Origin of the sequence: Alishewanella aestuarii B11 (assembly GCF_000280055.1) — a bacterium.
GTDB classification, from domain to species: Bacteria; Pseudomonadota; Gammaproteobacteria; order Enterobacterales; family Alteromonadaceae; genus Alishewanella; species Alishewanella aestuarii.
In genome coordinates this window covers 57672-115342 of the sequence record NZ_ALAB01000011.1, presented here as the reverse complement: position 1 = coordinate 115342, position 57671 = coordinate 57672, and the positions used below count along the sequence as shown (strand labels likewise).

General features: G+C 51.3%; 55 protein-coding genes, 5 tRNA genes and 1 pseudogene (2 of these 61 cut by a window edge). 25 read left to right on the top strand and 36 right to left on the bottom strand.

The genetic code is table 11. The features are described 5' to 3' along the window. Window positions 1-1129, top strand: the 3' portion of a protein-coding gene (locus tag AEST_RS06535; protein ID WP_039925212.1) for a sensor domain-containing diguanylate cyclase. The gene continues 437 nt to the left of window position 1, outside the view; 1129 of the gene's 1566 nt are visible here — the last part of the coding sequence; its start codon lies beyond the left edge, outside the window; it ends in the stop codon at window positions 1127-1129. Between the two features lie 48 nt (window positions 1130-1177). Here AEST_RS06535 and AEST_RS06530 read toward each other — a convergent pair whose 3' ends face one another. From AEST_RS06530 to AEST_RS06520, 3 genes are read right to left on the bottom strand one after another with little or no spacing between them, the layout of a single operon-like run. Then, the gene (locus tag AEST_RS06530; RefSeq protein ID WP_008607915.1) at window positions 1178-1927 is read right to left on the bottom strand and encodes a hypothetical protein; all 750 of its coding nucleotides are present in this window, start codon (window positions 1925-1927) and stop codon (window positions 1178-1180) included. After that, window positions 1924-2607 carry a hypothetical protein gene (locus AEST_RS06525; protein WP_039925211.1) on the bottom strand — a complete coding sequence of 228 codons (684 nt, stop codon included), beginning with the start codon at window positions 2605-2607 and terminating at the stop codon, window positions 1924-1926. The genes AEST_RS06530 and AEST_RS06525 overlap by 4 nt, the downstream gene beginning before the upstream one ends. Continuing rightward, window positions 2604-3242, bottom strand: a complete 639-nt coding sequence (locus tag AEST_RS06520; RefSeq protein WP_039925210.1) for a hypothetical protein — start codon at window positions 3240-3242, stop codon at window positions 2604-2606. The genes AEST_RS06525 and AEST_RS06520 overlap by 4 nt, the downstream gene beginning before the upstream one ends. Window positions 3243-3421: 179 nt before the next feature. Here AEST_RS06520 and AEST_RS06515 point away from each other — a divergent pair, with 179 nt between their 5' ends. Then, window positions 3422-3928, top strand: a complete 507-nt coding sequence (locus AEST_RS06515) for a DUF4124 domain-containing protein (protein WP_008607912.1) — start codon at window positions 3422-3424, stop codon at window positions 3926-3928. Window positions 3929-4517: 589 nt separating this feature from the next. On the opposite strand, the gene AEST_RS06510 is transcribed toward AEST_RS06515, so the two are convergent. The 17 genes from AEST_RS06510 to aspS all read right to left on the bottom strand — a co-directional run bounded on the left by AEST_RS06510 (window position 4518) and on the right by aspS (window position 16853). Next, window positions 4518-4607: transfer RNA gene (locus AEST_RS06510), tRNA-Ser, on the bottom strand. 104 nt (window positions 4608-4711) lie between these two features. After that, entirely contained in the window at window positions 4712-5770 is a 1059-nt protein-coding gene (nadA, locus tag AEST_RS06505; RefSeq protein WP_008607910.1) for a quinolinate synthase NadA, read from the bottom strand. A gap of 74 nt (window positions 5771-5844) precedes the next feature. Continuing rightward, window positions 5845-5920: transfer RNA gene (locus AEST_RS06500), tRNA-Lys, on the bottom strand. Window positions 5921-5940: 20 nt separating this feature from the next. Then, window positions 5941-6016, bottom strand: a tRNA-Lys gene (locus tag AEST_RS06495). Between the two features lie 18 nt (window positions 6017-6034). After that, a tRNA-Lys gene (locus AEST_RS06490) sits at window positions 6035-6110 on the bottom strand. A 27-nt stretch (window positions 6111-6137) separates the two neighbouring features. Continuing rightward, window positions 6138-6213 (bottom strand) — tRNA-Lys (locus AEST_RS06485). 189 nt (window positions 6214-6402) lie between these two features. After that, window positions 6403-7164, bottom strand: coding sequence for a tol-pal system protein YbgF (gene ybgF / locus AEST_RS06480; protein ID WP_238534569.1), 762 nt, complete (start codon window positions 7162-7164; stop codon window positions 6403-6405). A 50-nt stretch (window positions 7165-7214) separates the two neighbouring features. Continuing rightward, window positions 7215-7733, bottom strand: a complete 519-nt coding sequence (pal, locus tag AEST_RS06475) for a peptidoglycan-associated lipoprotein Pal (RefSeq protein ID WP_008607908.1) — start codon at window positions 7731-7733, stop codon at window positions 7215-7217. Window positions 7734-7770: 37 nt separating this feature from the next. Beyond that, on the bottom strand, window positions 7771-9117 hold the full coding sequence (gene tolB / locus AEST_RS06470) for a Tol-Pal system beta propeller repeat protein TolB (RefSeq protein WP_039925207.1): 1347 nt from the start codon (window positions 9115-9117) through the stop codon (window positions 7771-7773). 2 nt (window positions 9118-9119) lie between these two features. Further along, a complete protein-coding gene (tolA, locus tag AEST_RS06465) occupies window positions 9120-10085 on the bottom strand; it encodes a cell envelope integrity protein TolA (RefSeq protein ID WP_008607905.1) in 966 nt (321 codons plus the stop codon). Beyond that, window positions 10075-10500: a protein TolR gene (tolR, locus tag AEST_RS06460; protein WP_008607903.1), complete on the bottom strand. Its 426-nt coding sequence runs from the start codon at window positions 10498-10500 to the stop codon at window positions 10075-10077. Before tolR ends, tolA begins: the two co-directional genes overlap by 11 nt. Further along, entirely contained in the window at window positions 10500-11189 is a 690-nt protein-coding gene (gene tolQ, locus AEST_RS06455) for a protein TolQ (protein WP_008607902.1), read from the bottom strand. Before tolQ ends, tolR begins: the two co-directional genes overlap by 1 nt. Before the next feature lie 883 nt (window positions 11190-12072). Further along, window positions 12073-13083 (bottom strand): Holliday junction branch migration DNA helicase RuvB, encoded by a 1011-nt coding sequence (gene ruvB / locus AEST_RS06450; RefSeq protein ID WP_008607900.1) that lies wholly within the window; start codon window positions 13081-13083, stop codon window positions 12073-12075. A gap of 3 nt (window positions 13084-13086) precedes the next feature. Then, window positions 13087-13707, bottom strand: a complete 621-nt coding sequence (gene ruvA, locus AEST_RS06445) for a Holliday junction branch migration protein RuvA (RefSeq protein ID WP_008607899.1) — start codon at window positions 13705-13707, stop codon at window positions 13087-13089. A gap of 9 nt (window positions 13708-13716) precedes the next feature. Beyond that, a complete protein-coding gene (gene ruvC, locus AEST_RS06440; RefSeq protein ID WP_008607898.1) occupies window positions 13717-14241 on the bottom strand; it encodes a crossover junction endodeoxyribonuclease RuvC in 525 nt (174 codons plus the stop codon). A 2-nt stretch (window positions 14242-14243) separates the two neighbouring features. Beyond that, window positions 14244-14987 carry a YebC/PmpR family DNA-binding transcriptional regulator gene (locus AEST_RS06435; RefSeq protein ID WP_008607897.1) on the bottom strand — a complete coding sequence of 248 codons (744 nt, stop codon included), beginning with the start codon at window positions 14985-14987 and terminating at the stop codon, window positions 14244-14246. Between the two features lie 90 nt (window positions 14988-15077). Further along, window positions 15078-16853 (bottom strand): aspartate--tRNA ligase, encoded by a 1776-nt coding sequence (aspS, locus tag AEST_RS06430; protein ID WP_008607895.1) that lies wholly within the window; start codon window positions 16851-16853, stop codon window positions 15078-15080. A gap of 251 nt (window positions 16854-17104) precedes the next feature. Here aspS and cmoA point away from each other — a divergent pair, with 251 nt between their 5' ends. The 7 genes from cmoA (at window position 17105) to AEST_RS06395 (ending at window position 22703) form a co-directional block, all read left to right on the top strand. Continuing rightward, the gene (gene cmoA, locus AEST_RS06425) at window positions 17105-17833 is read left to right on the top strand and encodes a carboxy-S-adenosyl-L-methionine synthase CmoA (protein WP_008607893.1); all 729 of its coding nucleotides are present in this window, start codon (window positions 17105-17107) and stop codon (window positions 17831-17833) included. Between the two features lie 2 nt (window positions 17834-17835). Beyond that, complete coding sequence (gene cmoB / locus AEST_RS06420) at window positions 17836-18801, top strand: tRNA 5-methoxyuridine(34)/uridine 5-oxyacetic acid(34) synthase CmoB (protein WP_008607891.1); 966 nt, start codon at window positions 17836-17838, stop codon at window positions 18799-18801. Window positions 18802-18857: 56 nt separating this feature from the next. Then, window positions 18858-19745 carry a LysR family transcriptional regulator gene (locus tag AEST_RS06415; RefSeq protein WP_008607890.1) on the top strand — a complete coding sequence of 296 codons (888 nt, stop codon included), beginning with the start codon at window positions 18858-18860 and terminating at the stop codon, window positions 19743-19745. A gap of 12 nt (window positions 19746-19757) precedes the next feature. Then, complete coding sequence (locus AEST_RS06410) at window positions 19758-20165, top strand: DUF6278 family protein (protein ID WP_008607889.1); 408 nt, start codon at window positions 19758-19760, stop codon at window positions 20163-20165. A 74-nt stretch (window positions 20166-20239) separates the two neighbouring features. After that, a complete protein-coding gene (gene purM, locus AEST_RS06405) occupies window positions 20240-21283 on the top strand; it encodes a phosphoribosylformylglycinamidine cyclo-ligase (protein ID WP_008607887.1) in 1044 nt (347 codons plus the stop codon). Between the two features lie 9 nt (window positions 21284-21292). Beyond that, window positions 21293-21955, top strand: a complete 663-nt coding sequence (purN, locus tag AEST_RS06400; protein WP_008607886.1) for a phosphoribosylglycinamide formyltransferase — start codon at window positions 21293-21295, stop codon at window positions 21953-21955. Then, on the top strand, window positions 21933-22703 hold the full coding sequence (locus AEST_RS06395) for a DUF3108 domain-containing protein (protein ID WP_238534568.1): 771 nt from the start codon (window positions 21933-21935) through the stop codon (window positions 22701-22703). The genes purN and AEST_RS06395 overlap by 23 nt, the downstream gene beginning before the upstream one ends. Here AEST_RS06395 and AEST_RS06390 read toward each other — a convergent pair. Then, window positions 22671-23441 carry a class II glutamine amidotransferase gene (locus tag AEST_RS06390; RefSeq protein ID WP_008607883.1) on the bottom strand — a complete coding sequence of 257 codons (771 nt, stop codon included), beginning with the start codon at window positions 23439-23441 and terminating at the stop codon, window positions 22671-22673. The two genes, AEST_RS06395 and AEST_RS06390, sit on opposite strands and share 33 nt — an antisense overlap. A 213-nt stretch (window positions 23442-23654) precedes the next feature. Between AEST_RS06390 and fadE the strand changes: the two genes are divergently transcribed. Next, the gene (fadE, locus tag AEST_RS06385; protein ID WP_008607881.1) at window positions 23655-26141 is read left to right on the top strand and encodes an acyl-CoA dehydrogenase FadE; all 2487 of its coding nucleotides are present in this window, start codon (window positions 23655-23657) and stop codon (window positions 26139-26141) included. 114 nt (window positions 26142-26255) lie between these two features. Here fadE and ltrA read toward each other — a convergent pair whose 3' ends face one another. From ltrA to AEST_RS06370, 3 genes are all read right to left on the bottom strand, one after another. Beyond that, window positions 26256-27605, bottom strand: coding sequence for a group II intron reverse transcriptase/maturase (gene ltrA, locus AEST_RS06380; RefSeq protein ID WP_238534566.1), 1350 nt, complete (start codon window positions 27603-27605; stop codon window positions 26256-26258). A 554-nt stretch (window positions 27606-28159) separates the two neighbouring features. Continuing rightward, window positions 28160-28720 carry a hypothetical protein gene (locus AEST_RS06375; RefSeq protein WP_008607878.1) on the bottom strand — a complete coding sequence of 187 codons (561 nt, stop codon included), beginning with the start codon at window positions 28718-28720 and terminating at the stop codon, window positions 28160-28162. A 20-nt stretch (window positions 28721-28740) separates the two neighbouring features. Continuing rightward, window positions 28741-31851, bottom strand: coding sequence for an ExeM/NucH family extracellular endonuclease (locus AEST_RS06370; protein WP_008607876.1), 3111 nt, complete (start codon window positions 31849-31851; stop codon window positions 28741-28743). 242 nt (window positions 31852-32093) lie between these two features. Here AEST_RS06370 and ppnP point away from each other — a divergent pair, with 242 nt between their 5' ends. From ppnP to AEST_RS06355, 3 genes are all read left to right on the top strand, one after another. Continuing rightward, the gene (gene ppnP, locus AEST_RS06365; protein ID WP_008607874.1) at window positions 32094-32375 is read left to right on the top strand and encodes a pyrimidine/purine nucleoside phosphorylase; all 282 of its coding nucleotides are present in this window, start codon (window positions 32094-32096) and stop codon (window positions 32373-32375) included. 20 nt (window positions 32376-32395) lie between these two features. Then, window positions 32396-34201 (top strand): ABCB family ABC transporter ATP-binding protein/permease, encoded by a 1806-nt coding sequence (locus tag AEST_RS06360; RefSeq protein WP_083840396.1) that lies wholly within the window; start codon window positions 32396-32398, stop codon window positions 34199-34201. Window positions 34202-34319: 118 nt separating this feature from the next. After that, on the top strand, window positions 34320-34634 hold the full coding sequence (locus AEST_RS06355) for a TraR/DksA family transcriptional regulator (RefSeq protein ID WP_008607872.1): 315 nt from the start codon (window positions 34320-34322) through the stop codon (window positions 34632-34634). A 96-nt stretch (window positions 34635-34730) separates the two neighbouring features. On the opposite strand, the gene AEST_RS06350 is transcribed toward AEST_RS06355, so the two are convergent. Genes AEST_RS06350 through AEST_RS06340 form a run of 3 tightly spaced genes read right to left on the bottom strand, consistent with a single transcriptional unit; the run spans window position 34731 to window position 39381 of the window. Continuing rightward, complete coding sequence (locus tag AEST_RS06350; protein ID WP_008607871.1) at window positions 34731-37778, bottom strand: efflux RND transporter permease subunit; 3048 nt, start codon at window positions 37776-37778, stop codon at window positions 34731-34733. An 11-nt stretch (window positions 37779-37789) separates the two neighbouring features. Beyond that, entirely contained in the window at window positions 37790-38842 is a 1053-nt protein-coding gene (locus AEST_RS06345; RefSeq protein WP_008607870.1) for an efflux RND transporter periplasmic adaptor subunit, read from the bottom strand. Then, on the bottom strand, window positions 38839-39381 hold the full coding sequence (locus AEST_RS06340; RefSeq protein ID WP_008607869.1) for a TetR/AcrR family transcriptional regulator: 543 nt from the start codon (window positions 39379-39381) through the stop codon (window positions 38839-38841). The genes AEST_RS06345 and AEST_RS06340 overlap by 4 nt, the downstream gene beginning before the upstream one ends. Window positions 39382-39689: 308 nt before the next feature. Between AEST_RS06340 and AEST_RS06335 the strand changes: the two genes are divergently transcribed. The 6 genes from AEST_RS06335 (at window position 39690) to AEST_RS06310 (ending at window position 45303) form a co-directional block, all read left to right on the top strand. Beyond that, complete coding sequence (locus AEST_RS06335; RefSeq protein WP_008607867.1) at window positions 39690-40106, top strand: YccF domain-containing protein; 417 nt, start codon at window positions 39690-39692, stop codon at window positions 40104-40106. A 50-nt stretch (window positions 40107-40156) separates the two neighbouring features. After that, window positions 40157-40570, top strand: a complete 414-nt coding sequence (locus tag AEST_RS06330; protein ID WP_008607866.1) for a DUF3429 family protein — start codon at window positions 40157-40159, stop codon at window positions 40568-40570. Then, the gene (locus tag AEST_RS06325; RefSeq protein WP_008607864.1) at window positions 40557-40943 is read left to right on the top strand and encodes a thiol-disulfide oxidoreductase DCC family protein; all 387 of its coding nucleotides are present in this window, start codon (window positions 40557-40559) and stop codon (window positions 40941-40943) included. The genes AEST_RS06330 and AEST_RS06325 overlap by 14 nt, the downstream gene beginning before the upstream one ends. A 40-nt stretch (window positions 40944-40983) precedes the next feature. Beyond that, on the top strand, window positions 40984-41325 hold the full coding sequence (locus AEST_RS06320; RefSeq protein ID WP_008607863.1) for a hypothetical protein: 342 nt from the start codon (window positions 40984-40986) through the stop codon (window positions 41323-41325). 41 nt (window positions 41326-41366) lie between these two features. Beyond that, on the top strand, window positions 41367-44615 hold the full coding sequence (locus AEST_RS06315) for a S41 family peptidase (RefSeq protein WP_008607861.1): 3249 nt from the start codon (window positions 41367-41369) through the stop codon (window positions 44613-44615). Between the two features lie 130 nt (window positions 44616-44745). Next, complete coding sequence (locus AEST_RS06310; protein ID WP_008607860.1) at window positions 44746-45303, top strand: TetR/AcrR family transcriptional regulator; 558 nt, start codon at window positions 44746-44748, stop codon at window positions 45301-45303. On the opposite strand, the gene AEST_RS06305 is transcribed toward AEST_RS06310, so the two are convergent. The 5 genes from AEST_RS06305 to AEST_RS06285 form a co-directional block, all read right to left on the bottom strand. Next, on the bottom strand, window positions 45304-46323 hold the full coding sequence (locus AEST_RS06305; protein WP_008607857.1) for an alpha/beta hydrolase: 1020 nt from the start codon (window positions 46321-46323) through the stop codon (window positions 45304-45306). Between the two features lie 80 nt (window positions 46324-46403). After that, a complete protein-coding gene (locus tag AEST_RS06300; protein ID WP_008607856.1) occupies window positions 46404-47273 on the bottom strand; it encodes a DMT family transporter in 870 nt (289 codons plus the stop codon). A gap of 3 nt (window positions 47274-47276) precedes the next feature. Continuing rightward, window positions 47277-47576 (bottom strand): type II toxin-antitoxin system RelE/ParE family toxin, encoded by a 300-nt coding sequence (locus AEST_RS06295; RefSeq protein WP_008607855.1) that lies wholly within the window; start codon window positions 47574-47576, stop codon window positions 47277-47279. Further along, a complete protein-coding gene (locus tag AEST_RS06290) occupies window positions 47577-47846 on the bottom strand; it encodes a type II toxin-antitoxin system Phd/YefM family antitoxin (RefSeq protein WP_008607853.1) in 270 nt (89 codons plus the stop codon). It lies immediately after the preceding gene. Between the two features lie 446 nt (window positions 47847-48292). Beyond that, entirely contained in the window at window positions 48293-49018 is a 726-nt protein-coding gene (locus AEST_RS06285) for an SIMPL domain-containing protein (protein ID WP_008607850.1), read from the bottom strand. Between the two features lie 80 nt (window positions 49019-49098). On the opposite strand from AEST_RS06285, the gene AEST_RS06280 reads away from it, so the two are divergent. Continuing rightward, entirely contained in the window at window positions 49099-50976 is a 1878-nt protein-coding gene (locus AEST_RS06280; RefSeq protein WP_008607849.1) for a M1 family metallopeptidase, read from the top strand. A gap of 10 nt (window positions 50977-50986) precedes the next feature. Here AEST_RS06280 and chrA read toward each other — a convergent pair whose 3' ends face one another. The 4 genes and pseudogenes from chrA to AEST_RS06270 all read right to left on the bottom strand — a co-directional run bounded on the left by chrA (window position 50987) and on the right by AEST_RS06270 (window position 53718). After that, complete coding sequence (gene chrA / locus AEST_RS06275) at window positions 50987-52180, bottom strand: chromate efflux transporter (RefSeq protein ID WP_238534564.1); 1194 nt, start codon at window positions 52178-52180, stop codon at window positions 50987-50989. Window positions 52181-52257: 77 nt separating this feature from the next. Beyond that, window positions 52258-52401, bottom strand: a pseudogene (locus tag AEST_RS17160) (ISAs1 family transposase); the annotation flags it as partial. A gap of 221 nt (window positions 52402-52622) precedes the next feature. Further along, complete coding sequence (locus AEST_RS17155) at window positions 52623-52772, bottom strand: hypothetical protein (protein WP_008607843.1); 150 nt, start codon at window positions 52770-52772, stop codon at window positions 52623-52625. 52 nt (window positions 52773-52824) lie between these two features. Further along, window positions 52825-53718: a LysR family transcriptional regulator gene (locus AEST_RS06270; protein ID WP_008607842.1), complete on the bottom strand. Its 894-nt coding sequence runs from the start codon at window positions 53716-53718 to the stop codon at window positions 52825-52827. Window positions 53719-53877: 159 nt separating this feature from the next. Between AEST_RS06270 and AEST_RS06265 the strand changes: the two genes are divergently transcribed. The 5 genes from AEST_RS06265 to AEST_RS17570 all read left to right on the top strand — a co-directional run. Continuing rightward, on the top strand, window positions 53878-54636 hold the full coding sequence (locus tag AEST_RS06265; RefSeq protein ID WP_008607841.1) for an SDR family oxidoreductase: 759 nt from the start codon (window positions 53878-53880) through the stop codon (window positions 54634-54636). A 130-nt stretch (window positions 54637-54766) separates the two neighbouring features. Continuing rightward, entirely contained in the window at window positions 54767-55345 is a 579-nt protein-coding gene (locus AEST_RS06260; RefSeq protein WP_274517114.1) for a zinc-binding dehydrogenase, read from the top strand. 46 nt (window positions 55346-55391) lie between these two features. Continuing rightward, window positions 55392-56399: a zinc-dependent alcohol dehydrogenase family protein gene (locus AEST_RS06255; RefSeq protein WP_008607839.1), complete on the top strand. Its 1008-nt coding sequence runs from the start codon at window positions 55392-55394 to the stop codon at window positions 56397-56399. A gap of 73 nt (window positions 56400-56472) precedes the next feature. After that, the gene (locus tag AEST_RS06250) at window positions 56473-57669 is read left to right on the top strand and encodes a low temperature requirement protein A (RefSeq protein ID WP_039925199.1); all 1197 of its coding nucleotides are present in this window, start codon (window positions 56473-56475) and stop codon (window positions 57667-57669) included. Further along, window positions 57669-57671, top strand: partial view of an IS3 family transposase gene (locus tag AEST_RS17570; protein WP_169313972.1) — the 5' portion only. It continues 150 nt past the right edge of the window; the window shows 3 of its 153 coding nt (coding positions 1-3); the start codon lies at window positions 57669-57671; its stop codon lies beyond the right edge, outside the window. Before AEST_RS06250 ends, AEST_RS17570 begins: the two co-directional genes overlap by 1 nt.

The window sequence follows — 57671 nt, the reverse complement described above, 5'->3', positions numbered from 1 at the left end:
TTATGGCTTAGGCTTTACGTTGATGTTACTGTCTTTTGTAGTTGGCTGGAGAATTAAAGCGCCGGCCTTAAAGTTATATGGTTTTTATATTGCCTGTCTGACCGCTTTTTTAGTACTGCAGGAAGGCCAGCTGTTCATCTTCTTCAGTGAAGATATCGCCGAGCTGCACAAATTCGCTTATATCTTGAGTATTGGCTTCACGGTCCTGAGTGCCAGCTGGTTTTTTTCCAATTTTTTATATATCAAACAAGATTTCCCCTACTTAAATTACGCTGTTATTGGCTTTTCGTTGGTGGTGTGTGGCTGCGCAATTCTGCGGGCACTCTTTGCGGAAAGTCTGCCGCTGTTTTGGGTTGGCGCCATTATGGGCTACGGTACTTTGCTGATTGTAACGATGGTGTTTATCGTATCCTTGGTGCAAGCTTATCGGGGAACCCGTGAGGCAGGTTTAATTTGTATTGCGTTATCGATAGTGCTGTTCAGTCTGTTGTTTCGTGTGGTGTTGCTCAACTACAGCCCCTTTATACAGCGCTATGGCTTTGTGTTCGCTCTGGCAATTGAATCTATTATTCTGGCGCTGGCGTTGGCACAACGGGTTAGTCGGATTACTCAGGAAAAAGACATTGCTGAACAAGCGGCTAATCTGGATCCATTATGTGGTATTGCAAATAGAAGAGGTTTGAACTCGAAACTGGCAACGCTTGCTGCGTCTGACCCGGACGACCAGATGCTGTATGCCGCTTTTTATATAGATGCAGATGATTTCAAATCGATTAATGATAACTACGGCCATAATGTTGGTGATATGGCGCTACAACAAATTGCGGCCTGTTTGACTAAAAATATGCGACAACATGATGTCTACGGCCGACTGGGCGGTGATGAATTTATCGCAATCGCCAGTTTTAAACATATTGCCGAGGTTTACAAAAAACATACTGAGCTAAAACAGGCAATGAGCTGTGTTACCTTTAACCTTGGTAATACCGAGCGGACAGTTTCAGCCAGTGTCGGTTGTGCCATTTTCGAATCGCTGCCAGACGATCTTGATGACATTATCAGCGCCAGTGATCGCTCGATGTACGTAGAGAAAAATAATCGGAAGTTGGGGATGGTTCGGCAATCATAGGAAATGTCGTTGGGTAAAAACGGCCAAACTTAATTATGATTTTTTGTATTAAGCACGGAGCTCAAGGTGGTCGTATTGCGAGATAAATTGCAGCTCATTGTGTGCCAGCGACGGCGCAGCTTTTGCCAATAATGCGCTTGGGTTAAACCACAGGCATGTGCAATCATCGAAGGGGCGTTGGGATGGCTCACTTACCAGGCTTTGTGGATTGCCCCAATGTAAATCACACCAAAATCCATCCGTCGCACACACAATCTGGCTATCATCAGGTAGATCGAATTGAAAATATTCAGGCGCAAAAGCGCGGTGAAGCTTTAAACACCGCGTCAAGACATGGCGGTTTGATGAAGATTTGAGCTCGTCAGTAAAGGGTACAAAAACGTTCGCCGCGGTATGAACGGGCGAGAGCCAATTCAGCGCACCTTCTCGCATATAGCCCATTCTCACATCGCCAGCACAATAGCCCCATACCCTCTGCGCATCAATAAACGCTACCGTGATACTGACACATCCGCCGCTTAGCTGCTCATTGAGCTTCCCAGCGAAGCATTGCAGCGTGTTCAATAATGATACGGGCTCTGTAGCCAGTTCAGAGCGGGCTATCGCATCATCGATAGACGCTTTAAAGGTCGTTAATAATAGATCTTTTGGCAAGGGGCGTGACGTTGAGATATCAAACATCGCCAACAACAAGAGATCTTTAAAGCGAAATATTACCGTCGCATCGTCGTACAGCAGTTGAGCAGATCCTGGCAACGCAATAAAGCCTTCAGGCTGAGCGATATCTGCTACGCTCATAAACAGGCCTCAATGCGCTCAAAAATGAGTGACTCCCGCGCGCTATTGTTTCCTGTCGCGCTTTGCACGGCATACTCAAAATTAGCATCGTCAAGCAGCGCTTGAAGCTGAATTCGAATAAAGTCTCTAAGCTCCCCATCAACCGCGTTAACCTCAGCAACGATTTCTGCGCGTCCATCAAAGATATTAATCAAATCCTCAATATCGTGGCTGGATAGCGCATCACCGTTTCCGCGCCCTAAATACGCCTCAAGCTTTGTGGCCACAAAATAAACCGGCTCGACGAGCTTAATAGTGATCGCCTCAGTCAGCGTAAAATCCCGAGCAGTTGCCATCGCATCATGATACCAACGATTACTAAACCCGAGAATGTCGGCATTATCCGGCATAAAGTCCACTTTCAGTGGACCGAGCATCTTAGTACAGATAACTTCCTGCTCCATTGAATCACGAAAACCCAACTGGCCCAAACGCTCAGACAGTTGAGTCCAGTCAAAATAACTACCGACGTTCACAATTAAGTCAACATCATCGGTATACCGAACCTGCTCTTTGGTGAAATCATCAGTTAGAAATAGCCCGGTGGTACACCCGCCGATAAACACGACCTGAGGCAGCAATTCATCCAGAGCAGTGGCCACCTGGACTAGCATCTCTTTTTGGAAATTGATCTTACTCATGAGCTTACCCGCAACAGTTTACGCATCATGTCGATAGCGATCCCACGTTCCCGAGAATGGCCAATCCTAACAGCATCGGTTAGCGCTAATAATGCGTACGTTAAATCATCTGTTCGAATAGCGGCAAAGATATTTTCATGTAACGGTTGAACAGCCACACCTTTAGTCTGCCCTTTGAAATAAGGCCAGATGGGTGCGAGCTCCCCGGAAGTCATTAACTTACCTTGCAGAACCGGCGCAGCAATTGATGTCGGGATCCCACGGGTCACCTCGCCTTCTTTTGCAGGAAAAACGTATTGGATACCGTATGCGATGAATTCAAGCAGCGCGCGAGTGTTGGTTTTGGGTAAGCCGGTTTTACGATCGGCTTTTGCTAGACCTACGTCAAACATTCGTTTCAGACTTAAGCTAACTTGAGATTTGCTGATCCCCGTGTCCTGCTCTAAGGCTCTTACGGAAAACAGACTCTCAGTGAAGGCAACAGGTGGCGCATCGTTATGCAGAAGAGCATCGCCCAGCCAATCGATAGACGAATCATGCGGTACAAGCAACTCTGCATCATACCGATTAGGATTGATCCAGCGCTGTGTGAGCGACTCTATTTTGAAGAGCACGACGATATCTTGACTTTTCATATTAACCACCAACTGAAAGTCCTATGTCCTAGGACGCGGGACAACTCTCAGTTATATATCGTAAAAAGTCAAGACCTAGTTTTTAGCATTAAGTGGTCAGAAAGGCAGCAGTCTTTGAACTTTTAACTCAGTAAGGCTACTATTCTTCGGTACATAACAAACGGACTTGAGGTTGCACTATGCGCAAGCTATTAATTGCCACCACGCTGTTATTCCCCGTGTGTTCCTATGCACAGGTGTATAAGTGTGAAGTCAATGGCGTTGTAAAATACAGCCAGCAGCCCTGTGCTGATAATGCAGAGTTAACCCAATATTCAACTGAAAACTCAGTTCAATCTGATCCACCCCAGGTAAACGATAGTGTAACACAAACGGCAAGGCCGACCCAACCTGCAGCTAACCATGAAGCTGAATTGGCACGTATTAACGAGTCAATCAGGAAGCGGAACATCAATACGGAAATTACCCGGTTAACTGCTGAGCGCAATCGTAAGATGCGAGAGCGTGACCAAAAAATGGCACAACTTCGCCGAACCAAGCAATCAGCTGCAAATAATCTGGCCGGTGCCACCTGGGAAGAGTCACTGTCAAAAGAGATGTCTGCAGTAGCTATGCAATACGATACCGACATCCGTTCTCTGGATAACCGCATCGATAGATTGAGAGAGGATTTAAAACGCGATTAATCAGTTCCTGATTTGTTGCGAGAATTTCAACTGGCTATATGTTGTTCCCGAACTGTTAACATTAAGGGAGTTTTATGGCCAGCTTAAAGGGTGTTTGCGCAGAGGGTTTAGCAACTGTTTAAAAATCGATGCTTTGTTTAAACGAATAGAGCAATTTAAGTCGTTAACGGAATCAAACCCAGACCTGCTTTGCTTGATGAACTCAGCGGAGGAGCTATTGCACAGGCAGTCAGAAACTGGAGTTATTCATACGACAGCTGTGGCCTTAATAGTGAATGAAGTAGCTAAGCACCCGGACTGCCCGAATTTTCTCAAACTAACCTGCGGTTGCAAGTCGGCACTTTCTCAAACTAACCTGCGGACTTTCTCAAACTAATCGCGCGGCTACAATAAGGCCCACGCTTTTGGCGTGGGCCGAGAGAGGGATTGCCAGCGCCATCCTTGGCGCTGGCCCTCCGGGCCGCACTAAAGTGCGTCCAAATTCGCTCCCGGCGAATTTGTCGAACCGCAGGGTTCGAACCAAGTCCTCAGTCTCGTCCGCATAAATGAATAAGGCCCACGCTTTTGGCGTGGGCCTTATTCATTTATCTGGCGGAGAGAGAGGGATTCGAACCCTCGTTAGGGGTTAACCTAAACACACTTTCCAGGCGTGCGCCTTCAGCCACTCAGCCATCTCTCCGGGGCTTGCACTGCAAGCGCCGCTATACTAGGGAAAAAGCAGCGGCGGTGCAAGGGTTAAATGCGTTGGTCGCTGTTGTTGCCGCTATTTTAAGCAATCACAACTCAGGCGTTGCCCTTTACCTGTACCTTTTGCTCTTTGGCGAAATTCAACATCCGGTTAAGCGGTAACAGCGCCCGCTCGCGTAAGGCGGCGTCAACAAAGATCTCATGGCCGCTTGGGCTTAGCAGCGCATCCTCAATGGCTTTTAAGCCGTTCATCGCCATCCAGGGGCAATGGGCGCAGCTACGACAGGTTGCACCGTTACCGCCGGTTGGCGCCTCGACAAAGGTTTTTTCCGGCATTAACTGCTGCATCTTATAAAAGATACCGCGGTCAGTCGCAACGATAAAATGTTGGTTTGGTAAGGTTTGCGCCGCTTTAATCAGTTGGCTGGTGGAGCCTACGGCATCGGCCAGCTCCACTACGCTATCCGGTGACTCTGGATGCACCAATACGGCGGCTTCCGGGTGCTGCTTTTTCAGCTCACGTAGCGCATTGGCTTTAAACTCGTCGTGCACGATACAGGCGCCGTTCCACAGCAGCATATCGGCGCCGGTTTTCTTCTGCACATAGGCACCCAGATGCTTGTCCGGGCCCCACAGGATCTTTTTACCCTGACTATCCAGATAGTCGACCACGTCCAGCGCTATTGATGAGGTAACCACCCAATCAGCACGGGCTTTTACTGCCGCAGAGGTATTCGCATAAACCACCACCACTCGGTCAGGATGCTGATCACAGAATGCAGAGAACTCGGCGGCAGGACAGCCTAAGTCGAGCGAACAGGTCGCTTCCAGCGTTGGCATAATCACGGTTTTTTCCGGCGTCAGGATCTTCGCCGTTTCCCCCATAAATTTTACCCCGGCTACCAACAGGGTTTTTGCCGGATGCTGGTTGCCAAAACGGGCCATCTCCAGCGAATCTGACACACAACCACCGGTTTCCTCAGCCAGGGCCTGGATTTCCGGATCGGTGTAGTAGTGGGCGACCAGCACAGCATCTTTAGCGGCCAGCAGTGCTTTAATGCGCGCCCTGTAGGCCTGCTTTTGCTCGTCAGTTAATGGCACAGGCTTTTTCGGGAAACGGAAGTCCTGCTCAGAAAAATACAACGGCTGCTCCATTAGGCTCACTCAGTCAGCTGATAAGGGCGGGTATTATATAAGGGACGATTCAAAAAAGACAGTATCAGGCTGTTTGGTGGGTCATGATGGATTCGAACCATCGACCAACGGATTAAAAGTCCGCTGCTCTACCAGCTGAGCTAATGACCCAAACAGGATAACGCGAGAAGTGGTGGGTCATGATGGATTCGAACCATCGACCAACGGATTAAAAGTCCGCTGCTCTACCAGCTGAGCTAATGACCCAAACAGGATAATGCGAAGTGGTGGGTCATGATGGATTCGAACCATCGACCAACGGATTAAAAGTCCGCTGCTCTACCAGCTGAGCTAATGACCCACTTCGGATTTACTTGTTTGCGCGGTTTGGTGGGTCATGATGGATTCGAACCATCGACCAACGGATTAAAAGTCCGCTGCTCTACCAGCTGAGCTAATGACCCCTACCGCGGACGCATATCTTACTGATTTACGGAATTTGTGCAACCAAAAACTGTGAAAAAAAGCGCTGAGGCGGGCTGTTTGCTTAAAATGCCAGCGGCTGCGGCTGACTTTGTTGGATAAAGCAGCGCTTGGGTATGCATTGGATCGCTGGGGCTAAAATTAAAAAACCCGGCACTTGGCCGGGTCGATCATTTCAGCGCGTCTATCCGCTCTTTCGCCAGCCTGGCAGCTGTTGTACTGCCATGAGCTGACACCACCTTGCGATAATGAGTTAAGGCCGTAGCCTTATCATTCTGCCGCTCGGCGATCTGCCCCAGTTTCAACAACGCATCCGCTACTTTGTTCGAATCGGGGAAGTTTGTCACCACCCGCTCAAACGAGGTTTTGGCTTTTGCATTATCATTGTTATTAAACAATAACTGACCAAGCCAAAAGTGAGCATTCGGCGCGTAAACTGAATTGGGATAGGTACGCAAAAAATTCTCAAATTCTGGAATAGCAGCATCAAAGCGCCGATCTTTCAGCACTAAGTTGACCGCTCTCTCATAGGCGTCATTTTCCGAGGCATTGCCCGAAACCGTGACTGCCGGGCCACTCGCTGCGGCTGCCGAACTGGCAGTGCTGTTGCCAGCACTGCCCTGCACGGCACTTACCCGCCGTTCGATTTCCTGGTAAATATCACGTTGCCGCTGAACGATTTCATCCAGCTGATACGAGTGGTTTTCAGTAACACCACGCAGCTCACTGACTTCATCCAGCAAGATCTGCAGTTGTTGCTGCATTCTTACCTGCGCTTCGGCACGGGCTTCAACCACGCGCTCCAGAGCGGCCAGCCGCTGTTCAACAGAACCTGTTGCCACAGCAGTGGTGGAAGAAGCAACTCTGCCGCTTCTGCCTATCTCAGTAACCGGGGCCGGATTGGCCAGCACACCAGCACTAACTAAGGACATTGCAATAAGCAGCGGTTTCTTCACTGTCATCCTCACTCGTACCGTTTAAATTAATATACTAAAACTGCGCGACGGTTTTGTGCGTAAGCTGCTTCGTTGGTACCACGAACAGCTGGCTTCTCTTCACCGTAGCTAACAGTAGACAGTTGACCAGCGCTTACGCCCAGGTTCTGTAAGTACTGTACTACAGACAGTGCACGACGCTCGCCCAGGGCGATGTTGTACTCTGGAGTGCCACGCTCGTCAGTGTGACCTTCGATAGTTACACGTACGCTTGGGTTAGCGCGCAGGAACTCACCGTGTGCTTGTAATACTTCAGCAAACTCTGGACGGATAGTCGATTTGTCGAAGTCGAAGTAAACAGTGTTTTCACGACGCAGAGCTTCCATTTTTAAACGCATTTGCTCAGCAGCAGAAGCGTTTGGATCTACGCGCTCAACCTGTACAGTTTGAGTAGTTGCTGAAGTGTCGGCATCACCGGCACCAGTAGAAGATTTAGAGCTACAAGCTGCCAGTGCTAATACCGGAACTGCAACTAATAAACCTTTTAACACTTTGTTTAAGTTCATAATGTTGTCCTTAGATTAAATTTACCAAGTTTTTGTTTTATAAAAAAGGTGACCAGGCCGGCGATTTAACTTGTCCATCAGACGCCGGTAGTCGTGCTTTAAAACGCCCATCCATAGAAACTAGCGCCAACACCTGCGAGTTACCATGCATGGTGCTGTATATTATCATAGAACCGTTTGGTGCAACACTGGGCGACTCATCAAGATTCGTCGTGGTTAACACTTGTAAAAAACGGCTCTGCCGATCCATACGTGCTAAATGATAGCGTCCATTTGTACGATTTACCATCACTATGGATTGGCCATCAGGCGAAAAAGTCCCGGCCAGGTTCATTTCACCCTGGAAAGTTAACCGACGGGTATCACCTGTTGCTAAATTTGCGGTGTAGAGCTGCGGATTACCGCCACGCTCCGAGCTAAATACAATTTCTTTACCATCTGGTGACCAACTCGGCTCGGTATCGATAGCGCGATGGTTGGTGACCCGGGTTAATGCCTTAGTTGCGATATCCATCACATAGATTTCCGCATTACCGTCTTTAGATAACACCATTGCCATACGACGGCCATCCGGTGACCAACGCGGCGAGCTGTTAATACCCGGGAAGGCGGTTAAAATGGTGCGCCGGCCAGTGTAGATATCCTGGATATAGATCTGCGCCTGACGCTTTTCAAAAGTGACGTAAGCCAACTTGGTACCATCAGGTGACCAATCCGGTGACATTAACGGCTCTTTCGAGCGCAGTAACACCTGAGGGTTATAACCATCGTAATCGGCCACGATCAATTGATACGGAAACTCGTCGCGCGGTTTAACCAGCACATAAGCGATTTTGGTCAGGAAAGCGCCGCGTTCACCGGTCAGCTTTTCGTAAACGATATCGCTGATTCTGTGAGCGTACTGCCGGAACTGACCGCCGTTAATCACCGTTTCACGACTGTCCAGAATAAACTGACTACTGCCTACCAGTTGGCCGGCATTCAGCATCTGCGTACTCAGGCCGCTATTGCCCTTTAATACATCAATCAGTTCAAAGCTAACACTATAACGGTCGATACCAATTTCGGTGATCTCACCCATGACGATAGCTTCAACGCCCTCACGCGCCCAGGCAGAGAAGTTAATCTCGGCAGATTTGGAGGGCCGCTGTGGCATTTTGATAAAAGGAATAGGGCTAAACTTACCGCTGCGCATTAAGTCAGCCGCTACCACCTCAGCAATATTCTCACGAGGCAGGTTGGTGCCTTTAAAGGTGAAAGGCAACACCGCGATAGGCCGCGCTGAGTCCACACCGTCAGTGATAATAATTTCCAGTGAGGCTTGCGCCTGCACCCCCAGCAGTAACAAAACACTGCAAAACACGCTTCGAAGTAATCTAGTCATAATCAAAATTCAGGTGCCACCGTTAAGGTTATATCTTTTAACTGATTATACACATCCGGATCCTGAGACATCGGTAAGGTTCCGGCCCGGTTTACTGCCCGTACGGCAGCGTCGCACACTACCCTGTCGCCACTGATGACGTTGACGCTGGTTACAAAACCATTAGTCGCCAAACGGATGTTTACCCGGCACGAGCGACCACGCATGGTAGACTCATCTTTAATCAGATTGCGGGTAATCGCATCACTGATCATTGCCGTGTAACGTTGTACTTCGGTTACGGCCTGCTGTGCACGGGCACGGCGTCTGGCTTCGGCTTCAGCGGCCAGTTGCTCTTGCAGCATCCGCTCCTGCTCTGCCCGCTCACGCTGCTCTCTGGCCTGACGCTCACGTTCAGCCTGGGCTTTAGCCAGAGCTTCCTGTTCAGCTTTGCGCTTTGCTTCAGCCGCTTTAGCCGCTTCTTCGGCCTTCTTGCGCTCTTGCTCCCGCGCAGCACGCTGCTGTTCAGCTTCCCGTGCTTTTGCCGCTTCGGCTTCCTGCTGCTTCTTGGCATCCGCTGCAGCACGTCTTGACGCTGCGGCGGCTTCGTCAGCCTTACGTTTCTCTTCCGCTACCCGCTTTAAGCGAGCTTCTTCCTGTGCCCGGGCGCGCTCTGCCTGCTGGGCACGACGCTCTAAGTCACGAATGCGCTGCTCTTCTGCGCGCTTAGCATCTTCCTGTTGCTTTTGAATTTCCGCAACACGTTGTTCCAACACCTGACGGTCAATCGCCACTGCCTGCACCGGTGCCGGCGGCGGTGGTGGCGGCTCAGCACTGGCACTGCCGGCTTCGCCGGACAAAGTAATCTGGGTGGGTTTTGGCCAAAAGCTTAAACTACTAATCACCAAACCCAATACCAGCGCCACATGTAACCCAACCGACTTAGCCAGTGGGGTTTGCCACCACTTTTCACTCAGTTCAAACTTCATTGTCCGTCATCAACCCGACAGCCGGCGCACCGGCTTGCTTTAATACATTAATTAAGCGGATCACGGAATTGTAATCAACGCGGCCATCCCCTTTGACGATCACCTGAGTGCCAGGTTCAATCGTTAACCAGCTGGCGACTTCTACCTGTAATTGTGAAGACGTAAAAGGACCTTGCTGTTTGCCGTCTTTTTCAAAGTAATACAGGCCACCTTCATCGACAGTCGCAATTAACGGCGTTTTGCCATCTTGCATCTGCGCGATTGGCTCAGCCGCAGATTTTGGCAGCTCAACATTCACGCCCTGGGTAATGATCGGCATGGTCACCATAAAAATCACCAACAGCACCAGCATAACGTCGATATAGGGTACGACGTTAATCTCAGCTACCGGGCGACGCTTTTTACGGGTATACATCAGGCTGCCTCACCGCTACTGACAGCCTGACGATGCAGGATATTGGCAAACTCTTCCACGAAATTGACGTAGCTGCTTTCAATTTGTTCAACTTCGTGCGAAAACTTGTTGTAGGCGATAACCGCCGGGATAGCAGCAAATAAACCAATGGCAGTCGCAATCAAGGCTTCAGCGATACCCGGCGCGACCATCGACAAGGTGGCTTGTTGCACTGAACCCAGTGCAATAAAGGAATTCATAATACCCCATACGGTACCAAACAAACCGATGTAAGGGCTGATCGAACCAACGGTAGCCAGAAAAGGCAGGTCTTGCTCTAAGCGCTCTACTTCGCGCGACAAGCCAACGCGCATCGCGCGGTGAGTACCGTCCATGACGGCTGCTGACTGGCGGCTGCTTTTGTGCAAACGGGCAAACTCTTTAAAACCAGCTTTAAATAATGACTCCAGACCATCTGCCTGCTGCCGGGCACTGACTTCGGCGTACAGCTTTGACAGATCAACACCGGACCAGAAACGGTCTTCAAACTTTTTCGCGTCATCCAGTGCGGCTTTCAATACTTTTTTGCGTTTAAAAATCATCGCCCAGGAGGTGATCGACATACCAACCAGGATCAACATAACCGCCTGCACCACAATACTGGCTTCGAGCAATAAATGCAGAATCGAAATTTCACCTGAACCTGTCACCTGTTGGCACCTCTGTTTAAACGAATGAATTACTTGCAGCCTTTGATGCTAAGGTACTGATATGACAAGACTGAGTCAACCAAAGTTGGTTCAGTTGTCCTGTACCGGCAGCTAAGGGCTTAGCTTAATGCGTAAAACCGTCGTTGTATCATTCGCTCACCCGCAAGGGCACGCTACCCACTGGTGCGCGCTTTTCCTCATTAATCAGGGAGTTAATCAGGTTTACTTGTCCGTATGCCACCGCTATGGTGCTGGCGACAACAACTTTGAGACAAGCCTGCAACTGCATGAGCTGAAACGACGATTTTTCGCGCCTGTATGATAATTAAGCCTGCAATTTAACTCAATCGGTTGGCATCGCTTTTCACAACTATATTTTTTTAGCGCCGCCACTTGTTTTTCTGCCCGAAATCAGAATGTGTTACAGCGGTATTAAAACACGGCCTGCATTCTGGATTCAGTAGTAAAACCGACTACCGAACAAATCATTTTTACCGACTTAAAGTATCACGAAGCTTATCTTGGGCAACCAAGCTTAACGCTGGATGAACAAGCGACAAATCTACAGATTTACCCGTTAAGTTGCTGGGCATTCCCTACTGCAGCATTCGGAATATCCATTAGTTTTTTTAATGGCAAAGTGTCAGTTTTTCTCGTTTGAAGTAATTACTCCAAATCTTTAAGATACGCAGGTGTTCTGAGCTAGCGCAAAGACAACCAGAAAGTTGGTAGCGAGTTTTGGTTGTTTAGACAGTTCACTTAACAATGAGACTTTGTGAGAGAGGTTTTGTTGTTTGCTCCAAACATGTTCCCTGGATTTATTGAAGCACTCCTTCAACTTGTTGCTTGCCCGCTCATTGAGCGGGCTTTTTTTTAACTCGACTTATTTCGCCTCGGGCAAGTCAAAGCCCAGATGGCGATAAGCTCTTGGCGTGGCGATACGGCCGCGCGGTGTACGCTGAATAAAACCCTGCTGAATCAAAAACGGCTCTATCACATCTTCAATGGTTTCTTTCTCTTCGCCGATCGCTGCCGCCAGGTTATCCAGCCCCACTGGCCCGCCCATAAAGCTGTCAATAATAGCTGTTAATAGCTTACGGTCCATATAATCAAAGCCCTCGGCATCGACATCGACCATTTTTAATGCGGCTGAGGCAACCTCGATAGACACGACACCATTGGATTTTACCTGCGCATAATCGCGCACCCGGCGCAGCAGCCGGTTGGCAATACGCGGTGTGCCGCGCGAGCGGCGGGCAATTTCGGTCGCCCCTGCCACGTCCAGTTGCATATTCAGATAATGGGCTGAGCGCTGAATAATCTGACTCAGCTCCTCTACCTTATAAAATTCCAGCCGCTGCACTATGCCAAAGCGGTCGCGCAGGGGTGAGGTTAAGGCACCGGCACGAGTGGTGGCACCCACCAGCGTAAAAGGTGGCAGATCAAGTTTGATCGAGCGTGCGGCTGGCCCTTCGCCAATCATAATATCCAGCTGATAGTCTTCCATCGCCGGATACAGGATCTCTTCCACCACCGGACTTAAGCGATGGATCTCATCAATAAAGAGCACATCATTCTGCTCCAGATTGGTTAACAGCGCGGCAAGATCCCCGGCTTTTTCCAGCACCGGGCCAGAGGTGGTTTTAATATTAACGCCCATTTCGTTAGCGACAATCATCGCCAGCGTGGTTTTACCCAGACCCGGCGGGCCGAAAATCAGTAAGTGATCCAGTGGATCGCCCCGGCCTCGGGCCGCTTCGATAAAGATCGCCATTTGTTCGCGCACATGCTGCTGACCGGTATAATCTGCCAGACTTTTTGGCCGTATCGCACGGTCAATCACTTCTTCTTCTTTTAATATTCCCGGCTGCAGCAGGCGATCGGCTTCAATCATGGCTTAAATCATACTCTTTAAGGCTGCCTTGATTAGCTGCTCGCTGCTAATCCCCGGCGTCAAATACTGTTTTACCGCTTTCGCGGCCTGTGCCTGACTATACCCCAAGGCCAGCAAAGCGCCAATCGCATCCTGCTCGGCTGTGGCTGGCGGCGCGAAAATAGCTTCATCATCACTGAGCAGTAGCTTATCGGTTACCGGCGTTTGTGGTGTCACACCCCAATCCTTTAGGCGGTCGCGCATCTCAATCACCAGACGCTCCGCCGTCTTTTTACCGACCCCAGGAAGCTTAATTAAGGTGCTGATATCGTCAAACTGCACGCAACGCACAAAATGTTGCGCGGTCATGCCGGATAGAATAGTCAGCGCCAGCTTAGGGCCGACGCCATTGGCTTTAATCAACTGGCGAAATAAGCTACGCTCGGTCGGGTTACTAAAACCATAGAGTAACTGTGCATCTTCACGCACCACAAAGTGGGTATAGAGGATAGCGGTTTTGCCCACGTCCGGTAATTCATAAAAGCTGGTCAGTGGCAGCTGCACTTCATAACCCACACCACCAACATCAATAAGCAGATCCGGGGGTTGTTTTTCCAGAATAGTGCCTTGTAAACGACCAATCATCAGCTTTCCTTATTTACGTAAACGACCGCGTACCGTTTTACTGGCCTGCCCGGCCAGACTGACCAGACTCTGCTGGGTATGACCATGACACAGCGCTACTGCCAGTGCATCAGCAGCATCAGCTTGCGGGTTAGCTGGCAGCTTCAACAGATAGCGCACCATATGCTGTACCTGCGCTTTATCGGCCGCGCCAGTACCAACCACCGCCTGTTTCACCTGACGGGCAGAATACTCAAACACCGACAGCCCGGCATGGCAGGCGGCGACGATAGCCGCCCCCCGAGCCTGCCCCAGCTTTAACGCCGAGTCGGCATTACGCGCCATAAAGACCTGCTCAATCGCAAAGACGGTGGGCTGAGTTTGGGCGATAATTTCGCTTACGCCGTTAAAAATGCGGATCAACCGCTCCGACAGCTCATCGGTACCGGTACGGATACAGCCGCTGGCGACATAACTAAAGTTACCGCCAAGCTGCTTAATCACGCCATAGCCGGTCAGCCGGCTGCCGGGGTCGATACCCAGAATAATCGCCAAGCTTACTCCAGTGTCGCCATAATGTCGTCGCTAATGTCGGCATTATGGTAAACGTTTTGCACATCGTCTGAGTCTTCCAGCGCGTCGAGCATTTTAATAAACCTGGCCGCGGTCTCGGCATCCAGTTCAGCGCGGGTATCCGGTAACAGGGTGATTTCTGCTGATTCGGCAGTAAAGCCAGCTGCCGCTAACGCATCTTTGACGGCACTGAAGGCCTCCGGGCTGGTCAGCACTTCCTGGCTGCCATCATCATGGCTTTGTACATCATCGGCACCGGCATCCAACGCCAACTCCAGCAGCTGATCTTCATCAATGCCCGGCGCAAACAACAACACGCCCTTGCGTTGAAACATATAGGCGACTGAACCGCTGGTACCCAGGTTACCACCGTATTTGCTAAAGGCATGCCGCACATCAGCCACAGTGCGCTTATTATTGTCGGTCATGGTTTCAACGATAACCGCGACCCCACCCGGCCCATAGCCTTCGTAGACCAGTTCTTCGTATTGCTCACCGTCCTGCATACCGGCGCCGCGTTTAATGGCGCGCTCAATGGTATCGCGGGTCATATTTTCACTTAAGGCTTTGTCGACGGCCAAACGTAAGCGTGGGTTAGCGGCAACATCGGGGCTGATGCGGGCTGCGGTGGTCAGCTCGCGGATCATCTTGGTCCAGATTTTGTTTTTCTTCGCATCCTGGCGGGCCTTACGATGCTTCATATTGGCCCATTTACTGTGTCCAGCCATCGGTGCTCCTGTGCTTGTAAAAACTGCGGGGTAAAGACGCAGTGGGCAATGCCCACTGCACAAGCTTAGCGATTGTTTCGCTGCTTAAACTCAGGCTTTGACCGCCACCTGAATACCCAGTTCGGCTAGCTGGGCTGGATTAGCGGCACCCGGTGCGTCCGTGAGCGGACAGGCTGCAGTAGCGGTTTTCGGGAACGCCATCACATCACGGATGGAGGTCGCGCCGGTCATCAACATCACCAGGCGATCCAGGCCAAAGGCCAAACCGGCATGCGGTGGCGCGCCGTATTTTAACGCTTCGAGCAGGAAACCGAATTTCTCGGCGGCTTCTTCATCGCTAATGCCCAATAAGGTAAAGACCTTGGCCTGCACTTCAGCGGTATGGATCCGCACTGAGCCTCCACCTAATTCAGTGCCGTTTAATACCATATCATAGGCATTGGATAACAGCTCACCGAGCTTGAGCTCGTTATTCGGGGTATTCAGGAAATGCGCCGTGTCCAGTGGCGAGGTAAACGGGTGGTGCACTGCCGAGTAACTGCCATCATCGTTTTCTTCAAACATCGGGAAGTCTACCACCCATAGCGGTTTCCAACCCGGTACCGTCAGTTTTAAGTCTTCGCCGAGCTTTAAGCGCAGTGCCCCCATGGCTTCGCAGACAACCTTGTAGCTATCGGCACCAAAGAAAATTAAATCGCCATTCGCCGCGCCGGTACGGACCAGAATTTCGGTAATAATGTCGGCGCTTAAGAACTTGGCTACCGGTGACTGGATACCTTCAGCGCCTGCTGCCAGATCGTTAACTTTCAACCAGGCTAACCCCTTGGCGCCATAGATGCCAACAAAGCTGGTGTAGTTATCGATATCTTTGCGGGAGATTTCCTCGGCAGCGCCGGGGACCTTTAATGCCACAACGCGGCCTTTTGGATCATTAGCCGGGCCGGAGAAGACTTTAAATTCGACGTCTTTTAATAAGTCAGCCACATCGACAAACTGCATCGGGTTGCGTAAATCCGGCTTGTCGGAACCGTATAAGCGCATCGCTTCCCAATACGGCATCCGTGGGAAATCGCCTAAATCGACATTCAGCAGGCTCTGGAACATCTCACGTACCATCTGCTCGGTCACCGCCATCACTTCCGGCGCCGTCATAAAGGAGGTTTCGATATCGATCTGGGTAAATTCCGGCTGGCGATCGGCCCGTAAGTCTTCATCACGGAAGCATTTCACGATCTGGTAGTAGCGATCCAGACCTGACATCATCAACAGTTGCTTAAACAGCTGTGGTGATTGTGGCAACGCAAAGAACTGGCCTTTGTGCGTGCGGCTGGGTACCAGATAATCGCGCGCGCCCTCTGGCGTGGCCTTGGTCAGGATCGGCGTTTCGACATCTAAAAAGCCCTGGCTGTCCATAAAATTGCGCACAAAGCTGGTGACCTTGGCGCGGAATTTCAGCCGGTCGCTCATCAGCGGCCGGCGTAAATCCAGGTAGCGGTATTTCAGGCGCTGCTCTTCACTGTTTTCGTGGTTAAAGTCCAGCGGTAGTGGCGCGGCTTTATTCAGAATGGTCAGCTCACTGGCATAAACTTCTACCGCGCCAGTGGCCATATCCTGGTTGACCTGGGATGCCGGACGCGCCCGCACCTGGCCTTTTATCTGAATGCAGTATTCATTACGCACGGTATAGGCAACATCGAACAAATCTTTTAAATCCGGGTCACATACCACCTGCACCAGACCTTCACGGTCACGCAAGTCAATAAAAATCAGACCGCCCAGATCCCGCCGCCGGTTGACCCAACCACTTAAGGTGACGTCTTGCCCAACTTCTGTTGCCGTTAACTTACCGCAATAATGGCTACGCATTAACCTTTCCTTTCATTCAAGCTGAAGTGCCACACCTGTCATCTGGCGACAACCACGGTTTTTGTCTGCGCGGCTGTCGAAATTGATAGTGTATCTATTTAATGGGCGCTAATTATAGCGAAATGCGCTTTAATGTCACTGCCCGCTTTGGAAAAGCAGTAAAGCCCTACGGCTGTAACGATTAACTGCAGAAAAGTGCCCGCCTTTGCGTTAAAATGCCGGTCATATCGTGCCCTTATTGAGAAATTAAGATGCAAAAAGATCAGGTATATGCCGATCCGCTGGCCCATATTGCCGATTTTCGCTTTGACGCGGCCGTGGCCGAAGTATTCCCGGATATGATTCAGCGCTCGGTACCCGGCTATCAGACTATTATTCAGACCATTGGTAAGCTTACCGCCCGCTTTCAACAGCCTGACAGTCATTACTATGATCTCGGTTGCTCACTGGGTGCTGGTACGCTAGCGATGCGCCGCAATATTAGTGCCGCTAATAGCAGGATCATTGGTGTCGATAACAGTGCAGCGATGGTCGAGCGTTGTCAGCTGCACTTACAGGCATTTCGCTCTGAGGTGCCGGTGGAGATCCTGCTGGCCGATATCCGTGATGTGGCGATTGAACATGCCGCCGTTGTCGTGGTGAACTTTACGCTGCAGTTTTTAGCGCCTGAGGATCGTAGTGCGCTGATTAATAAAATTTATCAGGGCTTAAAGCCAGGTGGCCTGCTGATCCTGTCCGAGAAATTTATTAACGACGATAGCCTGACCAATGAGCTGCTGATTGACCTGCACCACGACTTTAAACGCGCCAATGGCTACAGTGAACTGGAAATCAGCCAAAAGCGTACCGCACTGGAAAATGTGATGCGTCCGGATAGCCTGCAAACCCACCGTAGCAGACTGCAGCAAGCTGGTTTTAACACGCAAACACTATGGTTTCAGTGTTTTAACTTCTGCTCAATGCTGGCAATTAAGGATTAAGCATGCTGGATTTTTCTCCCTTTTATGCCGCCCTGGCGCAAAACCAGTTAAACGCCTGGCTGGAAACCTTACCGGCCCAACTGGCCAACTGGCGCAAAGAAGCGCTACATGGTGACTTTGCCAGCTGGCAAAAGGTGTTGCAGCATTTGCCCGTAACCAGGCCCTCGGTCGTTGAGCTACAGCAGGAGGTGAAATTCGGTACAGCCGCTGATATCAGCGCCGGCGAAGCCGAACGCATTCGCTATTTATTACAACAATTAAAACCCTGGCGCAAAGGCCCCTTCTCCATTCACGGCATTGACATTGATACCGAGTGGCGCTCGGATTGGAAATGGCAGCGCGTATTGCCGCATATCAGTAATTTAACTAACCGCACCGTGCTTGATGTCGGCTGTGGCAGCGGCTATCACTTATGGCGGATGCGCGGTGCCGGCGCCCGTTTTGTGGTCGGTATCGACCCGTCGCAACTGTTTTATGCGCAGTTTCAAGCCATTAAACACTTTAATCCGGATCCGGCGGTGAATTTAATCCCGATTGGAATCGACGAGATGCCCGCCTTAAAGCAGTTCGATACGGTGTTTTCGATGGGGGTGTTATACCATCGCCGCTCACCGCTGGATTTTTTACAGCAATTAAAGCAACAACTGCGGCCGGGAGGCGAGCTGGTGTTGGAAACCTTAGTGGTCGAAGGCGACGAGCAAACAGTGTTAGTGCCGGGTGAGCGCTATGCCAAGATGCGTAATGTCTGGTTTATCCCCAGTACCGCCGCCTTATGCCACTGGTTAAACCGGCTCGGCTTTAAAGATATACGGGTGGTTGATTTGAATACCACCAGCCTGGAAGAGCAGCGCGCCACAGCCTGGATGGAAAATGAAAGTCTGATTGATTTTCTCGATCCGAATGATCATAGTAAGACCATTGAAGGTTATCCGGCACCACTACGGGCCGTGGTGCTGGCCCGGGTGTAACGGCTGCAACAACAAGCAGCAAACGTCAACACGCCCTAGCAGGAGCAAAGTATTCTATGCCATTTCGACCAAAGTCCACCCTTGAACAATGGCGTATTTTACAGGCTGTCGTAGACGCCGGCGGCTATGCTCAGGCCGCCGAGTTACTGAACAAAAGCCAATCCTCACTCAATCATGCGGTGGCCAAATTGCAATCGCAGCTTGGGGTGGAATTATTGGAAGTCATTGGCCGCAAAGCCCAGCTCACAGCAGCCGGTGAAGTGATGTTGCGCCGCTCCCGTATTCTGACCCAGCAAATTGAAGACTTAGAGTTGTTGGCCGATAACCTGGACAAGGGCTGGGAGCCGGAGATCCGCATCGCGACGGAATTGGCCTATCCGAAACAGTTTTTATATCAGGCGCTACAGGCCTTTTATCCGCTGAGTCGCGGCAGCCGGGTGCAAATTATTGATACCGTACTGACCGGCACCAGTGAAATTATTACCCAGAAAAAAGCGGACTTGGTGATTACTGGCGTGGTGCCCAAAGGCTACCTCAGTGAACCGCTGTATGTGACTCGCTTTATTCCGGTAGTGGGCTGTCAGCATCCGTTAGCGGCTATCGAAAGCCTGGATCAGAATGAACTGAGTCAGCAGCTGCAGATCGTGATCCGCGATACGGCGGTTAAACCGCAGGAGCATATGGGCTGGTTAAAGGCAGAGCAACGCTGGACAGTCGATAACTTTTACGAAGCCGTCGAAATCTTGCAGTTGGGCCTGGGCTTTTGTTGGCTACCCGACTTTGTGGTGCAATCACAGCTTGATAGCGGACAACTCTGCCGCTTACCGCTTAAACAAAGTACCGAGCGGCTGGTACCCATGAGCCTGTTGGCACCACAAGAAGAAACACTGGGGCCTGGCAGCCGGCAATTGCGCCAACTGTTACTGGCCGCACATCAAAAATAATCAGGAGACATTATGCAATCACAGGAACTGAGTACACTGATGCAGCAATCTGCAGCAGATGCCGTAGGTTATGCTGCCGAGCAGCACCAACTGACACTAGATTACAGTCTGGATAGCCTGCACCAAGTCGACCAGCTGTTATCCCGCTTGCATCAGGATCAGCAGAGCAAACCCCATTCCAGTGAGCTGCTGTTTACCCTCTGTAACATTATTGGTGCCTATATTGGTGAAGTCTTTATCCGCCACGTTGGTGGCCAATGGCAAAATAATACGGCGGATGAAAGTGCACCCTATATGGCGGTAGGTTTTGGCGACAAGGAATTTCCTTTTGCATCAGTGTGTTACCATAAAATTGTGAACCATGACAGTATCAGCTTGCAGGACTATCTGCGTCAGGCACGTGAGAATGCTACACAGTAAGGCTTTTGTCGGCGCCGTTAAAAAGGTAAAATAGCGCCCTCTTTAGCCAACCCCCAAGCCATTCGAGGAAAGCCGTGAGCGAGCAGAAAACATCTTTAAGCTATAAAGACGCCGGAGTAGACATAGACGCAGGTAATGCGCTGGTTGATCGGATCAAAGGCGCGGTTAAGCGCACCACCCGTCCGGAAGTCATTGGTGGCCTCGGTGGTTTTGGCGCGCTGTGCCAGATCCCTGCCGGTTATAAAGAACCGGTGCTGGTGTCAGGTACCGACGGTGTCGGCACTAAGTTACGCTTGGCGATGGATTTAAAACGCCATGATGGCGTAGGCATCGATCTGGTTGCGATGTGCGTGAACGATCTGGTAGTACAGGGTGCCGAACCGCTGTTTTTCCTCGATTATTACGCCACTGGTAAATTAGATGTCGATACGGCGTCGCGCGTGGTAGCCGGTATTGCGGAAGGCTGTGTCCAGTCAGGCTGTGCACTGGTTGGCGGTGAAACCGCTGAAATGCCAGGCATGTATCATGGTGATGACTATGATATCGCCGGTTTCTGCGTCGGCGTGGTCGAAAAAGCCGATATTATCGATGGCACTAAAGTCCAACCCGGCGATCAACTGATTGCCTTAGCGTCTTCTGGCCCACACTCTAATGGCTTTTCACTGATCCGCAAGGTACTGGAAGTGTCAGGTCAATCCCCTGACACGTTATTGGCAGGCAAGTCACTGGCTGATCATCTGCTGGAGCCAACCCGCATTTATGTCAAGAATCTGCTGGCACTGTTTAAAACTACACCGGTACATGCTTTGTGTCATATCACTGGCGGTGGCTTCTGGGAAAATATTCCACGGGTGTTACCAGCCGATACCAAGGCCGTGATTAATGGCAAGAGCTGGCAGTGGCCGGCGATTTTTGACTGGCTGCAACAGCAGGGCAATATCAGCCGCCATGAAATGTACCGCACCTTTAACTGTGGCGTGGGGATGATTGTGGTAGTACCAGCTGCACAACTCGATAATGCCCTGTCACAATTACAGCAAGCCGGTGAAACCGCCTGGCATCTGGGTGAAATCCAGGCTGCAGCGGCTGACGAGCAGTTGGTTATTATCAACGAGTAACGAGGCAGCATGAAATCTATCGTCGTGCTGATTTCCGGCAGTGGCAGCAATTTGCAAGCCCTGCTGGATAGCTGTGCTGCGGGCTTTATCCCCGGTAAGATTACCGGGGTGATCTCGAACAAAGCAAACGCCTTTGGTTTAAAACGGGCTGAAGCCGCCGGTATCAGTACCGCAGTGCTTAGTCACAAAGGTTTCGACAGCCGGGAAGCCTATGATCAGGCGCTGATTGCTGCGATTGAGCAATTTAAGCCTGATTTGATTGTACTGGCTGGCTTTATGCGCATCCTGACTGCAGAATTTGTGCAGCACTTTTCCCGTAAATTATTGAACATTCACCCTTCTTTGCTACCTAAGTATCAGGGATTGGCTACCCACCAGCGGGCAATTGACGCAGGTGATACCGAACATGGTTGCAGCGTACATTTTGTTACCGAGCAACTGGACGGTGGTCCGGTAATTTTACAGGCCAAGGTACCCATTTTCCCGGGGGACGATGCTTCAATCGTAGCAGAGCGGGTTCATGCGCAGGAACATCAGATCTATCCGCTGGTGGTGCGCTGGTTCTGTCAGGACCGTTTACAACAACGGGCAAATGAGGCATGGTTAGACGGTAACGTACTTCCAGCACAAGGTTATGCCCAGGATGAGGATGATGTCGAGGTTGCGCCATAGCGCTGCCGTATTAATTAGCACCTGTTTACTCAGCGCTGCAGCTCAGGCTGCAGCCCCTGTCACGGTCGAGGCGCCAGCCTTCAGCACCTTTAACGCCGAATATTTAATTTATCGTGCCGGTAAAAACCATGGTAAAGCCCGTCGCTATCTGCACGATAAAGGCCAGCATTATGAAATGGGCTACAGCAGTGATATCAGTTGGCTGGTGTTTAGTGATAAACGCAGTGAATTATCAGAGTTTAAGGTAGAACAAGGGCAGATCCGGCCTGTACATTATCTGATGAAACGCAGCGGTACCGGCAGCAACCGGCATTACGAATGGCGGCTGGACTGGCAACAGCAACAGGTGTTGACTGGCAAAAGAGCCACCTTGAAACAGATCCCATGGCAGGATAACTGGCTGGATCCGCTTAGTTACCATCAACAACTGGTAACGGATCTGAAAGCCGGTAAAACGGAGTTCAGTTATCAGGTGCTGAACCGGGATGGTAATAGCCGCACCTACCATTACCGGGTGGAACTGGAAGAGCCACTGGCCCTGCCCTATGGCAACCTGCGCGCCATCCGGATCGCCCGGGTAGAAGAAAACAGCGATAAGCAGGTGCTGGCCTGGGTAGCACCGGAGCTGGATTATATGCTGGTACGTCTATGGCGTGGTGAAGATAATGTCGAGCAATTTGACGTGCAGCTCCACAAATTAGAGTGGCTACAGCGTTTAGCGCCCGAGCGGCTCACCGAAACGGAATAACTGCGCCTCCCCCGGTTGCATCTTATGCCACTGCTCGTTGTTAGTCAGTGGCTCTGTGGCAATAATGGTGACCACATCCTTGGGTGTGGTTTCCCGGCTAAAATCAATATCCACATCAACATCAGACAAGCGCGCCACACCAAAGGGTGCGCGGCGGGTGATCCAATGCAGCTTGGTGGTGCAAAATGCCAGCACATACTCGCCATCCGTTAGCAGCATATTAAACACTCCCAGCTGTTGCAGGCGCGGTAACAGCCGGGCGATAAAGCGCATCGCCGCTTTAGGGCCAGGACTACGATTGGGATAGCGTTTCACCAGCTCACTCAGCAGATAGCAAAACGCCCGTTCACTGTCGGTAGTCCCTACCGGCTGAAAGCGCTCAACCGCTAACTGGCGGAAATCCTTTAGCTGGCCATTGTGGGCATAGGTCCAATAACGGCCCCACAGCTCGCGGGTAAAAGGGTGAGTATTTTCAAGGCCAACGCGACCGCTGTTAGCTTGCCGCACATGGGCCACCACGGCCGTACTTTTGATTGGATAGTCGGATACCAGGCGGGCGATTTCTGACTGATAGCTGGGCAAGGCATCCTTAAAGGTACACACGCCCTTACCTTCGTAGAACGCCACGCCCCAACCGTCTTTATGCGGCCCAGTGCGGCCACCACGTTCCTTTAAGCCTTTAAAGCTAAAGCAAATATCCGTTGGCACATTAGCTGACATGCCTAATAATTCACACAACTGCCCGTCTCCGCATCTGAAAACTCCGGAAAAACCCCACTGTTTAGCGGTACATTTCACATCTGCTTGCTATGCTAAAACGTAACTAACAGTGTCTGCAACTTTTGTTGACAGCTGCAACGCCAGCGCATCAACACGAATTGCTTGCAACTTGGCTTAAAGCATTCTAAGCTAAAGCTTTAGTGGTCAGACCTCTTATCACAGGAGTTTACAATGAGTGTGTTTCTGCTTTGTGTTGCCCTGCTGGTGGCGACGGGCGTTCTCGCCTATCACCGCGCCAGCCTGACATTATTTACCGCCGTACTCGGCGCTATCCTACTACTGGGTACCTTTAGTGGCGTCGCAGGCGTTTTCGCCTGGCTGGTCTTTTTAGCCATTGCCTTACCCCTGAACATTGCGTCCGTGCGTCAACAGCACCTGACCAAACCGCTGTTAAAGCTGTATCGCAAGATTATGCCGGAAATGTCCAGCACCGAAAAAGAAGCCATTGACGCCGGTACCACCTGGTGGGAAGGCGATCTGTTCCGTGGCAATCCGGATTGGCACAAGATGCACAACTACCCGCAGCCGCGTTTAAGCGCTGAAGAGCAGGCCTTTTTAGACGGCCCGGTAGAAGAAGTGCTGGCAATGTTCGACGACTGGCATGCCACCCATGAGCGGGCCGATCTGGCCCCGGAAGTGTATCAGTACCTGAAAGACAAAGGCTTCTTTGCCATGATCATCAAGAAAGAATACGGTGGTCTGGAATTTTCTGCCTTTGCCCAGTCTTGCGTGCTGCAAAAACTGACCAGTAAGAGCATGATGTTATCCAGCATCGTCGGCGTGCCAAACTCCTTAGGCCCGGGCGAACTGTTGCAGCATTATGGTACTGATGAGCAAAAAGCCTACTATTTACCGCGTCTGGCCAAGGGTATCGATGTGCCCTGCTTCGCCCTGACCAGCCCGGAAGCCGGCTCTGACGCCGGTGCCATTCCGGATTTTGGTGTGGTATGTAAAGGTCAGTGGAATGGCGAGGAAATTCTCGGCATGCGCCTGACCTGGAATAAGCGTTATATCACGCTGGCACCGATCGCCACTGTACTGGGCCTGGCTTTCAAACTGCAAGATCCGGACAAACTGCTGGGTGATAAAGAAGATCTGGGCATCACCTGTGCGCTGATCCCTGCTAATACCCCTGGTGTTAAAATTGGCCGCCGTCACTTCCCGCTAAATGTACCGTTCCAGAATGGTCCAACTCAGGGTACTGAGGTATTTGTGCCGCTGGATTATATTATCGGTGGTCCGAAAATGGCGGGCCAGGGCTGGCGGATGCTGGTGGAATGTTTATCAGTGGGCCGAGCTATTACGCTGCCATCGAACAGTACCGGTGGTATCAAGGCTGTGGCGCTGGCAACCGGTGCCTATGCCCGTATTCGTCGTCAGTTCAAATTACCTGTTGGTAAGATGGAAGGCGTAGAAGAAGTGATGGCGCGGATTGGCGGTTATGCCTACATGGCCGATGCGTCAACGGCAATGTCAGTGAGTTCGATTGACCTGGGCGAAAAGCCGTCGGTGATCTCTGCTATTACCAAATACCATATGACCGAACGTATGCGTCAGGCCATTATTGATGCGATGGACGTGCATGGTGGTAAGGGGATCTGTATGGGCCCGAACAACTACCTGGCCCGCGGTTATCAGGGTGCACCGGTAGCCATTACCGTAGAGGGTGCCAATATCCTGACCCGGAATATGATTATTTACGGTCAGGGCGCGATCCGTTGCCATCCTTTTGTACTGGCTGAACTGCAGGCAGCACAACTGACAGACGAAGGCGCAGCTGTCACGGCTTTTGACAAGGCACTGTTTGGCCATATCGGCTTTGCGATCAGTAATTTCTTCCGCACCTTCTGGTTATCGTTAACCGGCGGCGCCTTTAGTCACGCCCCTTACAACGATGATACCGCCCGCTACTACAAGCAAATGAACCGCTTTAGCGCAGCACTGGCACTGATGTCTGATGTGGCCATGGGCACCCTGGGTGGTGATTTAAAACGTCGTGAACGGATTTCAGCGCGACTGGGTGATATTCTTAGTATGCTGTATATCACGTCATCTGTGTTAAAGCGTTATCAGGATGAAGGCCGTCAGGTGCAGGATTTACCGCTGGTGCAGTGGGCCTGTGAAGATAACCTGTTCCGCGCTCAGGTCGCCTTAACCGAATTGTTCGATAACTTCCCGAACCGCGTTGTCGGCGTGGTATTAAAGCGTATCGTGTTCCCGTTTGGCCGTACCTTGCGTAAGCCGTCAGATAAACTGGATCATCAGGTATCGCGGATTATGATGACACCTTGTGAAGCCCGTAATCGTTTGGGTAAACACCTGTATCTGACGGTAGAGCCAGGTAATCAGTTAGGCCGTGTTGAGCAGGCGCTGCTGGATATTCTGGCTGCAGAGCCCCTGTTTGATAAGGTCAGCAAAGCGTCCGGTAAACGTTTACCTTTCTTCCGGCTGCATGAAGTGGCAGATGAGGGTTTACAGCTGGGCGTGATTAATCAGCAGGAAGCCGCCTTACTGCGTAAAGCAGAAGAAAGCCGCTTATTTGTGATTAACGTTGATGACTTCGAGCCGGAATATCTGGCCGCGGATAAATCATTAAAGCAGCAAGCCAATGGCGCTGAAGCCCTGAAAGCCGAAGCAAAGAACGCTGAAGCCGCGTAATCGCCATCTCAGCTGCCAAAGCTGAATCGGCATAGGGGAGATCATATTATCTGATCTACCCCTGCCACACCACCCGGCATGCGGGTCCGCACCGGGCGGTTCGAGAAGTTGAGGTCAGGAGAGTCGCACCAGTCCTTGCCTATCGAAGTAGCTTATCGTCAGTACCGTATGGAGTAACATCTGACTGTTTCGCCACCAGCTGCGGCAGTTTCCGGCAATCCGCTTCGCGACACTTTCTGAGCCGCCAAGCTTGCGTACCATTTCATACGCGCGCTTGCCATGCCGCCACTGCTTTAGCTGAATAGCTCTCAGACGATGTCTTATCCATTCATCCAGCCTTTGCCAGATGTAAGGCGTTTGGGATAACCCGAAATAACCTTTCCATCCCAGCATATAGCAACGTAACCCAGCAATCACTTCACTTAGACTGCGCCCTGTCTGGCGGCGTGTTAACTGCTTTACCCGTGTTTTGAAACGCGTCAGTGCCGCTTCAGATACCGCGCGTTTAACCTCGCCTCTTCGGGTTCGCCACAGGCTGTACCCTAAGAATTTTCGGCCAAACACACTGCCTACCGCGCTTTTGCTTTCATTCACTTGCAAACGCAGCTTCCCATAAAGCCTGCGCAGCCACGCCATCACCCGCTCTCCTGCTTTCTGACTGCGAACATATACATTGCAGTCGTCCGCATAACGGGCGAACCGATAGCCGCGTTGCGCTAAAGCTTTATCAACCTCATCCAGTAGCACATTCGCCAACAACGGCGAGAGCGGTCCACCTTGTGGTGTGCCTTCCTCGCGCGTTATCACCACGCCATTAGCCATGATACCGGCGTTCAGATAGGCTCGGATAAGATGCAGTACGCCTTTATCATCCAGCCGTTTGCTCAGTCGGTCCATCAGAATGTCATGGTTCACCCGGTCAAAGAACTTTGACAAGTCAACATCAACGACTATCTGATAACCCTCCTGCACATAGCGCTGAGCCGCTAATACCGCGCTTTGGGCCCGTCTGCCAGGTCTGAAACCATAACTGTGCTCACTGAATTGCGGGTCCAGTTTCGGTTGCAGTACCTGAAGTAACGCTTGTTGGATAAGCCGGTCCGTCACCGTTGGAACACCCAGCTCGCGCTCGGTGCCGTCGCTCTTCGGGATACCGACCCGGCGTACCGGTTGTGGACGATAACTGCCGTTTAGTAGCTGCGCTTTGATAGCCGGCCACTGCACCTTAAGGTGCTCTGCCGTCTGCGCTATCGTCAGCCCGTCTACTCCGGCGCTACCTTTGTTCGCTTTTACGCGTTGCCACGCTAAGCGCATGTTCTCTCGCGCAAACGCCTGCTCAAGCAGGCCTTGCCCTGTGTGTTTGAACTGTTGTTGCGGGAGTACCGTTTCATCACGGGTAGGCACCAACAAGGCTTCACCTTGCTGTCGCGAACCTCGCTCCAACACTTTGGACATCTGATGCATGACGTTATTCATCAACAACGCGTTTCACACTCCTTCTCGTTCGGCCCTTCGTGTTATCCACTACTACGGCCTCTGCTGACTTCTCGCTCCGTATCACTACGTCGCCCTTTCAGGCATAAGGCGAGAGCTCCCCAGGTAAGAGCGCATTCCTTCACTGCACAACCGCCGGATTTACGTCACAGAGCTTTGGCTACGAGAGCTTCGCAGAATTATGCCTGCTCGCCCTGCTCAGTCACGCCTCATATCCGATTCTTGTTCATCGGCTCGCAGTTTCGCTCCACGCTTCCTCCCCACAGTCCGTCGCCGTTCTGCAGTTGCGCTTCACTTCATTCGCTGTAGCCAGCTTATGGGAGGACTTGCACCTCCAAGAATGCGCCCATGCTGGGCGCACATAAAAAAGGCCGGTCAACAGACCGGCTTTTTTATTTACCACCCTGCCAATTAAGTTAACTGAGCTCGCGGCAGCAATTTTGTTAAATAAAAAAGGAGCCTGCTATCGCGGCCCCTTATGCTTTATATCCCGGCAGCTGATCCGCTGCCGGTAGATGTCGCTATTAGGCGCGACGACGCATTAACAGCAAACCAGACAGGATCAACAGTAAGGCCGCTGGTGCTGGCACCTGAGCCGGATTAATGGTTAGAGCTAAACCACTGCCGGTTACATCGATAAATTGATTATCAAAACTCAATACACTCAGCTGAGCAGGGGTAAGGCCTAACCACAGCTCTCCAACACTGCTGGCTAACAGGCTAAAGGTAGCAAGTACGAAGCTGTTACCTTGCTTTGATGCCAGCACGCTCTCGTCAGCCCAAATATCGGCATAATTAGACACAAAGATCACACCGGCGTCCGCATCGTGATCATCAAAAGGATAGTCCCCCAGCCCATCATCAAAACCGGTACCAAACTGCCAACCCAATAGGGTTAACAGTGTCTTCGGATACAGCATTTCTGCAGTAAAACCGCCAAGTGTTTCAGAAAAATCAGAAATTTTCAGTGTTACCGTGATGGTTTCACCCAGTTGATACACACTACGCTCGGAATGCAGCTGAACTAAAGCGGCATGACTGTAGCTACTGAAAAATAAAACTATCGTTAAGAGCATTGCTTTCATTATTTTCTTTCCTTATCAAATTATTGTGGTATGGCGCAACGAGGTAAATCACACAACAACATCATACTTCTGACGTCCAGCTGATTGACAACACCGTCACCATTAAAATCATATTCCGCGCCCAGCAAGGCTGGCTGACGCAACAATTGTTGGAACACAGTGATATCCCGACTATCAACAACACCGTTCTGGTCCAGATCACCACGCTTGACCGGCTTTTGTAAATTCAGCTCAATAATCAGCGGGTCATGATCCGAGGTACGGAACGGATCCGCATTATAGAAACTGGCTGGCTTCGGCAAGTTGCTTGCCAGATTGGCTTCGCTGTAGTTAAAGTTAACGATTTCATCGGCATTGATATGCCAGGGCGCTGCGGCGACTACTTGTGATAGCAAGCTGCTGCTGACCATAGCATGATCCAGACTACCGGCCTCACCCATAAAGGTGTAGCTATATTCAGGCTCTTCGTTTAGTACGGCAACATTCACAAAACCGGCATTCTCCAGAATGCGCATCGGATCTTCTTTAGCATAAGCATTAAAGTCGCCCATAATCACATAGTCCGGGTCGGCAATGCCGGTCGGATCCGTGGTTAACCAACGGCCCAGCGCCGCTGCTGCGCGGCTACGCCATTGATTCCAGCAGCTTTGACCATCACCGGAATCCGCATCAGCGCCAGTGGCAGAGCTGGAACAAGACTTGGCACGTAAATGCACGGCGACCGCAGTAAAGGCTGCGCCCTCTGCGGTGACAAAGCTCTGCGCCAGCGCCGGACGCTGTCTGCTGGTATCAAAATCAGCATCTGCCGACTCATCCAGCACCGCGAAAGCGCCTTGCGGTACCACGCTGCCCCGCCGGAAAATAAAGGCCGGTTTAATAGCATCAGTACCAACACTGCCGGTTGCCACATAGTCCCAGTCGGCACGCAGATCCAACTGATTCAGGCGCTCAACTAATAACTGCAGCGTGCTGTCATCAGCGTCGTTTTCAACCTCAATCAAGGCCACCATATCGGCGTCAATCGCCAGTAAGGCAGAGACAGTTTTCGCCAGTTGCCGCTCCAGTTCAGATACCGTGGTAGCACCACGACAGGCTAACGCATTAGGACCACAGCTGTTACCACTGACGTTCAAGGTAGTAAACAGGTTCTCGACGTTAAAGTTAGCAATCCGCAGATTACCGCGCTCAGTTTGCGGCGCTGCGGTACGTGGATTACTGCTGCTGTCGTAAACCGGCGTTCCGACCGGGCGTAAACGGTAGACGTTAAAGCCATAACCGAGAATACCCTGATAACCCGCTTTTAAAGTATAACCATTGCGGATAGGGTTAGTTGCCGAAACCTCAGTGATACCATCTTCGCCGACAATAAATGGCTGGCGGAAAGTACCGGTACGGCCATTCTCCAACAGCAAACGGTTACGGGCATTAGCGGCCGAAAGTTGCCGTGCTGCCTCACCCGGTAATACTAACTGAGTAGGGGTAAATAAACGGCCATTTGACAGCGTCACTTCGCCAAAACGGACTGCGTTAAAGACATCAGAAACCGTCAGATCGGTGGCGGTTGTCAGTAACATACCTTCTTTAGATTCCAACTCTATAAAATCATTAAATGGCAGTGTGATCGAGGATGCCGATACCGATGATAATTGATTAGTGCCACAGTTCGCCCACTGAGTTAACGCTGTGATCTGCGTTTCTTCAAAGTACTCGGCAACAGTGCCTTCTACCCGCAGCAGATCGCCAACTTGCACTTGCAGATCGGTACCTTCAGCATAAACAAAGACACCCTCAGAGGTTAGCGGATTGTTGTCAGTACGATAATCCGGCTCCTGCAGATAGAAACCGCGCAGACTACCTGGCGCCGTATCCATGAAAGTCGCAGTAACCACAGCCTCTACCTGAACGCGGGCGCCTTGTAACGGGCTCTGGAAGCCCTGTCCCTGCAAACGGTGAATCGCCAGCGCCGGGTTATAACAGGCAAAGTTTTGCGCCGGTAACGGATTATCGGCAGTCAGGATCAGATTTGATAAGCGCCAGGTGCTGCAATTGGCGACAGCCTCCGTCTGATAGCGATAAGCCAGATGCAACTGCCCGCTTAAATTGGCAAACTGCTCATAATCACCAAAGCGTTTTGGCACGTTATTCTGAGTAAAGTCTGCGCCACTGATCTCGGTCAGTAATAGCCAGTCCGCCGGATTAATCGCGCCCGAACCGTCATAGGATACCGAGTAATACACCTCCAACGGATTAACGCCGTTAAAACCGCGGGCAATATCGAAATTTAACCGCTCAGCACTTTGCTGATCCAGATTAAAGGCGGGAGAGACCAACCAGCTATCAGCGATATTACACTGTGGTTGACCAGACACAAAGCCGCTGATCGTCACGTTACGGAAGCCGCTATCCCAGCTCCAGCTGGTGCTCCCCTGGCGGTTAACTACTGTCCAACCTGCTTCAAAGGGGTTAGTGGCAAAATCACGGTTGTATACTGTAATGCGGTCAGCGTCGGCAATCAGGCTGCCGCTAATCAAAATATTGTCAAAGCGGTTATTGCCGGTAGCGTTAGTCGCGCCTGTCAGGGTAATTTTAAAAAACACCTCAGCCTGGTCGTTCAGCTCGCTAACGTCCGATAAATCGAACTGCCGTAGCGTCATCGCCATAGCGCCGCTGTTAGTATCAGTCGCAACAAGCTGGTAATTTTCACCATCAACTGACCAGGACAAGGCGCGACTGTTAAAGCCCGTTGCAGTAGCTTGCTGCGCCCAACTAATGTTGAGATTGGCCAAACCCGTGCTACTGACCTTTATCAGAATACTTGCACCATTATTACTCAGGTTGTTACCACCCTGGATAGATAGCGAGCCACCTGCCGCATAACCACTGAGAGAGTTGATGGTCGAGCCAGCAAAGGACTGTAAATACTGATAACTGCCATTTGCCACCAGCGATTGATCGAAGTTAAGCAGAGATAGCTGTCCCTGCCCTTCATCAGCTGACTGCGGAAATGAGGCCGGATTAAAGGCTCCGCCGCTTGGCAAAGTGTTGTTATTTTGTGCCCAATAGGCGATAGGTTGCTGCGCGAGTGCGCTCTGCATCAGTAACACACTGAGCAGGATTATTATTATTCTCATCTTTTGTCGATTCCAAAGTTAGGCGTTATGCGCTTAGTCAGTACCTACTTACGATACAGACCTGTTCCCGACGGCAAAACGGGAAACTAGACTACTGCAACTAAATGACAATTTCATTAACACTTCATCAGATAACGTAAATTCATGTTAAAACCATTTTTAGACGTCTTTACACCTAAAATACTGGCATTGGATGAATTTTTCCGCTTTACTGCTGTTTTCAACCATAACAGGACATCCAGATGTTTAAAGTAAATCAGTATTTCGACGGTCAGGTCGCGTCTATCGCCTTTCAGGGAGAACAATTACCAGCAACTGTGGGCGTAATGGCAGCGGGAAACTATGAATTTGGTACCAGCCAGCACGAGGTGATGACAGTGATCAGCGGCGAGCTGACGGTAAAATTACCCGGTAGCGACAGCTGGCAAACCTTTTCCCGCGGTCAATCTTTTCAGGTGCCGGCTAATGCAAAGTTTCAGTTGCAAGTCGCCCGCGATACCGCTTACCTTTGCACCTATCAGTAAGCAGTCTGAACGAGTGAATTATGCGGGGCATGCGCAGCGCGGCCAAACAACCTGAACCACAAAAACGTAGCTATGCCATGTCATTAGGCCAGAGTGTGCAAACCCTCTGGCCTTATTTAATGGCATTTAAAGGCCGGGTGTTGCTGGCGTTGCTTTGTCTGATTGCCACTAAAGCGGCAACCCTGCTGGTGCCCTTTGCGTTAAAAGAAATTGTCGATGCGCTGGACTCCGGCCGCCAGGCGCTGTTAGTGCTGCCACTGGCGCTGATCCTGTTGTACGGTGGTCTGCGTTTTGCCACGGTATTTTTCGGTGAGCTACGCGATGCCCTGTTCGGCCGGGTCACCGAACATGCGATGCGGCAACTGGGTTTAAAGGTATTTCAGCATTTACATCAATTGGAACTCAGCTTCCATCTGGATCGGCAAACCGGTGGCATTAGCCGCGATATCGAACGTGGTACCAATGGCCTCAGTTTTCTGATGCGCTTTTTAATGTTTAATATAGTACCGACCCTGCTGGAGATCCTGGCGGTGGCGGTCATTTTCAGCCTGTTGTTCTCTCCGCTGTATGCGTTGATTACCGTGGTCGCGGTTGCGCTCTATATCTTCTTTACCGTCTATGTCACGGAGTGGCGCAATAAGTTTATCCGCGAAGCCAATCAGGCCGATAACACCACCAATAGTCGCGCCGTCGACAGCCTGCTGAACTATGAAACGGTTAAATACTTTAATAATGAACAGCATGAAGCCCAAATTTATGACGGCTTTTTAGCCAGCTGGGAGCAGGCGCGTTTAAAGAACCGTCTTAGTTTACTGCTATTAAACTCGGGGCAGGCACTGCTTATTGCACTGGCAGTCACTGCTTTGATGTATCTGGCAGCCCGCGATGTGGTCAACGCGCAGCTGAGTCTGGGCGAGTTGGTGATGTTAAATGCCTATTTAATTCAGTTGTTTTTGCCGCTGAATTTCCTGGGGTTTGTCTATCGCGAGATCCGCAGGGCTCTGACCGATTTGGAAAATATGCTCGGACTGCTTACCCGCAAGCCAGCAATCGTCGATGCGCCAGATGCCCGGCCCTTGCAGCTGCAGGCAGCGGCAATCAGCTTTCAGCAGGTCAGTTTTCGCTATCAGGCAGAGCGGCCGATTTTACAACAACTGAGTTTTCAGGTACCAAGTGGCAGTAAGGTCGCAATCGTTGGCGCCTCTGGTGCCGGTAAAAGTACCATTGCCCGCCTGTTGTACCGTTTTTATGAGCTGGACAGCGGACAAATTCTGGTCGATGGCCAGGATATCCGGCAGCTGACTCTGGACTCACTGCGCCGGGCTATTGCGATAGTTCCGCAGGATACGGTGCTGTTTAATAGCAGCATTCGCGAAAACATTGCCTATGCCAACCCAGATGCCAGTGCCGCCGAGATCGAACGCGCCATTGACCTGGCGCACCTGCGGGACTTTATTAACAGCTTACCGCAACGCGATCAAACGCAGGTTGGTGAACGCGGTTTAAAAGTATCCGGGGGGGAGAAGCAGCGTATTGCGATTGCCCGAGCCATCCTGAAAGGCTCGCCGATCCTGATCTTTGATGAGGCCACCTCGTCACTGGACTCACAATCAGAGCAAGCGATCCTCAGTGCGATGCGCGAAGTGGCGAAACAACATACCAGTTTAGTGATTGCGCACCGCTTATCTACCGTAACCGATGCCGACCAAATTCTGGTGTTACAGCATGGTCAGTTGATTGAGCAAGGGAATCATCAACAGCTGCTGGCCGCTAACGGCAGTTACGCCAGAATGTGGCGCCAGCAGGCTGAACAGCAGTCGGAATAGTTAGCCTGACCGACAGCTCGCCGACGGCGATTGCACAATTTTTGTGCGCCAGATCAACTGTAGGCCAACTGCAGTCTGCTACAGTTAAGGCGGGTAGCACAGCAAACAGGAGCCGCAGATGCCATTTCAAGAGCTAAAACGCCGCTTACTTAGCCGTAAATTAGAACTGGAACGTCAGGTCGCTGCAATTGAACGTGATTTTGCCATGGGCCGCAGCGCTGATTTTAGTGAACAGGCGCAGGAGCGTGAAAACGAGGAAGTCCTCAATGCGCTGGAACAAAAGGATCGGTTAGAGCTGCAGCAAATTGAACGCGCCCTGGCGCGTATCGAACAGGGTACCTATGATCAGTGTGCCCGTTGTGGTGACAATATCAACGTAGAACGCCTGAATATTATCCCCTTTACTGAGCGTTGTATTAAATGCGCTAAATAGCGCTGTCTTAGCGCTACTCTAGCGTTGCAACGCGCTGTTGTCACACCGTCCACACACACCAGCCGGCCGCACTATCGCGGCCGGCTGTTTTACTGTTCAGCTCTGCTGCTGCGCTTTGACTCTGAATACCAGGGCGTACAATACCGGTACCGCAATCAGTGTCAGGACGGTCGCAAAAGCCAGGCCGGCCATTATGGTCACCGCCATACTATTAAAGAAGGCATCCCACAACAGCGGTAACATCCCCAGAATAGTCGTGAGCGCAGCCAGGATTACCGGCCGGATCCGGCTGGTACTGGCTTCGATAATGGCTTGCAGCTTGTCAGTTTTTTGCGCGCTTTGCAGATCAATTTCATCAACCAGCACAATGGCATTTTTCATCAGCATACCCGATAAACTGAGGAACCCCAGCAGCGCGGTAAAACCAAAGGGTAAGCCGGATGCCAGCAGGCCTGCCGCCACGCCGCAGATCGACATCGGCACAATCAGCCAAATCACCAGCGGTTGCTTTAGCGAGCCAAACAGCAGAATACTGATCACCAGCATCACGATAAAGCTTAGCGGTAACTGCGCCGCCAACGACTGCTGCGCCTCAGCTGAGCTTTCATACTCACCGCCCCAACTAAGCTGATAGCCGCTGGGTAGTGGCAAGGCCTCAACCTTTGCTTTAATACGCTTTAACGCCTGGTCAGCGGTATAACCCAGTGCCGGCTCCGCTTCGACGGTCAAGGTTCTTAAACGGTCACGGCGCTGAATTTTTGCCTCTTCGGTTTGCGTTTGCAGCCCATTAATCACCTGCGTGATCGGAATATAGGTATTGTCGCTGGAACTCCAGATCATCCGATCATGCAGGCGGTCGATATCAAAGCGCTCCGAGGCCGGCGGTCTGACCACGATCGGGATTTGCTTATCATGTTCACGGAAGACACCGCTGCGCACCCCGGTGCTGGCAAACTCCAGCGTTTGCGCCAAATCAGTACGGTTAATGCCCGCGACCCGTGCCCGCTCCTCGTTAAAATCCGGAACGATCACCAGCTCACGCTGCCGCCAGTTTTGCCGTAAATCGGTAATACTGGCATCCTGGCGCATCAGCTCGGTAATTTGCTGCCCCAACTGGCGCAAAATACGCTCATCCGGCCCTGATACCCTGGCCTGCAGCTTGGCACCACTGCCCGGGCCGAACATCAGTTGCTGGGTGTAGATTTCAGCCTGTGGTAAGCGCGGCGGCAGTTCAGTGCGTAGCCGCTGCATCAGCGGTGGGATCTGATCGCGGTGTGCGGTACGGATAATCAACTGACCATAGGCCGCATTCGGTTGCTCCGGTGCATAGGTCAGCATAAAGCGACTGGCGCCCGAACCAATAAAGCTACTGACCGATTCCACCTCAGGCTGCGCCATGACAAAGCGTTCAATCTCTGCCAGATCGCGTGAGGTCGCCCGGATATCCGAACCTTGCGGCAAAAAGTAATTCAGATAAAAGATGGGGGTGTTAGAGGCCGGGAAGAACACCTGCTTAACCTGACCAAAACCGATCACACTAACCAGGGTTAACAGCGCTAGACCACCCAGAGTTAGCGCCCGCTGGCGTAGTGCCAGGCGCAATAAGCCGGCATAACGCTGGTAGAACTGACCTGCATAAGGGTCCTGATTGGCACTGTCAGCGCTGACTTTAAACAGGTAATGCGCCAGTAACGGCGTGACACTGATGGCCAGCACCCAGCTGAGCAGCAGCGAAATAGCAATCACCGCGAATAACGAGAATAAGAATTCACCGGTGCTGTCCGGCGACAGGCCGATACCGGCAAAGGCCATGATACCGATCACCGTCGCTCCCAATAACGGGATCTGGGTCCGACTGGCTGCTTCGCCGGCAGCCTGGCGTGAACTCTGGCCGCGCTGCATATTAATCAGCATGGTTTCGGCGACAACAATCGCATTGTCAACCAGCATCCCCATCGCAATGATCAGGGCACCAAGCGAAATCCGCTCCATCTCGATATGGGCTAGCTTCATAAAAAATACCGTGCCCAATACCGTCAGCAACAGGGTACCGCCAACGACCAAGCCAACACGCCAACCCATGGTCAGACATAGCACCGCTATCACGATCACTACGGACAGCACCAGATTGACGATAAAGTCGTTAATGGCGTTATCGACTACCAGATGTTGCTGATAAATCGGATGTAGGGTAACCCCTAATGGGATCCGCTCTGCAAGACTGGCCAGATGCCGGTCGACCGCTTTGCCGACATCGACAATATTGGCGTCCGTCAGACCGGAAATAGCCAGCGTAAATGCCGGCTGGCCATTGAAGCGGATCAACTGTGTCGGCACCTCTACCTCGCCACGGCTTACCGTAGCGACATCAAAGATACTCAGTTGTTCAGTAGAACCAGGTTTGCCGATACGCAGATTCTCAATGGCTCTGATGGAGTCTAAGCCCGGCTTGCTGATCAGCCGTACCCTTTTATCGCCGACCTGCACCGAACCTGCGGCCGCTACGGCATTCTCGGTTTGCAAGGTATTGACCACCAGCTGCAGCGGCAAGCCGATGCCCAGTAAGCGTTCCTGCGAAATTTCAACGCTGATTTGCTCTTCCGGCTCACCGGCTGTTTGCACCTTAGCGACGCCGTTAACCGTTAACATTTCGCGGCGTAAAAAGGTGGCCAGCTCACGGATTTCGCGATCCGAAAAGCCCTCGGCGGTTACCGCATAAAAGATGCCGAACACGTCGCCAAAGTCGTCATTGACGATCGGTTTCATCACCCCAGCGGGTAAGCGCATACTGGCGTCATTGACCTTGCGTCTGAGCTCATCCCAAATTTGCGGCATCTGACTGCCATCGTATTTATCCTGAATTTGTACCCGGATCTCCGATTTACCAGGCATCGACTTGGAGGTAATACGTTTTAACTGCGATAACTGCTGAATGCCGGACTCCAGCAGCTCTGTCACTTCTTCCTCCACCTCTACCGCCGTCGCTCCGGGGTAGTAGGTCATTATCACCGCTTCTTTCAGCGTAAAGGCCGGATCTTCCAACCTGCCAATACTGACCAGCGCCCATAAACCGCCTAAAAAACACAGCATAATCAATAACCAGGTATTGATTTGCTTTTCTATTGCATAACTGGCAATCCGCATCAGACCGCTCCTTAATAGGCTACAAAGGGCTGAACTTGCTGCTCAGGTTGCAGCTGATAGATCCCGGCTGACACCACCTGCTCGCCACGGCTTAAACCACTGATTATCTCCACCTGCTGCTCACGAATACTACCCACCTGCACCGGTACCCGCTGCACGCTTTGCGTCTGGGCCTGATAGCGCCAGACATAGAATTGGTCCGGTGTGGCAGTATCCAGCGCCGATACCGGGATCAGTACCGCACTGTTCGCCGCCACTTTTTCCGTGACGACGTTGACGGTCATACCAGGTAATAAATTCACATCCGGCAAACGTGGCATGGCAAAAGACACCTGATAGGTTTGGGTCAGCGGATCAACTTCGGTTGCGTGCTCGCGGTAGGCCAGGGGATAGCGCTCAGTGGCAGACTCTGACAAGCGCACCGAAACCAGATAATCACTGGTATCCCGCACCTGGCGCATAATCTGCTCCGGCACATTGATATGTACCCGCAGCTCGGTAATATTTTGCACTCTTAATAACGGCGTGCCGGCGGCTACGGTAGCAAAGCGCTCGACAATACGCCGGGTTACCAGCGCATCGAAGGGCGCTTTCAGTTGGGTATAGTCCAGATTACGCCGGGCATTTTCCAGCGCGACCCGGGCAATCTCAAAATTGGTTTGTAACTGATCAAAAGCAGACGGTGTTAAAATCCCCTGCTCACGCAACGGCTTGCCCCGCTCTAAATCACGGCTGGCCTGCGCCAACTGCACTTCGGCTTGTTCCACTGCTAACCGGTAATCTGCTGGGTCCAGCGCGGCCAGCAATTCCCCTGCCGGAACCACCTGACCTTGCTGCACGGGTAGCTCTGTTACTCTGCCGCCAACCTGAAACGCCAGATCCACTGTACTTACCGCATCAATACGCCCGACAAAATGCCGGCTACTGGCCTGATCTTCGCCATTAACGGTATAAAGTTTCACCGTTGGCACCGCCACTGTTGCCTGCTGTGGTGCGTCCGAGCAGGCACTTAGCCCGACGACTAAACTGGCAATCCACCATGATGATTTCAGTGTCAATTTCATGCTTGCAGCTCCCGTGCCTGTTGCACTAATAATTGTTCCAAATCGATTCGCTCCTGCTCAGTGAAGGGCGAAATATGCAGTAAATCATGAAAAACCAGGGCTTCGCTGGCTAAAAACAATAACAAGGCCTGAGGTGATTGCTGATGCTCGGCCAGCACTTGCTGCAACATCACAATATTGTGTTGCTGTACCGGTTTAAGTAAGGCTGGTTGCTCAGCCGCAGCGGCCAAAATGGCCATAGCAGTATTGCCGGCAATTTGCCGGGTAAAGGAAGCTCGGGTTTGCAGCAACGCAGCCAGCGTCGATTGCTCCAGTTGCGTCTGTTGCTCGCGCCGGCAATCGGCCTCATCCAGTAAATGCTGCACCATGGCGCTGATCAGTGCCTCCTTGCTTGGAAAGTGATAGATCAAGCCCCCCTTACTGACGCCTGCCGCTTTGGCAACAGCGTCCAGAGTAACTTTGCCGGCGCCTTTATCTGCTGCAACGCTAAGCGCGGCCTGGATAATCTGGCTGACGGTGATCTGGGCCTTTTTGCTCAATATGCTACTCCTGTGTTCCGCCGGGCTGAGATTACGGCCTGGCAGGCCACCCGAAAAAACCGACTGGTTGGTACAGTAAATTATTATAGAATAACTGGCTTAAACTGCAATAAGCCGGCTGAAAAATGACTATATTTTAGTTATTCTCGCTATAGGCTTGGAAAGCAAAAAATTAAAACCAATAAAAACAATGCATTAAATATTGGCATACTATTGGCAAGTATAGCAGGGAATAAAATCACTGCTGGCAGATAGCGGCTGTCAGCGTGCGGATTTAGCGTTACACACAGAAAAAGAAGGATTGGATGATGGGCGTGCTTCGGTTAGTTTTTAATATCTTCTGGTTTATTCTAGGCGGCTTTGTGATGGGGCTGGCTTGGTGGCTGATTGGGCTGATTTGTTTTATCAGTATTATCGGTATTCCATTTGGCCGCGCCTGCTTTGTGATGGGTGAACTGGCATTCTGGCCTTTTGGTCAGGACACCATCAACCGCCGCTATCTGAATAAGGCGGACGACATCGGCACTGGTGCCCTTGGTACTATGGGGAATATTATCTGGTTTGTGCTGTTTGGTATCTGGCTGGCAATTGGCCATTTGTTCCATGCTATTGTCTGCTTTATCACAATCATTGGTATCCCCTTTGGTCTGCAGCATCTGAAACTGGCCGGCCTGGCAGTAGCACCCATTGGCAAAACGGTGATTAATAAGCAGCGTCTGGTCTGATCCCGGAACCAGGCCGGGGCGTAGAAGCAGCATCTGAGTATCACTATAGTATGTCGATGATTGCGCCTCTGGGTTATGCGGGTTTAATCCCCTTTGTCTTGTTACCATTTTGCAGCCTGCTCTGGCCTTTGCTTGCTCCGGCACAGGCCATGCTGTTGTTTCAGTTCTACAGCTGCCTGATCTTAGGTTTTATGGCTGGCGTGCTATGGCCGGTATTATACCAGGCGCCAGAGCCGTCAAGCCGGGCCCTGTGGGTAGTCAGCTTTCCGGTACTGGCAATCCTGGCGTTAGCACTGCTACCCGCATATAGCCTGCTGGCGCTCGCCCTGCTATTCGCAGCCTTAAGGTGTTATGAGGTTATCAGCGGTATTAATCAGCGCTATGCTTTGCCTTACCGTAGCCTGCGCAATCAGCTCACCTTTGTCGTAATACTGTGTCATCTGGGGTTTTATGTCGCCTACTAAGGTCAGCACCACTGTAGATAAAAACGTGGATAAAAAGCTATTTTTCGATGGCAGCTGCAAATTGTGTCGGCATGAAATGAGCTGGCTGGGTCCGAAACTCAGCGGCAAAATTGAGCTGATTGATATCAGTGCGCCTGCCTTTACCGGCTTTGCCGGGGTAACGCGCAGCGCCATGCTGGCTGAAATCCATTTGTGGGATGGCAAACGCTTTATTACTGCCCTGCCCGCTACGCTCTATTATTGGCGTTTAGCAGGTCTGCGCTTTTTACCCTGGCTTTTGAGTTTACCGCTGATTACTTCGCTGGCAAACCGGGCGTATTATTTCTGGGCAGCCCGTCGCAAAGGCTGTAGCGATGGCCAATGTGACCTTTAACCGACCAAGTCTGAACAGCTCGAGCCCTGAGAGTAAATAAATGCGTCGTCCCCGTCGTGCGCCCAGCCGGGCGCAAATTCATACCGATGCCCAGCTATTGGCGCTGCACCAGCTAATTGCCGATAAGCTATTGGCTCAGCCTGAGCTGGCAGCGCCATTACTGGAAAAACTGGAGCTGCGCTATCAGAGCGGTTTAATTAAACATTGGGGCTATATCCGCTGGTACAGTATGCTAAGCCAGCTTGACCAGCCGGAACTGTTTCGTCGCGCCCTGCTGGAAGACAGTGAGAGTATGCGCCGGCTACGCCGCAAAACGCTGCTAACCGGTATTCTGACCGAAACCGAACGGCAACAGGTGTTAAGCCAGGAATTTTCTGGCTAAGATAAGCTAATTACTACAACAACTACTCCAAGGAACTGCTTATGCACGCTCGATCCTATCTGGCGCTGTGCTGCACGCTTGCCCTGTGCGGTACAGCTATGGCCAGTGAAGGCAGCCGGCTATTACGCCAACCCGATATTTCAGCCAATCATCTGGTATTTGTTTACGGCGGCGACCTGTGGCTGGCGAACCGTGATGGCTCGTCACCAAGGCAACTGACCAATCACCCGGCGGCAGAGTTTGCGCCCAAGTTCTCACCTGACGGCAAGTGGATCGCATTTTCAGCCAGTTACGATAACAACACCGATGTCTATCTGATGCCGGTAAGCGGTGGTCCGGCACAGCGTCTAACCTGGCATCCCGGCGCCGATATCGTCAATGGCTGGAGCCCGGATGGTCGCAAGGTCTTGTTCGCCTCGAACCGCGAAGTGGCCAATAGCCGCAGCAATCAGCTGTATCAGGTCGCCGTAACCGGCGGCTATGAAGAAAAACTGATGCCGGCTGTCGCCTTCGAAGGCCAGCTGTCGGCCGATGGCAAAAAATTGGCGTACCGTCCAAACAATATGGCGTATAGCGGCAGCAGTGGCTGGCGGCTGCATCGTGGTGGCAGCACGCCACCGATCTGGATCCTCGATCTGGAACAAGCTCAGCTGGAAAAAGTCCCCCAGCCCAATGCCAATAATTTCAACCCGTTCTGGTTACAGGATGAGGTGTACTTCTTATCTGACCGCGATAACCAGGCTGTCAATTTATTCCGCTACCGTGGTCAGCAAGTGGAACAACTTACCCAATTGCGTGATTGGGATATCCGCTCAGCAGCTGGCTTTGACAACACCGTGGTCTATGAAGCCGGTGGCTATCTGTATCAGCTGGACCTGAGCAGCGGGCAAAGCCAGCAGCTGGTAGTGCAACTGAATACCCAATCAGAGCAGCGCCGGCCACAATGGAAAGATGCCAGCAAAACCCTGACCTCTGCCCGCTTATCCGCCACTGGTCAACGCGTGTTACTTAGTGCCCGCGGTGATATTTTTACTGTGCCAGCCAAAGAGGGCTCTACCCGCAATCTGACGCAAAGCTCCGATATTCGCGAATTTGATGCGCACTGGAGCCCGGATGGCACTAAGGTGGCGTATCTTTCTGATGCCGGTAATAAGCACCAACTGGTGATCGCCAGCCAGGATGGCAGTGGCCGGCCGCAACTGGTGGAGTTAGCGAATCCGGGCTATTACAATCTGCTCGCCTGGTCACCTGACGCTAACCTTTTGGTATATCAGGATAATCATCTTAATTTATATGCCTATGATGTGAAGCGTAAACGCGAGCTGAAACTGGATACCTCCTTGCGCCGCCAGGGCTTTAGCGTCAGCTTCTCGCCGGATAGCCGTTATCTGGCCTATACGGTGGTGGGGGAAAATTATTTTAGCCAAATCAAAGTGTATGACTTTACGCTGCAGCGCAGCCAGCAGCTAACGGATGGCCTAAGCCATGCTACCAGCCCGGTATTTAGCCAGGATTACCTGTACTTCGCAGCCTCGGTAAATACCGGCCCGGCTCAGGTGGGGCTGGATCTGTCGACGCGGGAGCGGCCGGTACGCTCTGCACTATATGCTGCCGTGCTCGCTGCGAATGGTAAGTCGCCGTTGTTACCGCGAAGTGATGAAGAGAGCCCGAAAGCGACGGCAACGAAAACCGAGGCCGATGATAAGGCGGCGACCGTCAAGCCGGTACAGCTGGACCTGATCGGTATTCAGGATCGGATTGTCGGCTTACCGGTTGCCGAACGCAACTACAGCCGGCTTAGCGTCGCCAGTGATGGTGCCCTGTTCTATCTGGAACTGCCACAAAGCGGTGCCAGTAATGAGCCACCGGGCAGCGACACTCGCAACAGCGCCAGCTTGTATCGCTTTGATTTTAAAGAGCGTAAACCGGCCCTGGTGCAGCAGGGGATCAGCGACTATCAGCTGAGCGGTGATGGCAAGAAGCTACTGTTGGTGAGTTTACCAAACCGCCTGCAACTGGCGGATGCAGTAGCCAAGCCTGAACCCAAGGCGCTGGATTTAAGTCAGGTGCGCAGCTTTATCGATCCGGCAGCCGAGTGGCAACAGATCTTTAATGATGCCTGGCGGATGCAGGTGGAATATTTCTACGATCCGGCACTGCATGGTATCAACTGGCAAGGGATTTACGATAAGTATCAACCAATGCTGGCCCACGTGCAGCGGCGCGAGGATCTGAACGACGTGCTGGTTGAGATGATTGCCGAGCTGCAGGTTGGCCATAACCGGATTGGCGGCGGCGATGTCTACCAGGCTGCCAGCACCGGCGTAGGCTTGCTGGGAGCCGATTTTGAAATTGATAATAATCGCTACCGCCTGAAAACCGTCTATCAGGGTGATCGCTGGAGCCCCTTCCTGCGCGCGCCGCTGGCGACGCCTGGCGCCAGTGCCAAGGCCGGCGATTACCTGCTGGCCATTAACGGTGTCGAGCTCACTGCTGCGCAAAATATCTATCAGTTGTTAGATAATACGGCTGGCAAGCAAGTTCGCCTGACGCTGGCCGACGATGTGCGCGGCCGTAACAAACGCGATATTACGGTAGAGCCAGTGACCGATGAAAGTCAGCTACGGCTCTGGCATTGGGTAGAAAACAATCGTAAACGGGTGGAAGAAAAGACCCAGGGCCAGGTTGCCTATGTTTACCTGCCAAACACGGCCGATGGCGGTTTCTACTTCTTTAACCGGATGTTCTTTGCGCAAACCGAAAAGCCGGCGCTGATTATTGATGAGCGGAAAAATGGCGGCGGTCAGGCGGCGAACTATATCACCGAAATCCTGGCCCGGCCCTTCCTGGCTGGCTGGAAAGATCGGGCCGGTGCCGGCTTTACTACGCCGGGCGCCGGAATCTATGGCCCGAAAACCATGCTAATTGACCAGGATGCCGGCTCAGGCGGCGACTTCCTGCCCTGGGCCTTTAAACGGTTGGGATTGGGCAAAACCATAGGTACCCGTACCTGGGGTGGTCTGATTGGTATTTCGGCTAATCCAGCGATGATCGATGGCGGCTTCCATGTGGTACCCTTCTTCCGCTTTTACACGCCGGATGGTGAATGGCGGGTGGAAAACGAAGGGGTGGCGCCGGATATCGAGGTAGAGCTGGATCCGATAGCCGTCAACCGTGGCATCGATGTGCAGCTGGAGCGGGCGATTGAACATACGCTGCAACAGCTAAAAGCCAACCCACCGCAGGACCACCGGCAGGCGCCAGCCATGCCAACCAAGTTGGGGTTGTAAGCATTAGTGCTGCATACAAACACAGCACGCTCTAATAAAACGCCGGCACAGATTTAACGCTGTTGCCGGCGTTTTTTCGCCCGGCACCACTATACTTAACCGAGTATTTAAGCCGGAGCCAAAGCGACCAATGGAAGCCCCCACTAAAGCACAAATTCTCGACACCGCCTTACAGCTGGCTGCGGCCAGCAGTTGGGAACAATTGCGGCTATGCGATATCGCCTCAGCTCTCAAGTGTCCGCTCAGTGCACTCTATCAACAGATCAGCACCAAAGATCAGCTGGCCGACGCCTGGTTTGATCGTGCCGATCAACAGATGCTAAGCAACTACTATCAGGAGCGGTCAGCAAGCGAGCGCTTATATTTGGCCATTAGCAGCTGGCTTAATGCTCTGGCCCCTTATCAACAGCAAACCGGGCAAATGTTGCTGTATAAGCTGGAACCGGGTCATGTTCATCTGCAGGCAGCGGCGCTGCTTAGGATCAGCGCGACGGTACAGTGGCTGCGTGAAGCAGCAGCACTTAGTGCCAGTGGCCTGGCGCGAATTGGTCAGGAACTGGCACTAAGCGCGCTTTTTGTCGGGGTTTTTATCTATTGGTTAAATGACCGTTCAGACGGGCAACAGCAAACACTGCAGCTGCTGCAACGAAAACTGAATGCTGCAGATAAATTGGGTCTATGGCGCTAATTAAAGACCGGCTTCTTGGCCCTGCTCGCTGGCTCGAAATTCTGACTTTTCCCGCCCTACCTGATTAAAAGGTAGTTGCTCTTTCTCGATCCAACGCTCAGTTTGGGTGCGGATCTCAGGCCAAGGATGATCTAGCATGAAATGGTTGGTATAGGGCAACTGAATGTGGGTGATATTCGCATCATCCTCGAGATTTATAGCCGGTGCAATCCAGTCAAACTCGCCACTAAATACTAATACAGGTTGATTAAGTCTGGCTGCGCTATAGTTAAAATTTAAGGTTTCAGAATCTAACTGATTAATTTCTAAAATATTTGTCAAAGCCTGTTCAACCGATGCTTGCGGAATCAAACGCAGCAGTAATCTGCGTTGTTTAGCTCGTGCAAATACTGTATTGCCAACGGTCTTAAAATCTTGCATTGGTGCTATCGCAATCGCGCCAAGTACCTTTGGATGCTGATTCATAAAGGGTTCAATACTGCTTGTCCCCATTGAAAATCCCACCAAGAGTACCGGCCGCTCTGGATAACGTTCAGCAAGTATCTTGGCCAATAAATCGGCATAACGTAAACCAAAATCGAAAGGCTGCTGATAAGTTGGGCCATCAGCAATAATTGGGAAAAAACCGATATCATTTAACCAAGCGGCATAGTTAATCATTTCGGCCGCATGCATAGTATAGCCGGGGAAAATTACTGCCAGAGGGGCAAGCTCGTCTTGTATATTCAAACTAAAGGTAACATTATCAATAAGCCGAGTATCATCTATAAAATGATAATCATAATTTACATTAAAGTTATTATCTTCAAGGCTCTTTTCAACACTTAAATCATAATAATGCAAGCAATGTACTTGCTCATTTTTTGATGCAGAAAGACAGTAGTGTTGCTGCTGATAAAAATGCTGCAATACTATAGGTAGATATTCTGAAGTACTTTGAGCACTTGTTAGTTTTCTTTCAATAAAGGCCGCACAGCCAAGCAACTGGCTTAAGACCAGCACAGCAATCAGATAGCGCATACCTCAAGACTTCCATTTCATTAACACCAAACGGAATAATAACAACGAAAATGCAATTTTCAATATGCATTTTTAATACCCTATCGCCGCCTTTGCTGCCACAGCAGATATAAACCACAGAGCATAATCACAGTGGCACCAAGCAAAACACTGCGCCCCGGATACAGTTGCCATAACGCAATATCAAAGCCAATGCCCCACAGCAGCGCTGTATACTCAAAGGGCGCGACTATTGCCGCCGGCGCAATACGAAAGGCTTCGGTAATAGTAATTTGCCCCAGAAAGCCACAGACACCAATCAGCAGATAGACCGGCCATAGCTGCGCTTGTAACGGCTGCCAGTTCGGCAAAGCCAGCGCTGTGGCGCCCAGAGTTAAAAAGGTCATCAGCCAGAACACCATATTGGCAGCACTGTCTGAGCGCGCCAAAACCCGCACCGAAATTGCCGACACGGCGTAGCAACAGGCCGCCAACAGTGCCGCTAAAGCACCTAAACTTAGCCACTGCCCGGCATCCGGTTTTAACATATAGCACACCGCCGCCAGGCCCATCACCAACACCAGATACTGCCGCGGTGCCACATACTCTTTCAGCCACCAGGCCGACAGCAGGGTAATAATAAAGGGTGCCGCAAAGAAAATGGCATAAGCATCGGCCAGTGCCAGCGTTTGCAAGCTAAACACAAAGGCCCAAAGCATGGTAATACCGAGCGCAGCGCGCAGCAGATGCAGCGACCAGCGGGTTTGCAAAATCTGCTTAATGGCACCACTGCTACATAACCAAATGACTACCAGCGGCCAGGCTAAGGCACCACGCAGTGCGGTGATTTGCATCGGGCTATGATAAGCAGTCAAGGCTTTCATACCGGCATCCATCGCCGAAAAAAACGCCACTGCCAGCAGCATAGCGATAATGCCGCGCAGCGGACGGTCAATCAGGGGTTGCGACATGACTTACTCTTCATCCTCAGGCAACAACAACTGCCTCTCACTGCGCCAAACGCGGATCACACTGACTGCTGAGCTATCACGCAAATAAAGGATCCGAAACGGCGGGTAAATAAGCTCGCGGATATGCGCCTGACAAAACTCAGGCACTATACGTCCAACATCAGGCTGTAATACCAGATTTTGGACTTTGTCTAGAATCGTCGTGACAAAACGCTGACCGACTTCAGGTACCGCTTGTGCTGCGTAAAAAGCTTTGATTTCCTGCAAATCTTTGATGGCAGAGTGGGTAATTACCAGCTTCACTTAATCTACACCAAGTAACGACTTAGCCTGCTCCAGTGTCACGGTATTACCATCACGGATATCCGCTAAACCTTGCGCTACTGCTTTAATAAAACGTAGCTCCTCAGCGGTATTTTCATAATCGGCAAGCGCTTGCACAACAGCGACACCGCGTCCACGGCTGGTTAACAGTACAGGTCTGTGAGTTTCGTTGACCTGATTAACCACCTTACCCGGATTAACTTTTAAATCGGATAATGGAATAACATCTTCCGAGAATTTAGTCTGCATTGTTGTTACCTCATCGCAATTGATGCTTTTAATAGCACCTGTTAAAAGGTGCTGTCAAGTTTGCTGTTTCCATAAGTTTAATGCGGGCTTTGATATCGCAGATGACGACTCCGGTACGACGAGCATACCGGAGTCGGAGTGCGGTTTAGCATCCGCTTTGGTGTCAGGTCTGATATCGCAGGTGACGACTCCGGTACGGCAAGCATACCGGAGTCGGGATTAGATGTTGTTAAGGTCGTTAAACGTCAGGAACAGCGCTAAAATGAAGAGTCATTAACCACGAAGCCTTGCTCGGCAAGCCAGTTAAATGCCAGTTGCTGCTCAAGACCACCCTGTTTTCAACCCAAATCTGAAACGCTTTTGCTTCGACCATTAATAGTCCCCTACCTGCCTGCGTAAAGCATAGCAGCTGAGGATCTTACTGCTTAGCGCTAACTTGATATGGCTTAAGGATTGAGCTTATAAATGACATTCACGCTTTTTTGCAGTGTAATCTGTTTCGGCGCTAATAAGGCCCCGGCTATGCCGCTGTCGGCACTCATTTTCTCCATCCGGCCATAACTTACCTGGCCACCGCCAAAGCCAAAATCACCGGCCAGATTACCGAAACCGACGTTCTCGGTAATGGCAAACACGGTGCTAAGCTTTACGCCTTGCGCCGCGGCTAAGCGGTTGGCACGGGCACGGGCATCCGCGCCGGCTTTTTCACTTAGCGTCAGTTCAAATTCCTCGCGTTTGCTGTGATCAAAGCTGCTGTGAATAGAAAAAATCTGTGGCTGGGTAAACAGATAATCCATTACCGTCACATACTGCTCCAAATTCGTCAGTGTCAGGGTGATCGGCTGACTGGCTTCATAGCCGGTGATGGTTCTGTCCTGGTAGTCTTTATACAGCGCTTCTTTATTGATCTGCGCCGCATCCAGTGCTTTCTCAGTTAAGCCTTGCGCTTGCAAAAACTTCAGCAAACTTTCGCCTTGCTGATACACAGCCCGGGTAGCCTGTTCAGCAGTTGCCCCCGTCTGGCGTAAGACAAAGCGGATCTGAGCTTTGTCGGGGGCCACTTCCAACGTCGCCTGACCGGTAACATTGATAAACGGAAAATCAGGTAACGGACTGGCGGTGACACTGGCAGCAGCAACTAACAGACTAAAAGCGGTGGTTAATCTCAGCATGATGGTTCTTCCCTTTACATAAGTGCGACTATTACATACCTTGTTGACTGTACTTTAGCTGAATAAGAATAAGGTTTGCTATGTTACTGCGTTTTTCTGCGCTATCTTCTGTACTCTCTGCTGCACGCGCTTCCGCGCTGTGCGCACTGCTGCTCGGCGCGGGTCTGACTCAGGCCGCTGATGATGCCTATACCTACGCCAATTTACAGGATGTGAAAGTCAGCCATCTCTATCTGGATTTGGCGGTCGATTTTGAACAAAAAGCCCTGACCGGTTTTGCCGATCTGAGCCTAAACTGGCAAAACCAAACGGCGAATACGGTTTATTTGGATACCCGGGACTTAATCATTAAACAGGTGTATGCCCGCCGCGCTGATGGTCAGTGGCGTAAAGTGCCCTTTAGTCTGGCCGCCGCTGAGCCGGTGCTGGGTAGCAAGCTGACGATAGAGCCGGGCTTTCAGGCCGATACGCTTCGTATTCACTATCAATCGCAACCGCAGGCCTCGGGCTTGCAATGGCTGAGCAAAGAACAAACCGCGGCGAAAACGCAACCCTTTATGTTTAGCCAGAATCAGGCGATTCATGCCAGAAGCTGGATCCCGATTCAGGATACGCCCGCGGTGCGCCTGACTTATAGTGCCCGCATTCAAACCGATAAAGACCTGCTGGCGGTAATGAGTGCGCCAACCGCCCCCGGCGCAGCGCGCAGTGGCGATTACCGCTTTACGATGCCGCAGGCGATCCCGCCCTATTTGCTGGCCATCGCCGTCGGTGATCTCGAATTTAAAGCCATGAGTGCGCAAACCGGCGTTTATGCCGAAGCTTATATTCTGGACGCTGCAGCCAAAGAGTTCGCCAGCACGCAACAGATGATCGATGTGACTGAACAGCTATACGGTGACTATCGCTGGGGCCGTTATGATTTACTGATCTTACCGCCCAGCTTTCCGTTTGGCGGCATGGAAAACCCGGTGCTGTCTTTTATTACACCGACCGTGGTTGCTGGCGATAGCAGCCTGGTCAATCTGATTGCCCACGAGCTGGCGCATTCCTGGTCCGGCAATCTGGTCACCAACGCGACTTGGCAGGACTTGTGGTTAAACGAGGGCTTTACCTCTTATGTCGAAAACCGCATTATGGAGCAGGTGTTTGGCACCGATCGCGCCATTATGGAGCAAGCCCTGGCGGTGCAGGATCTAAAGCAAGAATTAGCCAGTCTGGATCCGGACGATAGCCGGCTGTACCTCGATCTGAAAGGCCGCGATCCGGATGATGCCTTTAGTGGCGTACCCTATACCAAGGGGCAACTGTTTCTGATGTTTTTGGAAAGCCGCTTTGGCCGTGAGGTCTTTGATCCTTTCGTTAGAAAATACTTCGACGATCATGCTTTTCAAAGTATCACCACTGCCGCCTTTGAAGCTTACTTAACAGCGAATTTGCTGGATAAGTATCCCGGCAAAGTCAGTGCCGCCGAAGTACAGGAATGGATCCATGGCCGGGGTTTACCGGCGACAGCTCCCAACCCGCAATCAGATGCCTTTGTCAGGGTACAACAACATAGCAATGCCTGGTTATCAGGTTTACGCACCCTGGATGAGCTGCCAACGACAGACTGGACAGTGCATGAGTGGCTGTATTTTATTAATAACCTGCCGCTGAGCATTAGCCCCAGCCAGTTACAGCAGCTGGATAATGGCTTTAATCTAACGCAATCGACCAATAGCGAAATTGCCCACGCCTGGTATCTGTTAGCCCTAAAAACCGGCTATCGCGAAGTGCTACCGGCACTAGAGCGCTATCTGATTAGCATCGGCCGGCGCAAACTGATCCTGCCACTGTACCGCGAGCTGGCCAAAACGCCGGATGGTTTGGCCTTTGCCCGTAAGGTCTATCAACAGGCGCGGCCAGGTTATCACCCACTGGCACAAGGTAGTGTCGATGAGATTCTAAAGCAGTAACTAAGGGGCTCTACAGCACCCTTACCATACCAAGCAGGGCGCCAGCCAGCACCAGTAACCAGGCTGGCAGGCGCCAGAATTGCAAAGCAATAACCCCCAGCAGTGCCAGCGCAAAATCAGTGGCTCCGAACACACTACTTTGCCAGATTGGCTGATATAGCGCTGACAGCAAAATGCCGGTGACACTGGCCCCCACGCCGGCCATTAAGCGACTGACGTTATTAGAAGCGCGCAGTTTCTGCCAGTACGGCAGCACCGCAGCCAATACCAGAAAAGACGGCAAAAAGATGGCCAGCAGCGCCACTACCCCACCCCAAACACCGCTTAGTTCACCATTACTGGCGGCACCTAAAAAAGCAGCAAAGGTAAACAAGGGGCCGGGTACCGCCTGCGCTGCCGCATAACCGGCAATAAAGTTATCAGCACTGACCAGATCTGTTGGCACCACTTCGGCCTGTAACAGTGGCAACACCACATGCCCCCCGCCAAACACCAGCGCACCGGCACGGTAGAAAATATCGAACATAGTGACAACAGCACCGGGATAGAGCTGCACCACTAGCGGTAAACCGAATAACAAGACCAGAAATAACAGACCATAAGCCTTAGCCGCCGTATTCGACACACTAAGAGGTAAAGCAGAGGCCGCTGCGGCTACTTCCTGCTTTAACAGAAAATAACCGAGCAGCGCGCCGAGCAAGATCACCACAGGTTGCAACCAGATAACCGGAAATAACAGCAACAACACCGCACTTAGCGCCATAATGCTGACTTTTGGCACCGTATTACATAAACTTTTTGCCATGCCCCAAACCGCATGAGCGACCACAGCCACCGCCACCAGCTTTAAGCCCTGCAAGGCACCCTGCAACAGCGGGCTTTGTAAAATCGCCAAACTGAGGCTAAACGCAATCAATACCCCAGCCGATGGCAGCGTAAAACCAAGCCAGGCAGCCAGCGCACCGCGATAGCGCCCGCGCAATAACCCAAGCGCTAAACCCACCTGGCTACTGGCCGGGCCGGGTAAGAACTGGCATAACGCCACCAGTTCAGCATAGTCGCGTTCAGTCAGCCATTTACGTTTTTCAACAAACTCGGTACGAAAGTAACCAAGATGCGCAACCGGCCCGCCGAAGGAGGTTAGGCCCAGTACCAGGAAAATCCGGAAGATGCTCCAGAAGTTATTTGTCGATGTCTCAGTCATGTTTTTAATCATTGTTCCTTGCTAAATTCTGCTTGCTCGCAGATGTCATTTAAGCCCCGGGGCTCCCGCAGGAGTGTTTAATTTTCAAACACTCTGCTGCTGAAACCAGCTTTTAAGACATCCTCCAAATAATCCGTTTTCATCCAGGCACGTTTTTGATTTGCAGGGATGCTGCCTTTCGACGGCTCTGCTCTTAGCATGTTTAAAGACCATTGCCGTAGGGCGTGTTGACGTTTGCTGCTTGTTTTTGCAGCCGTTTGGCTGGTGTTTATACAAGGCAGAGCTTGTGATGTGTAGTTATTCTACATGAACAAGCGATAACGCAGTAGAAACGCCAGCCAAACGCTGCCCGAAGGGGTCGCTCTGGCGACACTTTGCTCTTTGGGGCCTGCATGGATGCAGGTCAGGGGCGAGAGCAGGACGCGGTAGCTTCACTCGTCACTTATTTAGAATAACTAAACCGCACTCCTCGTTTCGCGATCAAAGCGCCGCCAGTGCGAACAAAATCTAAGCAGAAAACGTCAACACGCCCTAATATTGACCAGTTTTCCGCTGCGTGATTCTGATAAATCTGGCAAGCATCTTCTTTCATGCTGACATCCAGCACCCAATGTAGGCTATTTTCAACGGCCCCTTATGTGCCATTAGTGGACACTCAATCTTGACACCAAGTGATCAAAAACCAATCGAATACGTTGTGGTACTGGACCACGTTGAGGGCGATAAATATATAAATCCCAAGGCACAGGCTCGACCTCTTCTAACACTCTCACAAGTTTCTCTTGGCGTAATAAGTCTTGGACCAAAAAGTCAGGCATTTGAGCAAACCCCAGTCCATTTTGTACACCCATTAATTCAGCTTCGCTGTCGGCACTTCGAAAACGTGTTATGGATGGCGTCCACTGTCTGCCCATGGAAAAAACCCATGGCCAAAGCCTTCCCGTATTGCGATCGACTAACCCTGTAACCGGCAAGTGGTTTAGATCTACAATAGACGCAGGCCTTCCCACTCTATTTATTAAGTCAGGCGAAGCCACGACATACAGATTAATTTTGGCGAGCTGGCGGGCAATAAATCGACTATCCCTCATGAAGCCGATACGAATCCCAATATCTATTTTTTCGTCAACGACATCCACGCGCTCGTCACTGAGTGTCAGGTCTATATCCAGTTGAGGATGTATTGTTGAGAGCTCCAGTAATACTGGCATCAAGCATTTATGACCAAAACCAACAGGCGCTGCGATACGAACCCGACCTTGTAATTCATTACCCGAGTTAGGGGCGCTTGTTTGAAACAATTCATCTACAGCGCGCAGGCGTTCTTTTGCTATCAAAGCAAATTTTTCTCCAACTTGGGTCACTTGTATGTGTCGAGTATTTCGATGAAATAAAAGCTCCCCTTGCAATTGCTCTAACTCCTTCACTGCTCGTGTCACTGCCTGAGGAGAAATTCCCAGACGGTTAGCCGCTTCTTTAAAGCTGTGAGACTCAGCAGCAGTACAAAATATCCGGAGCATTTCTAATCTGTTAAGCATCACTGTCACATTCAGGTTTGATATGAATACATAAATATTATTCCAAATTATGGAATTGTGAAATTAAAACGTTTCCATTTATTGGTTTTTGAAGGTAAGGGATACTTTGCTTGTTATTTAGACAGAGTCATTCATTCAACTAATTTGAGGATATTAACTATGAGTAGTGTTTTAGCAAACAACATCAGCGGTAAGGTCGTTGTTATCACTGGTGGTAGCAGCGGTTTAGGCGAGACCACGGCAAGACATTTAGCCAGTCTTGGCGCATCTGTTGTTTTAGGTGCCCGACGCATCGACAAGCTTGAAGCTATTGCTGCTGACATACGTACAGCGGGCGGAAACGTTGCGGTTCAAGCGACAGATGTGACTCGCCCGGACGAAGTGAAGGCCCTTGTAAATCTTGCACAAGAGCGCTTCGGTAAAGTTGATGTGGTTATCAATAATGCAGGGTTAATGGCGATTGCACCGTTAGCTGAGACTCGAGTTGACGAATGGGATCGCATGATTGACATCAACATTAAAGGTTTGCTGTATGGCGTAGCCGCAGCGCTTCCGATCTTTCAGGCTCAGGGAACAGGCCACTTTATCAATATTTCGTCCGTAGCGGGTATCAAAGTATTCAGTCCCGGCGGCACGGTTTATAGCGGAACCAAATTCGCTGTTCGCGCTATTGCCGAAGGCTTGCGCCATGAAGTTGGGGGTAAAATTCGTTCAACAATCATTTCACCGGGTGCAGTCGAATCTGAATTAAAATTTGGAAGTTCAGATACTCAGGGTGCAGCCTTTGTAAAAGATTTTTATCAGCAAAATGAAATTCCATCTGAATCTGTTGCTCGTGCTATCGCATACGCCATTGAGCAGCCTGCGGATGTGGATATCAACGAGATTGTTCTGCGCCCAACTGTTCAAGAATTTTAATTCGTTGAATAAAAGACCTATTAACCAGCGGGTGATTTAACCACCCGCTGAATATTCAGTTTGTGAGGTTATTCATGACTGCGTTAAACAGACAGCTTTACCTCTGGTTGCACTTACCGCTTGGGAAGGTTTGGTTGACAAGGCGAATGTTAAAGCGGGCCAGAAAGTCCTTATCCAAGGTGGGGCTGGCGGAGTTGGGCATGTAGCTGTGCAAATTGCTAAGGCCTTAGGTGCCGACGTTTATGCCACTGCATCGACTGGAAAACAACAACTGCTCAAGGCGCTTGGTGCCACGCCAATTGATTATCACACTACAAGCCCTGCTGACTACGTGGATGCACACACCCAAGGCAAAGGATTCGATATCATTTACGACACTGTCGGTGGCTCTGTACTCGATGCCTCATTAGGTATCATTGCACATTATGGACATATTTTAAGCTGTGCTGCATTCGGCTCACATAACCTCGCACCGTCGTCATTACGCTCTGCAACATTGTCAGCGATTTTTGTGTTACACCCACAGCTCAGCGGAGAGGGGCGCAAACATCATGGTGACATTCTGCGGCAAATTACGGCTCTCGTTGAAGCTGGACAAATTAAGCCAATACTCGATCCGTTACGCTTTTCCCTTGACACGGCCATGGATGCACATAATGCCGTAGAGTTGGGGTCCATGGGTAAAGTCGTAATTGATGTAATTGCTTAAAAAATCATTGTAGTAATTGCTTAAAAAGTCATTATTGAGGATGCATATGAGCCCAAGAAAACTCATTCGAACTGTTCGTTTCCATGAATTAGGTGGTCCCGAGGTGTTAACTATTGACTCGCTGGCGAGTCCGAGTTTGCAGGCCACTAATGTTCGTATTGCGGTCAAAGCTGTTGGGCTCAATCGTGCTGATGCCATGTTTAGGCGAGGCCAGTATATAGAAAAGGCTGACTTCCCTTCGCGAATCGGCTATGAAGCATCCGGGATAGTCATTGAAGTCGGGGAAGAGGTAAATCATTTACGCCTTGGAGACGAGGTTTGTATTGTCCCTCAGATGGGGCTTTCTCAGAATGGCTGCTACGCAGAAGAGATTGTCGTACCAAGTGAATATGTGGCACTCAAACCAGCAGGACTAACCTTTGCTGAAGGCGCAGCAGCCTGGATGCAGTACCTGACAGTTTATGGCGCTTTGGTCGAAATTGCTAACGTGCAAAAAGGCGATGCAGTACTGATAACCGCCGCATCGAGCAGTGTTGGATTGGCTGCGATTCAAATTGTGAATTCTCTGGGGGGTATCCCTATCGCTACAACTCTAACAGGAGCTAAAAAGGCTGCTGTGCTCAAGGCTGGCGCGGCCCATGTGATAGCAACCCAAGAAGAACCGCTACTGGATAGCTTGAGAAGCATCTTGGGAGCAAACAATTTAAAAATCGCATTTGATGCTGTCGGTGGGCCGCAGATAGCTGAAATTGCTGAAGCAATGAGCCCTGAAGGAACAATAATAGTACACGGAGCATTAAGTCCCGACATAACGCCTTTTCCCTTAAAAATAGCACTTCGTAAAAGTCTGACAGTTAGGGGGTATGTGTTTACTGAAGTTTTAAAAGACATCGAGCGTTTTCGCAGAGCAAAGCAATTTATCCACTCGGGTTTATCCGAGGGAACACTCAAGCCTGTCATTGATCGAAGCTTTAAATTTGAAGAGATAGTGGCAGCGCATCACTATCTGGAGTCAAATCAGCAGATTGGTAAAATAGTGGTCGAACTTGATTAACAGTTCGTAGCTTCCGCTTGTCTCTGGCCGGCGCATAATTCACCGCCTGAACAATAAGAAAAAGGGGTAGTGTATGGTAATTAGCGATCTTCTCTGGCGGCGACCACGCCATCACATGGATGTCGACGAAAGCCACGAACACGTGCACTGGGTGGAACTATTCTTCGATCTGGTCCATGTAGTGACAATTTTCATTCTGGGGAATTACCTGTCCCATCATCTGGGGTGGCAAGGATTCTGGGTGTTTACGGGACTGTTCCTGGCGATTTTCTATGCCTGGGCAGACAGTTCGGTCTATAACTCGCTGTATATCTCCACGGACATGCCGCATCGCGTGGCGATGGCACTTAAGATTGTCACGATGATGACCATCGCGGCGGCGATTCCCGACGTCGGCGGTGAAGGCTGGACGTATTTCGCGCTGGCCTATGCGTTGAATCGGGCGCTGACGGCCTATCTTTACTGGCGGGCGCGCTGTAGCGACAACGCGGCCGATACGCTGGCGCAGGAACAGGGGCGGAATTTTTTCGTATTGGCCGGAGTGTTCGCGCTGTCGGCTTTTTTGCCTAAACCGGTCGCCTACTGGGTCTTCGCCGCCGGCGTGGCAGCAATCCAGCTGCAGTACATGCTGCCGCGCGTGGGCACGCTCCGCTTCGAACGCTTTGTGCCTCGGCTCGGACACATCTCGGAGCGCTTCGGCCTTCTGATGTTGATCTTGCTGGGTGAAGGCTTCTTTAAACTGGTGGTCACGCTGGCCGACAAGGGCATCTACAGCGTCAGCGCGGGTACGCTGTTCAATGTGACCATGGGCGGCTTGTCCCTCTTCGCGCTGGCCTGGACTTATTTCGACTGCGCCGGCAATGAAAAACCGAAGAGCCGCACCAGTGCCGTGCTGCTGAGATACTGGTTTGCTCACATCGTGATTTTGTGGAGTGCGGTGACGATTGGCGTTGCGCTGGCCGGACAAGTCTACGTCGGCCTGTGGGAGCCTTATCCGCCCGGCTACGCCGCGCTTGGCTCGGTCGGCCTTGCGGTGTTTTTAGCTTCGCTATGGGCGCTGCGTCGAACTGTGGCTGATGCCACCGACAACTACCACAGCGCCGGTCTGAGGCTGTTCGGCATTGTCATGGCGCTGGTTGTGCTAGCCGTTCATCCCCACATACCGTCGATTGTCAGCAACGGCCTTTGGGCCCTGGCGCTGTTCTCGCAGATTGGTGTGCCGATTTTTCTGGCGCTAAGAGATGCGCGCCGGTCTGATAAAATGCTGTGATG

Excerpts from the sequence above, each read along its gene's own strand:
- AEST_RS06530 (WP_008607915.1), bottom strand. The coding sequence starts at position 1,927 with ATGAGCGTAGCAGATATCGCTCAGCCTGAAGGCTTTATTGCGTTGCCA.
- AEST_RS06525 (WP_039925211.1), bottom strand. The coding sequence starts at position 2,607 with ATGAGTAAGATCAATTTCCAAAAAGAGATGCTAGTCCAGGTGGCCACT.
- AEST_RS06520 (WP_039925210.1), bottom strand. The coding sequence starts at position 3,242 with ATGAAAAGTCAAGATATCGTCGTGCTCTTCAAAATAGAGTCGCTCACA.
- AEST_RS06515 (WP_008607912.1), top strand. The coding sequence starts at position 3,422 with ATGCGCAAGCTATTAATTGCCACCACGCTGTTATTCCCCGTGTGTTCC.
- nadA (WP_008607910.1), bottom strand. The coding sequence starts at position 5,770 with ATGGAGCAGCCGTTGTATTTTTCTGAGCAGGACTTCCGTTTCCCGAAA.
- ybgF (WP_238534569.1), bottom strand. The coding sequence starts at position 7,164 with ATGTCCTTAGTTAGTGCTGGTGTGCTGGCCAATCCGGCCCCGGTTACT.
- pal (WP_008607908.1), bottom strand. The coding sequence starts at position 7,733 with ATGAACTTAAACAAAGTGTTAAAAGGTTTATTAGTTGCAGTTCCGGTA.
- tolB (WP_039925207.1), bottom strand. The coding sequence starts at position 9,117 with ATGACTAGATTACTTCGAAGCGTGTTTTGCAGTGTTTTGTTACTGCTG.
- tolA (WP_008607905.1), bottom strand. The coding sequence starts at position 10,085 with ATGAAGTTTGAACTGAGTGAAAAGTGGTGGCAAACCCCACTGGCTAAG.
- tolR (WP_008607903.1), bottom strand. The coding sequence starts at position 10,500 with ATGTATACCCGTAAAAAGCGTCGCCCGGTAGCTGAGATTAACGTCGTA.
- ruvB (WP_008607900.1), bottom strand. The coding sequence starts at position 13,083 with ATGATTGAAGCCGATCGCCTGCTGCAGCCGGGAATATTAAAAGAAGAA.
- ruvA (WP_008607899.1), bottom strand. The coding sequence starts at position 13,707 with ATGATTGGTCGTTTACAAGGCACTATTCTGGAAAAACAACCCCCGGAT.
- AEST_RS06435 (WP_008607897.1), bottom strand. The coding sequence starts at position 14,987 with ATGGCTGGACACAGTAAATGGGCCAATATGAAGCATCGTAAGGCCCGC.
- aspS (WP_008607895.1), bottom strand. The coding sequence starts at position 16,853 with ATGCGTAGCCATTATTGCGGTAAGTTAACGGCAACAGAAGTTGGGCAA.
- cmoA (WP_008607893.1), top strand. The coding sequence starts at position 17,105 with ATGCAAAAAGATCAGGTATATGCCGATCCGCTGGCCCATATTGCCGAT.
- cmoB (WP_008607891.1), top strand. The coding sequence starts at position 17,836 with ATGCTGGATTTTTCTCCCTTTTATGCCGCCCTGGCGCAAAACCAGTTA.
- AEST_RS06415 (WP_008607890.1), top strand. The coding sequence starts at position 18,858 with ATGCCATTTCGACCAAAGTCCACCCTTGAACAATGGCGTATTTTACAG.
- AEST_RS06410 (WP_008607889.1), top strand. The coding sequence starts at position 19,758 with ATGCAATCACAGGAACTGAGTACACTGATGCAGCAATCTGCAGCAGAT.
- purN (WP_008607886.1), top strand. The coding sequence starts at position 21,293 with ATGAAATCTATCGTCGTGCTGATTTCCGGCAGTGGCAGCAATTTGCAA.
- AEST_RS06395 (WP_238534568.1), top strand. The coding sequence starts at position 21,933 with ATGATGTCGAGGTTGCGCCATAGCGCTGCCGTATTAATTAGCACCTGT.
- fadE (WP_008607881.1), top strand. The coding sequence starts at position 23,655 with ATGAGTGTGTTTCTGCTTTGTGTTGCCCTGCTGGTGGCGACGGGCGTT.
- ltrA (WP_238534566.1), bottom strand. The coding sequence starts at position 27,605 with ATGCATCAGATGTCCAAAGTGTTGGAGCGAGGTTCGCGACAGCAAGGT.
- AEST_RS06375 (WP_008607878.1), bottom strand. The coding sequence starts at position 28,720 with ATGAAAGCAATGCTCTTAACGATAGTTTTATTTTTCAGTAGCTACAGT.
- AEST_RS06370 (WP_008607876.1), bottom strand. The coding sequence starts at position 31,851 with ATGAGAATAATAATAATCCTGCTCAGTGTGTTACTGATGCAGAGCGCA.
- ppnP (WP_008607874.1), top strand. The coding sequence starts at position 32,094 with ATGTTTAAAGTAAATCAGTATTTCGACGGTCAGGTCGCGTCTATCGCC.
- AEST_RS06360 (WP_083840396.1), top strand. The coding sequence starts at position 32,396 with ATGCGGGGCATGCGCAGCGCGGCCAAACAACCTGAACCACAAAAACGT.
- AEST_RS06355 (WP_008607872.1), top strand. The coding sequence starts at position 34,320 with ATGCCATTTCAAGAGCTAAAACGCCGCTTACTTAGCCGTAAATTAGAA.
- AEST_RS06350 (WP_008607871.1), bottom strand. The coding sequence starts at position 37,778 with ATGCGGATTGCCAGTTATGCAATAGAAAAGCAAATCAATACCTGGTTA.
- AEST_RS06345 (WP_008607870.1), bottom strand. The coding sequence starts at position 38,842 with ATGAAATTGACACTGAAATCATCATGGTGGATTGCCAGTTTAGTCGTC.
- AEST_RS06335 (WP_008607867.1), top strand. The coding sequence starts at position 39,690 with ATGGGCGTGCTTCGGTTAGTTTTTAATATCTTCTGGTTTATTCTAGGC.
- AEST_RS06330 (WP_008607866.1), top strand. The coding sequence starts at position 40,157 with ATGTCGATGATTGCGCCTCTGGGTTATGCGGGTTTAATCCCCTTTGTC.
- AEST_RS06325 (WP_008607864.1), top strand. The coding sequence starts at position 40,557 with ATGTCGCCTACTAAGGTCAGCACCACTGTAGATAAAAACGTGGATAAA.
- AEST_RS06320 (WP_008607863.1), top strand. The coding sequence starts at position 40,984 with ATGCGTCGTCCCCGTCGTGCGCCCAGCCGGGCGCAAATTCATACCGAT.
- AEST_RS06315 (WP_008607861.1), top strand. The coding sequence starts at position 41,367 with ATGCACGCTCGATCCTATCTGGCGCTGTGCTGCACGCTTGCCCTGTGC.
- AEST_RS06310 (WP_008607860.1), top strand. The coding sequence starts at position 44,746 with ATGGAAGCCCCCACTAAAGCACAAATTCTCGACACCGCCTTACAGCTG.
- AEST_RS06305 (WP_008607857.1), bottom strand. The coding sequence starts at position 46,323 with ATGCGCTATCTGATTGCTGTGCTGGTCTTAAGCCAGTTGCTTGGCTGT.
- AEST_RS06300 (WP_008607856.1), bottom strand. The coding sequence starts at position 47,273 with ATGTCGCAACCCCTGATTGACCGTCCGCTGCGCGGCATTATCGCTATG.
- AEST_RS06290 (WP_008607853.1), bottom strand. The coding sequence starts at position 47,846 with ATGCAGACTAAATTCTCGGAAGATGTTATTCCATTATCCGATTTAAAA.
- AEST_RS06285 (WP_008607850.1), bottom strand. The coding sequence starts at position 49,018 with ATGCTGAGATTAACCACCGCTTTTAGTCTGTTAGTTGCTGCTGCCAGT.
- AEST_RS06280 (WP_008607849.1), top strand. The coding sequence starts at position 49,099 with ATGTTACTGCGTTTTTCTGCGCTATCTTCTGTACTCTCTGCTGCACGC.
- chrA (WP_238534564.1), bottom strand. The coding sequence starts at position 52,180 with ATGACTGAGACATCGACAAATAACTTCTGGAGCATCTTCCGGATTTTC.
- AEST_RS17155 (WP_008607843.1), bottom strand. The coding sequence starts at position 52,772 with ATGAAAGAAGATGCTTGCCAGATTTATCAGAATCACGCAGCGGAAAAC.
- AEST_RS06270 (WP_008607842.1), bottom strand. The coding sequence starts at position 53,718 with ATGCTTAACAGATTAGAAATGCTCCGGATATTTTGTACTGCTGCTGAG.
- AEST_RS06265 (WP_008607841.1), top strand. The coding sequence starts at position 53,878 with ATGAGTAGTGTTTTAGCAAACAACATCAGCGGTAAGGTCGTTGTTATC.
- AEST_RS06255 (WP_008607839.1), top strand. The coding sequence starts at position 55,392 with ATGAGCCCAAGAAAACTCATTCGAACTGTTCGTTTCCATGAATTAGGT.
- AEST_RS06250 (WP_039925199.1), top strand. The coding sequence starts at position 56,473 with ATGGTAATTAGCGATCTTCTCTGGCGGCGACCACGCCATCACATGGAT.